48 protein-coding genes and 1 pseudogene (1 of these 49 running past the window's edge) are annotated in these 57671 nt (G+C 39.8%); 46 read left to right on the top strand and 3 right to left on the bottom strand.

Annotation, left to right across the window (positions count from 1 at the left end; all coding sequences use genetic code 11):
- The 22 genes from PTI45_RS06080 to PTI45_RS05975 all read left to right on the top strand — a co-directional run.
- Window positions 1-1279, top strand: the 3' portion of a protein-coding gene (locus PTI45_RS06080) for an RtcB family protein (RefSeq protein ID WP_069326657.1). It extends 155 nt beyond the left edge of the window; 1279 of the gene's 1434 nt are visible here — the last part of the coding sequence; its start codon lies beyond the left edge, outside the window; it ends in the stop codon at window positions 1277-1279.
- A gap of 42 nt (window positions 1280-1321) precedes the next feature.
- Window positions 1322-2608: an AAA family ATPase gene (locus tag PTI45_RS06075; RefSeq protein WP_069326858.1), complete on the top strand. Its 1287-nt coding sequence runs from the start codon at window positions 1322-1324 to the stop codon at window positions 2606-2608.
- A gap of 538 nt (window positions 2609-3146) precedes the next feature.
- Complete coding sequence (locus PTI45_RS06070; protein WP_206665594.1) at window positions 3147-4313, top strand: pectate lyase family protein; 1167 nt, start codon at window positions 3147-3149, stop codon at window positions 4311-4313.
- A 310-nt stretch (window positions 4314-4623) separates the two neighbouring features.
- Window positions 4624-5517 (top strand): ABC transporter permease, encoded by an 894-nt coding sequence (locus tag PTI45_RS06065; RefSeq protein ID WP_069326856.1) that lies wholly within the window; start codon window positions 4624-4626, stop codon window positions 5515-5517.
- A gap of 44 nt (window positions 5518-5561) precedes the next feature.
- On the top strand, window positions 5562-6509 hold the full coding sequence (locus PTI45_RS06060) for a carbohydrate ABC transporter permease (RefSeq protein ID WP_241669256.1): 948 nt from the start codon (window positions 5562-5564) through the stop codon (window positions 6507-6509).
- A gap of 67 nt (window positions 6510-6576) precedes the next feature.
- A complete protein-coding gene (locus PTI45_RS06055) occupies window positions 6577-8166 on the top strand; it encodes an extracellular solute-binding protein (protein WP_083243379.1) in 1590 nt (529 codons plus the stop codon).
- 94 nt (window positions 8167-8260) lie between these two features.
- A complete protein-coding gene (locus PTI45_RS06050) occupies window positions 8261-9232 on the top strand; it encodes a LacI family DNA-binding transcriptional regulator (RefSeq protein WP_069326656.1) in 972 nt (323 codons plus the stop codon).
- 16 nt (window positions 9233-9248) lie between these two features.
- A complete protein-coding gene (locus PTI45_RS06045) occupies window positions 9249-10295 on the top strand; it encodes a pectinesterase family protein (RefSeq protein ID WP_217492690.1) in 1047 nt (348 codons plus the stop codon).
- Between the two features lie 319 nt (window positions 10296-10614).
- Window positions 10615-11661, top strand: a complete 1047-nt coding sequence (locus PTI45_RS06040; RefSeq protein WP_069326655.1) for a BMP family lipoprotein — start codon at window positions 10615-10617, stop codon at window positions 11659-11661.
- Between the two features lie 105 nt (window positions 11662-11766).
- On the top strand, window positions 11767-13275 hold the full coding sequence (locus tag PTI45_RS06035) for an ABC transporter ATP-binding protein (RefSeq protein WP_069326654.1): 1509 nt from the start codon (window positions 11767-11769) through the stop codon (window positions 13273-13275).
- A complete protein-coding gene (locus PTI45_RS06030; RefSeq protein WP_069326653.1) occupies window positions 13272-14321 on the top strand; it encodes an ABC transporter permease in 1050 nt (349 codons plus the stop codon). Before PTI45_RS06035 ends, PTI45_RS06030 begins: the two co-directional genes overlap by 4 nt.
- The gene (locus PTI45_RS06025) at window positions 14321-15244 is read left to right on the top strand and encodes an ABC transporter permease (protein WP_069326652.1); all 924 of its coding nucleotides are present in this window, start codon (window positions 14321-14323) and stop codon (window positions 15242-15244) included. The genes PTI45_RS06030 and PTI45_RS06025 overlap by 1 nt, the downstream gene beginning before the upstream one ends.
- 25 nt (window positions 15245-15269) lie before the next feature.
- Window positions 15270-15944 (top strand): sulfite oxidase-like oxidoreductase, encoded by a 675-nt coding sequence (locus PTI45_RS06020; RefSeq protein WP_069326651.1) that lies wholly within the window; start codon window positions 15270-15272, stop codon window positions 15942-15944.
- Window positions 15945-15948: 4 nt separating this feature from the next.
- A complete protein-coding gene (locus tag PTI45_RS06015; RefSeq protein WP_069326650.1) occupies window positions 15949-16677 on the top strand; it encodes a nucleoside phosphorylase in 729 nt (242 codons plus the stop codon).
- A 263-nt stretch (window positions 16678-16940) separates the two neighbouring features.
- The gene (gene nikA / locus PTI45_RS06010; protein ID WP_069326852.1) at window positions 16941-18530 is read left to right on the top strand and encodes a nickel ABC transporter substrate-binding protein; all 1590 of its coding nucleotides are present in this window, start codon (window positions 16941-16943) and stop codon (window positions 18528-18530) included.
- Window positions 18527-19471, top strand: coding sequence for a nickel ABC transporter permease subunit NikB (gene nikB / locus PTI45_RS06005; RefSeq protein WP_069326649.1), 945 nt, complete (start codon window positions 18527-18529; stop codon window positions 19469-19471). The genes nikA and nikB overlap by 4 nt, the downstream gene beginning before the upstream one ends.
- Window positions 19468-20298: a nickel ABC transporter permease subunit NikC gene (gene nikC, locus PTI45_RS06000; protein ID WP_069326648.1), complete on the top strand. Its 831-nt coding sequence runs from the start codon at window positions 19468-19470 to the stop codon at window positions 20296-20298. The genes nikB and nikC overlap by 4 nt, the downstream gene beginning before the upstream one ends.
- A 32-nt stretch (window positions 20299-20330) precedes the next feature.
- The gene (locus tag PTI45_RS05995) at window positions 20331-21167 is read left to right on the top strand and encodes an ABC transporter ATP-binding protein (protein ID WP_069326647.1); all 837 of its coding nucleotides are present in this window, start codon (window positions 20331-20333) and stop codon (window positions 21165-21167) included.
- A 20-nt stretch (window positions 21168-21187) separates the two neighbouring features.
- A complete protein-coding gene (nikE, locus tag PTI45_RS05990) occupies window positions 21188-21997 on the top strand; it encodes a nickel import ATP-binding protein NikE (protein ID WP_069326646.1) in 810 nt (269 codons plus the stop codon).
- 231 nt (window positions 21998-22228) lie between these two features.
- On the top strand, window positions 22229-23239 hold the full coding sequence (locus PTI45_RS05985; RefSeq protein WP_069326645.1) for a substrate-binding domain-containing protein: 1011 nt from the start codon (window positions 22229-22231) through the stop codon (window positions 23237-23239).
- Window positions 23229-25100, top strand: a complete 1872-nt coding sequence (locus PTI45_RS05980; protein WP_069326644.1) for a cache domain-containing sensor histidine kinase — start codon at window positions 23229-23231, stop codon at window positions 25098-25100. The genes PTI45_RS05985 and PTI45_RS05980 overlap by 11 nt, the downstream gene beginning before the upstream one ends.
- Before the next feature lie 124 nt (window positions 25101-25224).
- A complete protein-coding gene (locus tag PTI45_RS05975) occupies window positions 25225-26538 on the top strand; it encodes a response regulator transcription factor (RefSeq protein WP_069326643.1) in 1314 nt (437 codons plus the stop codon).
- Between the two features lie 93 nt (window positions 26539-26631).
- Here PTI45_RS05975 and PTI45_RS05970 read toward each other — a convergent pair whose 3' ends face one another.
- A complete protein-coding gene (locus PTI45_RS05970; protein ID WP_069326642.1) occupies window positions 26632-27072 on the bottom strand; it encodes a VOC family protein in 441 nt (146 codons plus the stop codon).
- 86 nt (window positions 27073-27158) lie between these two features.
- Between PTI45_RS05970 and PTI45_RS05965 the strand changes: the two genes are divergently transcribed.
- The 8 genes from PTI45_RS05965 (at window position 27159) to mnhG (ending at window position 34582) form a co-directional block, all read left to right on the top strand.
- The gene (locus tag PTI45_RS05965) at window positions 27159-28115 is read left to right on the top strand and encodes a helix-turn-helix transcriptional regulator (RefSeq protein WP_069326641.1); all 957 of its coding nucleotides are present in this window, start codon (window positions 27159-27161) and stop codon (window positions 28113-28115) included.
- 144 nt (window positions 28116-28259) lie between these two features.
- The gene (locus PTI45_RS24075; protein ID WP_175425127.1) at window positions 28260-28427 is read left to right on the top strand and encodes a hypothetical protein; all 168 of its coding nucleotides are present in this window, start codon (window positions 28260-28262) and stop codon (window positions 28425-28427) included.
- A gap of 193 nt (window positions 28428-28620) precedes the next feature.
- Complete coding sequence (locus PTI45_RS05960) at window positions 28621-31551, top strand: Na+/H+ antiporter subunit A (protein ID WP_069326640.1); 2931 nt, start codon at window positions 28621-28623, stop codon at window positions 31549-31551.
- 1 nt (window position 31552) lies between these two features.
- On the top strand, window positions 31553-31891 hold the full coding sequence (locus PTI45_RS05955) for a Na(+)/H(+) antiporter subunit C (RefSeq protein ID WP_069326639.1): 339 nt from the start codon (window positions 31553-31555) through the stop codon (window positions 31889-31891).
- A gap of 10 nt (window positions 31892-31901) precedes the next feature.
- Complete coding sequence (locus tag PTI45_RS05950; RefSeq protein WP_069326851.1) at window positions 31902-33416, top strand: Na+/H+ antiporter subunit D; 1515 nt, start codon at window positions 31902-31904, stop codon at window positions 33414-33416.
- An 8-nt stretch (window positions 33417-33424) separates the two neighbouring features.
- The gene (locus PTI45_RS05945) at window positions 33425-33901 is read left to right on the top strand and encodes a Na+/H+ antiporter subunit E (protein WP_069326638.1); all 477 of its coding nucleotides are present in this window, start codon (window positions 33425-33427) and stop codon (window positions 33899-33901) included.
- A complete protein-coding gene (locus PTI45_RS05940; RefSeq protein WP_069326637.1) occupies window positions 33901-34215 on the top strand; it encodes a Na(+)/H(+) antiporter subunit F1 in 315 nt (104 codons plus the stop codon). Before PTI45_RS05945 ends, PTI45_RS05940 begins: the two co-directional genes overlap by 1 nt.
- The gene (gene mnhG / locus PTI45_RS05935; RefSeq protein WP_371748101.1) at window positions 34169-34582 is read left to right on the top strand and encodes a monovalent cation/H(+) antiporter subunit G; all 414 of its coding nucleotides are present in this window, start codon (window positions 34169-34171) and stop codon (window positions 34580-34582) included. Before PTI45_RS05940 ends, mnhG begins: the two co-directional genes overlap by 47 nt.
- Window positions 34583-34772: 190 nt before the next feature.
- Here the strand turns inward: mnhG and PTI45_RS05930 are convergent, their stop codons facing one another.
- A complete protein-coding gene (locus PTI45_RS05930) occupies window positions 34773-35165 on the bottom strand; it encodes a carboxymuconolactone decarboxylase family protein (protein ID WP_069326635.1) in 393 nt (130 codons plus the stop codon).
- Window positions 35166-35311: 146 nt separating this feature from the next.
- Between PTI45_RS05930 and PTI45_RS05925 the strand changes: the two genes are divergently transcribed.
- The 5 genes from PTI45_RS05925 (at window position 35312) to PTI45_RS05905 (ending at window position 39461) form a co-directional block, all read left to right on the top strand.
- A complete protein-coding gene (locus tag PTI45_RS05925; RefSeq protein ID WP_069326634.1) occupies window positions 35312-35692 on the top strand; it encodes a MerR family transcriptional regulator in 381 nt (126 codons plus the stop codon).
- 35 nt (window positions 35693-35727) lie between these two features.
- On the top strand, window positions 35728-36648 hold the full coding sequence (gene cysK, locus PTI45_RS05920; protein WP_069326633.1) for a cysteine synthase A: 921 nt from the start codon (window positions 35728-35730) through the stop codon (window positions 36646-36648).
- A gap of 160 nt (window positions 36649-36808) precedes the next feature.
- The gene (locus tag PTI45_RS05915) at window positions 36809-37897 is read left to right on the top strand and encodes a helix-turn-helix domain-containing protein (protein ID WP_069326632.1); all 1089 of its coding nucleotides are present in this window, start codon (window positions 36809-36811) and stop codon (window positions 37895-37897) included.
- Between the two features lie 308 nt (window positions 37898-38205).
- On the top strand, window positions 38206-38964 hold the full coding sequence (locus PTI45_RS05910) for a helix-turn-helix domain-containing protein (protein WP_069326631.1): 759 nt from the start codon (window positions 38206-38208) through the stop codon (window positions 38962-38964).
- On the top strand, window positions 38961-39461 hold the full coding sequence (locus PTI45_RS05905) for a toxin-antitoxin system TumE family protein (protein ID WP_245703436.1): 501 nt from the start codon (window positions 38961-38963) through the stop codon (window positions 39459-39461). Before PTI45_RS05910 ends, PTI45_RS05905 begins: the two co-directional genes overlap by 4 nt.
- Before the next feature lie 208 nt (window positions 39462-39669).
- On the opposite strand, the gene PTI45_RS05900 is transcribed toward PTI45_RS05905, so the two are convergent.
- Window positions 39670-39942 carry a hypothetical protein gene (locus PTI45_RS05900; RefSeq protein ID WP_069326629.1) on the bottom strand — a complete coding sequence of 91 codons (273 nt, stop codon included), beginning with the start codon at window positions 39940-39942 and terminating at the stop codon, window positions 39670-39672.
- A 461-nt stretch (window positions 39943-40403) separates the two neighbouring features.
- On the opposite strand from PTI45_RS05900, the gene chvE reads away from it, so the two are divergent.
- The 11 genes and pseudogenes from chvE to PTI45_RS24070 form a co-directional block, all read left to right on the top strand.
- The gene (gene chvE / locus PTI45_RS05895; protein WP_069326628.1) at window positions 40404-41492 is read left to right on the top strand and encodes a multiple monosaccharide ABC transporter substrate-binding protein; all 1089 of its coding nucleotides are present in this window, start codon (window positions 40404-40406) and stop codon (window positions 41490-41492) included.
- Window positions 41493-41794: 302 nt separating this feature from the next.
- Window positions 41795-43327: a multiple monosaccharide ABC transporter ATP-binding protein gene (mmsA, locus tag PTI45_RS05885; RefSeq protein ID WP_069326626.1), complete on the top strand. Its 1533-nt coding sequence runs from the start codon at window positions 41795-41797 to the stop codon at window positions 43325-43327.
- Between the two features lie 67 nt (window positions 43328-43394).
- Window positions 43395-44597 carry a multiple monosaccharide ABC transporter permease gene (gene mmsB / locus PTI45_RS05880; RefSeq protein WP_069326625.1) on the top strand — a complete coding sequence of 401 codons (1203 nt, stop codon included), beginning with the start codon at window positions 43395-43397 and terminating at the stop codon, window positions 44595-44597.
- A gap of 314 nt (window positions 44598-44911) precedes the next feature.
- Entirely contained in the window at window positions 44912-45889 is a 978-nt protein-coding gene (locus tag PTI45_RS05875; RefSeq protein WP_069326624.1) for an ABC transporter permease, read from the top strand.
- Between the two features lie 255 nt (window positions 45890-46144).
- Window positions 46145-47029, top strand: coding sequence for a carbohydrate ABC transporter permease (locus PTI45_RS05870; protein ID WP_425415570.1), 885 nt, complete (start codon window positions 46145-46147; stop codon window positions 47027-47029).
- 108 nt (window positions 47030-47137) lie between these two features.
- Complete coding sequence (locus PTI45_RS05865; protein WP_069326622.1) at window positions 47138-48808, top strand: type 2 periplasmic-binding domain-containing protein; 1671 nt, start codon at window positions 47138-47140, stop codon at window positions 48806-48808.
- Window positions 48809-49012: 204 nt separating this feature from the next.
- Window positions 49013-50938 (top strand): sensor histidine kinase, encoded by a 1926-nt coding sequence (locus tag PTI45_RS05860; protein ID WP_069326621.1) that lies wholly within the window; start codon window positions 49013-49015, stop codon window positions 50936-50938.
- Window position 50939: 1 nt separating this feature from the next.
- Window positions 50940-52514, top strand: a complete 1575-nt coding sequence (locus PTI45_RS05855; protein WP_069326620.1) for a response regulator — start codon at window positions 50940-50942, stop codon at window positions 52512-52514.
- Window positions 52515-52647: 133 nt separating this feature from the next.
- Window positions 52648-55503, top strand: a complete 2856-nt coding sequence (locus PTI45_RS05850) for a CHASE3 domain-containing protein (protein WP_069326619.1) — start codon at window positions 52648-52650, stop codon at window positions 55501-55503.
- A gap of 160 nt (window positions 55504-55663) precedes the next feature.
- Complete coding sequence (locus PTI45_RS05845) at window positions 55664-56569, top strand: hypothetical protein (protein WP_069326618.1); 906 nt, start codon at window positions 55664-55666, stop codon at window positions 56567-56569.
- Between the two features lie 262 nt (window positions 56570-56831).
- Window positions 56832-57671, top strand: a pseudogene (locus PTI45_RS24070) (hypothetical protein); the annotation flags it as partial.

The following is a 57671-nucleotide window of genomic DNA, read 5'->3' as shown; positions in this document are numbered from 1 at the left end:
GGGGTATACACCTGATGTTCATGTAGGCATCGGCACCTGTATTGGCACAACCGCGGTCTGGGATGCAAGTGCTGGTTATGTATCGCCTTCGATTGTAGGAAGCGATATAGGCTGCGGGATGCGTGTGCATTTGACCAACCTGCATCGTGATGATCTACAAGACGTGAAATTGCGTCGTAAATTAGTCAAAACCATCGAAAAGTATCTGCCGATGGAATCACAACAGCGTGGACATTTTGCAGATTTGAGATTGGAACATGTGGTACGTAAAGGGTTACACGGTCTACCTAACAAATATATACCTGACAGTTATACACCGAAGAAATCCACATCACTGACGCATGTAGAAGAAAGTCGTTTTTCTTTTAATGAAGAAGTGTTAAATGGTGTGCGTGATCAGACATGGGGTAGAGCGCATCGTCAACTGGGTACACTTGGTGGTGGCAATCACTTTGCAGAGATTCAAGCGCTTGAGATTGATGAAGAACATCGCCATATTGCTGAAGCATGGGGCATGAGTGATGGACAAATCGTTGTCATGATTCATTCAGGCTCTCGTTCATGGGGAGGAAGTATCAGTCAGGAAAGCAATCAAGTGATGCTGTCGCAGATGCAACGCTTGGGACTAGGGACTGCTGATCCTAGACTGGCTTTTCTACCGTTAGCTCATCCAGAAGGTCAGTATTACGTCAATATGATGTATTCTGCGCTTAATTATGCGACAGTGAATCGTCATCTGATCGCTTACAGTATCCGTGAAGCATTCCGTGATGTATTTGGTAATGGATGTGAGATGCGTACATTGTATGATCTGATGCACAATTACGCTTGGGCAGAAGAACGGGATGAAGGAGCTGTATTTATCCATCGTAAAGGTGCCACTCGTGCACTGCCAGCTGGTCATGCTGGCAATCCGAAGCCATATCTAGCAACAGGGCATCCAGCATTGATTCCCGGCTCGATGGGAACCTCATCGTATATTATGGTGGGTCAACCCGGTGGATATGACAACTATTATTCGATCTGTCATGGAGCAGGACGAGCCCGCTCTCGCTCAGCCACCAAAAAATTAGTAACTGTCGATCAATTTGCCAGTTCACTCAAAGTAGGAACAGCCGATGAGATCGTCGTCAATCAGCGTTCACTGGAATCGATATTAGATGAATCACCACAAGCCTATAAAGATGTCGATCAAATTATTGAAAGTGTCACAGGAGCAGGACTTGCTTCTGTCGTGGCAAAATGTAAGCCGCTTGCGGCAATCAAGGGGGCCAAATGAATGGATTCACTTTTTCAGACAAGTCATACAAATGTAGAACCGATTGAAAGTGAAAACACTCCTGAAGCGATTGTAATTTATACAACCGATGAACAAAAATTACCTACCGAATATGCAGATTATGCACGGGTTATTAAAGGCATCGAAGAATCGTTAACATCGCGTTATGGAGTGACTTATAAATTATATTCAAGCAGTGATCCGAATACCGAATATTGGGAGTTGCTTGATGAAGATTTACGTCATAGCAGTACTGATGTAGAACATGTGATTCGTATTTACGATCGTTTGGAAGAACGTACTTTTGTCTATGATGGAGATCGTACAGAGCCAGATTATTGTGTACATCCATCTGTGATGAATAATGTATTTGCGTATGCGCAAGCAGGCGTAGCATTAGCACGTATGCCTGTATTTCGTCCACATGGCGTGAGTAGTGAAGATCTTGTTTTCGCAACAAGTGATGAATCATTATTGAAATTTCTAGGTGATGTCCGTGTGCGTCAACGTGAACAAAGTTTGCGCCGTGTGACAGTGTTTACAGATACACGTCATGGCATTAATCGCCAAATGGAGCCGGTGAGTCGTGCGGTTTCTCGTGATGATGTGATTATGGCTCCAGAGATCAAACAAGATATTTATCGTTCGCTGGATCGCTTTTTTGCAGAAGATCGTTCTTTTTACAAAACATATGATATTCCGTATAAACGTGGTATTTTACTATACGGGCATCCGGGTAATGGTAAAACAACCCTTGTGAAATCAATCGCTGGTAGCGTACCGGGACCTGTAGCATACTGGCAGATTACCGAGTATACAAGCAGTGAATCGATTGAAGAAGTGTTCGATGCCGCTGTTCGGATGACACCGATGGTACTGGTGATCGAAGATATCGACTCGATGCCCAAAGACGCTCGTTCGTTCTTCTTAAATACACTGGATGGAGCTACTTCCAAAGAAGGTGTATTTCTGATTGGAACAACCAATTATCCTGAAAAAATCGATCCAGGTTTGATGAATCGTGCAGGACGATTTGACCGTGCTTATGAAATTGTACTACCTGATGAGAAATTGCGTTCTGAATTTTTCTATCGCAAACGTCTGCATGAATTTGCAGGAGAAGAGATTGTACAGGAAACAGCCAAATTAACCGAAGGATTTACCTTTGCTCAACTGGGCGAATTGTATATCTCAGCAGCATTACACTGGCATGAAGATGGTCAATTGGATATGAAAGAATTGATTCAAGGGCTACGTGGAGAGCTAGATAAGAGTCGTAAAGGTGTCTGGCTTCAAAACAGTGAAGGTCGGGTCGGCTTTCATTTCTAATAGCGTTGAACAGGTAAATCTAGCATCCGTAAATATAGTGTGATCCAGAGGATTGGAAAAGTATGTAACTATACTTTTCTGATCCTTTTTTTGTGCGTTGGTAACTGTTGACGATCAGACAGATAAAGATATTTAGGATTCGTTTTTCATATCCACAAGCGGGTAAAAGTTTAATTTGAACTCTATAAAACACGTTTTTAAGATTGTGGATAACTCGTTTTCTTTTTGTAATTTCATCGGGTTTATTTGACCGTTTACTAAAAAATAAAGATAGAATATTATTTTCGCTATTCTTATATGTAATTATTGGATTAAATAATCTATTTCTTATTAGATCGAATATGAAAATAGAACCATAAAATACATCGTTAATCGTATATGGAATAAACATACATAGAAATATATAATTGGATACATCGCAAAAGAGTAATATGGGATCAGCGATAGAAAGGAGCCGATAAGTAGCGAAATGGTATAGAACAAATTTCAGCAGACAGGGTATAACTGCAACACTATACATCATTCAGGAGGGTATACAATGACCAAAAGAAGTAAAAAATCTTTCGCAGGTATGACGATGTCCGTACTCAGTGTCATCATGTTATCCACATTGTTATTTCCAGGATTCACAATGAGTTATACACATGCAGCATCGACTGGTGGTTATGCAACAACAACAGGATCGAACGAAGCCGCTGTTACAGTAACTACACTTGCTGAATTGAAAAATGCGTTTAACGCAGGTAAACATCATATTGTGATTAAAGGCAATATTTATGGTGGAGCCAAACCATTAACACTGACGTTTGCTACAACCAATTGGAATAATACCACGATTGAAGGCGCAAGCGGTGGTGGTGCAGTATTGCAAAATATTCAGTTGAAATTTAGTGGGGAAAATCTTCCGGCAGGAACCAATATTGAAAATGTAGTCATCAAAAATATTACGTTTTATGGGAATATCAAAGATTTACAAAATTTGAGCGGAGCAGATACACAGCCTGGCGGGATTGGTACTAACTATTTGGGCGTCTCTTTCCGTCGCACGAGTAATATTTTAGTCGATCATGTCACTATGTATAATATCAGTGATGATCTATTTGTGATCTCACAGGGTTCAGATTACGCTACCTTGTCGAACAGTCACTTTTATTTTACAGACAGCTGGTTGAATATGAATCCGAATCCGATCTGGAACTGGGTAGGAAGCAATCAAGATCTGGCTTCTGAACGTTTAGCACTGATTATCGGTTCGAACAAAAATGATTCCTATACTTACGGTGGTGGCAAATTACATGTGACTATGCATCATAACTGGTTCGGGCCGAATATGAAAGGACGCCCGTTGTTACGTGGATATGTGCATATGTATGATAACTATTTTGATAACAGTACAACACCATCGGGCAACAATGCACAAGGTTATTCACAGCAACAATACAATGCAGCACAGATCGGTAGTGGCGGCAATATTTTTTCGGAAAATAACTATTTCTACAAAACGAATAACAGTAATCAGATCGGTCTAGATAGCAACGGAGATGCTTATAAATTCTATGAACGCAATAATGTGTATAATGCAGTCACAGGCACATCAGCTACTGGAGCAGCCTTCCCGGGTGGCACTTCATTCCCGTATAGTTATTCACTAGATCCAGCAGCTAATGTACCAAATATTGTTCAAGCGAATGCAGGTCCTAAATAATAAATATGTATTTCAAAGAGAATGATTGTCAAAAAACAAAGAGTCTGCTAGAATAAACAAAAACGAATGTAAGCGTATTCATAAAGACTAAAATTACAACGTTGTAATTAAAAGGTGAAAGAGATATACAAGATAAAAGAGAGTCATTATATTTATACACAATAAATTGATAATCCTTTTATATTTTGTTCATAACTCTTATCTTTTATACTAAAATTACAACGTTGTAATTAAGTCGAATATCAGAAAGTATGATGGTTGAAGTAGTGAAAGGGAGTGGTATATAGTGGGTAAAAAATCAATCTCACTGATGAAATTGATCAAGCGTGATAAGTACTTATTGATTATGTTTGCACCTGTTTTTGTGTACTATGTGATCTTTATGTATATTCCTATGCCCGGTGTACTGATTGCTTTCAAAAACTTTACACCAGGACATGGCATTTTCGGTGGAGATTGGGTAGGGCTACAGTGGTTTGCTCAATTTGTACATTCGATCTACTTCTGGCGGTTGTTACGCAATACCTTTTTACTCGCTTTTTTACCTCTACTTTTTGGTTTTGGTATTCCTATTTTGTTCGCTGTATGTATCGTCGAGATCAAAAATCAAGTCTTCAAACGATTCGCACAAACGATTACGTATTTACCTCATTTTATATCCACAGTTGTCGTTGCAGGTATGTTAATTAATTTTTTATCCCCAGCTGATGGAATTGTGAATACATTGTTAGCAAGATTCGGTATGGAAAAAGTTAATTTTATGATGGAAGCGGGTTGGTTTCGAACGATTTTTACCAGTTCTGAAATCTGGCAAAGTTTTGGATTCAGTTCCATTATCTATATCGCTGCGATTATGAGTATTGATCCTGAAATGTATGATTCGGGCAAGATTGATGGTGTTAGTAAATTTCAAGAATTGTGGCATCTGACGTTACCTAGTATTAAGCCTACGATTGTTATTTTGTTGCTGTTATCTCTGGGTGGCATTATGAGTGTAGGTTTTGAAAAAGTATATTTATTGTACAACGGTGCAACGTATGAGACGGCAGATGTATTATCCACCTATGTGTATCGAATGGGAATAGAAGGACAGAATTATGGATTTGCCACAGCGGTAGGTTTGTTTAATTCAATTATTACTTTTGTACTTGTATTCACAGTGAACCGGATCACAAGACGTATGACCAATATGTCTCTCTGGTAGATTTTGATACAGGTTAGCCACCAGATAGACAAAAGGAGACGCCCATGAAAAAGTCTATGCTCGACAGTCCACATCGTCCGTATGTGAATATCAACAGCAACACCTTTACGACTAGAAAATCATTAAGTGATCGCACCTTTTACGGGTTGATTTACTTGATGACGATTGTCGCAATTATTGTGACTTTGTATCCGTTCTTGTATGTGTTGAGTATTTCATTTAGTTCGGTCGAAGCGATAGATCAACAGAAAGTGATTTTGTTTCCAGTAGGGTTCACGTTATCGGGCTACAAAATGGTATTGCAGTACCAAGAGTTATGGGTGTCGTTTTATAATACGCTCTGGTATACGGTTGTAGGTACGGTGCTGAATATTTTGTTTACCTGTTTGGCGGCTTTTCCTTTATCCAGACCTCGATTCTTTTTACGCCGCAAATTGAACTTCTTTATCGCTTTTACAATGTACTTTTCTGGTGGATTGATCCCAGTCTATATGTTGATTACTTCATTAGGGCTCTACAATACGCGCTGGGCAATGGTGCTACCTGTACTGGTGATCACGTTCAATGTCATGATTTGCCGATCTGCTTTTGAAGGCATACCGAATGAAATATTTGAGAGCGCTAACATTGATGGAGCGAACGATATTACGATGTTATTCAAATTAGCGATTCCGATCATTAAGCCTACACTGGCAGTATTGACGCTATATTATGCAGTCTATCACTGGAACAACTTTTTCTCGGCTCTGTTATATCTGGGCAAACAGGACTTACAACCGTTACAGATGTTTTTGCGCAGAGTATTAATTATGGCTTCACCTGAAGTGATGCAGAAAATGGGCGGATCTATGTCTACCAGTGCATTAGCAGTATCGACATTGCAAGTACGTTATGTGTCTATCGTGGTCAGTATTTTGCCTATCGTAACGATCTATCCGTTTATTCAACGTTATTTTGTTAAAGGGATTACATTGGGTGCAGTAAAAGGATAAATAGATAAGCAATGTGTTATGAAGTGGAATGTACTACAGGTGGATGATCATAAAGGGGGCAAGAAGAATGAAGGCTAAAAAAGTAGGCAAATTAGTACTGGTGACTGTATTAGCAGCAGGGATAGCAGGTTGTAATAGCGCAGGGAATGGAGCACAGACCAGTGCCCCAATGGAAGCAGAACCGAATTTTACATATACAGGGAAAGGACCTATTACAGCGATAAAGGATGCAGAGTTATCGATACTTGCCACCAATGCGTGGACAACCAATGTCGATCTAGCACATGCCCAAATCGTACAAAAAATTACTGATAATGCTGGTATCAAAGCCAATTGGGATCTTATTCCGCCTCAAAACTATGCTGATGCAGTAAATCCAAGACTTGCCGCAGGTGTAGACTTGCCTGATATTATTTATATGCCTGATCAAGATCAATTGATGAAATATATCAATAGTGGTATTGTGATTCCGATTGATGAATTGTACGAAAAATATGGTGTGAATTTGAAAAAAATCTATGACCAATCACCAGATGTCAAAGCAAGTCTAACTACACCAAGTGGGAAAATGTATTATGTTCCGCAGCAGACGCTCACTAAAAACTATATGCCTGTGTTTATGGTGAATGAACGATGGCTCCAAACATTAGGGTTACAAGAACCGACTACACTGGATGAATTTACCGAGATGTTGCGCCAATTTAAAGCAAAAGATCCGAATGGAAATGGCAAAGCAGATGAAATTCCAATGTCGATGGAACCTAAGTTTTTAGAAATGGCATTTGGCCCTGTATTTGGATTAGATTTGTCGAACCAATTTTATGCGGATGATCAAGGAAAAGTGCATTTTAGTTATAATGAACCTGCTTACAAGCAATACTTAACCTACCTTAATAGTCTATACAAAGAAGGATTGTTGGGTGTCGATTATGCAAGTACAACCAGCGATCAGGTGACTTCGAGAATTTCGCAGAATGTAACAGGAGCTACGTTTAATTTTAGCTGGTATATGTCGATGGTCTATAGCCCATTATTCAAAGATTACAATCCGAAAGAGCCGATCTTCAAAGGTATTCTTCCGCTTAAAGGACCCAACGGAGATCAATTTTATGTCGGACGCACACCGGTAAGTGGTATTTTCGGTATTTCAAGAGATAGCAAAAATCCTGCGTTAGCATTTAAATTTCTAGATTATGCAGTTAGTGAAGAAGCGCAAACGTATTATACTTGGGGAATCAAAGACGATACGTATACAGAAAAAGATGGCAAAAAACAATTTACAACCAAAGGACAAGACAATGACTATATTCAGAAGCTAGGTATAGGTCCTGTAAATTTGCCTAATATTCAATCGGCTGAATCCGCAGATGCGTTAGTGCCTGCATGGCATTCAGCATTAGATAAAAAGTTAGAATCATATATTCATCCTCCGTTTCCGTTTGTCTATGCTTTACCGGAAGAAGCAAGTACAGATAGCATGTCGATGCCTGATATCACGACTTATGTTGAAGAAATGAATTTCAAATTTGTTAGTGGTAGTCTAGGATTGGATCAATTCGATGATTATATCAATACACTCAAAAGTATGAATATCGATCAAGTGATTGCTAACAAACAAGCTCAATACGATCGTTATCTAGCTGCTCAGAAAAAGTAACCCATGCTTATTGTGCGCTATCGACTTAGAAAATGGTTCCTCAACCCTATATAATAGAATAGTCACCCATCGTTTAAGAAAAAGAAGGTGTTATATGATTACGATCAAAGACATTGCGAAGCTAGCGGGCGTTAGCTATAGCACAGTGTCCAAAGCATTAAATCATGATCCACGAATCAAACCAGCTACACGTGAGAAAGTACTGGCTGTAGCTGAAAAACATCATTATCGTAAAAATATTATGGCACAACAGCTATCTTCAGGCAGAAGTAATATTATCGGATTTGTACTGGATGAACTGAACAATCCACTGTTTGCTAATATATCAGGTAATCTCCATGCCGAATTGAAAAAGTTAGGATATCAGATGATTCTGGTGGTTGCCGATGAAGGCATGGACGTTTTAGATCATTTACGAGTGGATGGATGTATTTTTTGGGATTATGAAATGACTGATCGAGCTGCATTCTGGCAACGATTTGCTAATATTCAGATTCCTTGTTTTGTACTAGGAACAGATGATTCACCCAATTCTCCATATATCAAAATTGATCGTAAAGAAGGCATTTACAAAGCAGTAGAGCATCTCAAAAACAATGGTCATACACAGATTGGATTTATCGGCAATTCTCAACCGATCAAGCTAGAGGGATATCGTGAAGCTCTACAGCGTACAGGATTGGAATGGAATGAAGATTATATTTTACCTGCATATTCTTCATGGGAAGATGGTTATTTTGCTATCCGCAATTATGAATGGACTGCACATGCACCGACTGCTTTTATCGGATTGAATAATATGGTGACACGTGGAGCTTTACGAGCTTTATTGGAAGCAGGGTACAAAGTGCCTTCCGATATTTCGTTAATCGGTTATGATGATCTGCCGGATATGCAATATGCAGAAGTGGCTTTGACTACGATTGGACCGCCATTAGATGAACTCGCTATTCAAGCTGCTGAATTGATTGTTGCTTTAATTCGGGGAGAACAGGTGCAATATCCTGTAGTAATTCAACCGCAATTATATCATCGTCAATCGGTTGCTTTATACCAAGCCACTTAAGTGAGGAGGGTACACTGTGCAGTATATTCCAGCTTCATTATTGGAAATAACAGTATCGTTAGATGGAAGTGGTGATTATACTAGCATCCAGAGTGCTATTGATGCGATACCACCTGATCGAGAATATCCGACGACTATTTATATTCAAGCAGGCATCTATAATGAGAAACTTCATATTGAAAAGCCTTATGTTCGATTAATTGGGAATTCTGATCAACCTACTGTTATTACGTATAATGATTATGCACGCAAAACTTTTCCTGATGGATCGTTGTATCACACCTTTTATTCGTATACCGTATTTGTAGGTAGTGATGATTTTAGTGTAGAACATGTAACTTTTATCAATACTGCTGGTGCAGGGGAGCAAGTAGGGCAAGCATTAGCGGTGTATGTGGATAGTGATCGAGCTGTTTTTCGTCATTGTCGATTTATTGGACAGCAAGATACGTTGTTCACCGGGCCATTACCGCCTCAACCGATAGATCGTGGTACCTTCGGAGGACCTCGTGAAGGAGCGCCTCGCCGTAAGCAACGTCAATATTATAAGCACTGTTATATAGAAGGAAATGTCGATTTTATTTTTGGATCAGCAACAGCTGTGTTTGAGCAGTGTGAGATTTTTGCTAGAAAGCGAGCGCTTCTGTCTCAAGTTTCTGTTAATCCAGAAGCTACAGAGCAGTCATCTATTCATGGATGGTTAACAGCGGCTTCTACGCCGGAAGATGTAAAGTATGGCTATGTATTTATCGATTGTCAGTTAACAAGCGATGCACCAGCACATAGTTTTTATTTGGGAAGACCTTGGCGCAATTATGCCAAAGTAGCATTTGTACGATGTGATATAGGTGAGCATATTCACCCTGAAGGTTGGCATAACTGGAATAAGACTGAGGCCGAATCCTCTGTCATCTATAAAGAATATGGTAATCAAGGTGCAGGAGCTTCTAGAGAGCAAAGAGTATCTTGGAGTTCGCTATTAGATCGAACCGAAGTAGAAGAATATACAGTAGCACGTATTTTAGCAGGAGAAGATAGCTGGCTACCCGAAGCAGGATCATGAGTTTGTGTAAACGGTAATCGTTTAAAAACATACGAAAAATTATTTTATAGATACGTAAAGTCTTGAACATCATTGTTCAGGGCTTTTTTTATATTTGATTTTAAGTCAAAAATCAGTGAAAACCCTTGTGTAACAGTCTTAACCATATTAAAGTAATATAAAAGTTTGAGAACGGATTTGGCGGAATAAGAGATTAGTTTGTTATAAAATGATTGTTTATTCCGCATATTACCTAAAAAAGGTTTGACAAAAGGCGACAAATTTCTTAGGATTAGTGAAAACATACGTTAAATTTGGATGGAATGGGGAATAAAAAAGAATGAAGAAGCGTTTAATGTTCGTAATTACTATGGTTATGGTGTTCGCATTATTAGCAGCATGTAGTTCTGGTGGGTCTAATTCCGAACAATCAGCGTCCAATGGTAGCAGTGCTGAAGGCACAGGTAAAAAGATGAAAATTGCTCTTGTTCTTCCTGAAGAAATAGGGGTTAATCAGTTTTTTGTTCAAATGGATGAAGGTTTCCAAAAAGCAGGAAAAGAATTTGGTGTAGAGACTAAAACCATCCAATCTTCTGACCCTACTGCTTTTGAACAAAATATGCGTGCAACTGTAGCAGAAGATTATGATTTGATTATTACAGCGACTTTCCAAGCAGAAGATGTGTTGAAACAAGTAGCTGAAGAAAATCCTGACAAATCATTTGCTATTATTGATACAAGTGTAGATCTTCCTAACGTACGTAGCGTAGGATTCCGTGAATATGAAGCTTCTTATCTATTAGGAGCAGCAGCAGGACTAGCAACAAAAACAAATGTAGTAGGTATGGTAGCAGCGCAAGATGTTCCATTGCTTAAAAAATATAGTGAAGGTTTCAAAGAAGGATTGGCTTCTGTAAATCCGAAAGCCAAATTCTTAATCGGTTATGTAGGTAGCTTTAACGATCCAGCCAAAGCCAAAGAATTAGCATTAGTACAATACGGTCAAGGTGCTGACTTTGTAGCTGGCGCATCAGCAACAAGCGATCTAGGTGTATTTGAAGCCGCAAAAGAGAAAAACTTATACACATCCGGTCAAGATACTGACCGTACGGTTGAAGATCCAGACCATGTGGTATTGTCTCAATTAAAAGGAACAGATGCAGTCGCTTACGAAACTGTAAAAGACTTTGTCGATGGTAACTTTAAATTTGGTTCTACTGCTTATGGATTGAAAGAAAAAGGTGTAGGTCTTACTTTTGTCACAACAGACAGTACATCGAAGCTGAGTCCTTTTATCGGTGAAGATGTGATCACTAAAGTTAAAAAAATCAGTGATGATATTATCGCAGGTAAGATCGTTGTTAAAGATCCGTTAGCACAAAAATAGTAGATATGATAAGCACGGCAAGTTGATCTAACCGGCTGCTATACCGAGCAGCCGGTTTTGTTGTTATCTGAGGTACTTTGTAATCTGGAATGGAGGTTTACACCGATGACGTTGTTATTAGAAATGAAAAATATAACTAAAAAATACGGCGATTTTACCGCTAATCACAATATCAATTTCGATGTCCGTAAAGGTGAAATTCATGCCCTCGTGGGTGAAAATGGTGCAGGTAAAACCACCTTAATGCGTATGTTATACGGTATGGAAGAACCGACTTCCGGTAGCATTATGATCAATGGTAAAGAAGTTCATTTTCATGATCCATCTGAAGCGATTCGGCAAGGGATTGGCATGGTACATCAGCATTTTATGTTATTTCCAAGTTTTACACTGGCTGAAAATATCGTGATCGGTGGAGAACCGAAGCGTAGTGGATTATTCGACCGCAAAGCGGCGGCAGATAAAGTGAATGAACTCGGACAAATGTATGGTATGCCTGTTGATCCGTGGCGCAAAGCAGGAGATTGTCCTCTTGGCGTGCAACAACGAACTGAAATTTTGAAAGTATTATATCAAGGCGCAGATGTGATTATTCTGGATGAACCTACAGGTGTGCTAACGCCTAGTGAAGTGAAAGAATTATTACAGTCGATTAAACGTCTGGCTGCGCAAGGGAAAAGCTTTATTCTAATTACTCACAAACTACATGAAGTCATGGAAGCAGCAGACCGAATCACAGTGCTACGTGATGGTGTAATCACCGGACATATGGAATCCAATACAACCGATGAAGAGAAGATTTCTCGTCTTATGGTTGGACGTGATCTGATTCCAATGAGCAGAGTAGCGAATGAACCGGGTGCATCGGTGATGCATGTGCAAAATGTAACACTTGCTGGAGCCAAAGGCGCTAAGCCCTTACTAGATAATGTCACGCTAACTGTACGTCAGGGTGAAATTGTAGGGATTGCAGGCATTTCAGGTAACGGACAATCTGAATTGTTGCAGGTTATATCGGGGCTTGTTCAGCCAGATAGCGGAATTGTAGAGCTTAATGGAAAAGATGTCACCGGAGATTCAGTGCGGGCGATCAGAGAGCAAGGCATGGCTCATATTCCAGAAGATCGCTATATGTGGGGAGCTTCGCGTGAAGCAACTGTACTGGATAATGGCTTAATGGGGCATCAACATCAGTACAAAAAAGGCGGTCTTATTCAAAGCCATAAACTTCGTAAAGTAGTTAGTGGATGGGTAGAACGTTTTGCAATCAAAACAGGATCACTGGACACTCAAGCTCAATTTCTATCCGGTGGTAATCTACAGAAGTTAATTGCCGCCCGCGAATTTGCTCAAAATAAGCCGTTTTTGATTGCAGCGGAACCTACTCGTGGGGTTGATGTAGGCGCAATGGAGACGATCCATGGTGAACTGCTTGCCAAGTGCAAAACAGGCGATGGTATTTTGTTAGTCTCTTCCGAGTTAACCGAGATTCTTAAATTATCTGATCGTGTGCTGGTGATGTATGAAGGTGCGATTGCAGGCGAATTATCTGCCGCAGAAGCCACCGAAGAGCAGATCAGTCTATTAATGGCAGGAGGGAAGCGCCAACTATGACCAGACTCAAACGAAATCTATTTGCGCTTCTACAACCGATTATCGCTGTGATTATCGGTTTGCTTGCAGGAGCGATAGCCATAGTCTTACTAGGCGATTCCGTAATTGATACGTATGCTGAAATGTGGAATGGTGCGTTCGGAAGTTTTTACTTTTTAACCAATACATTAACCCGGGCAACACCGATTATTTTAACAGGATTGGGTGTTGCGCTTGCTTTTCGAGCGGGATTTTTCAATATGGGTTCTACCGGACAGATGGTACTGGGTGGACTCGCCGCAGCGATTACCGCTCTATATCTACCCGGACCGGGTTGGATGGTATTGGTGGTATCTCTCGTTGTAGGGATGGCAATCGGTGGATTATGGTCACTATTTGCAGGTTATATGGATGCCAAATTCGGTATTAACTTGTTGATCTCTACCTTGTTATTGAACTATATCGCTTCATTATTTGCTGGCTATATGGTCGCTTTTCCTTTGAAAGATCAAAGTGGTTCAGCAGCAATGGCGCAGACACCTATGATCGACAAAAGTATCTGGTTACCCAAATTATTTTCCGGTATGAGTCTACATGCTGGCTTTATTCTAGCGATAGTAGCAGCAATAGCATTGTACATCTTTATACAAAAAAGTGTATCCGGTTATGAGATTCGGATGCTTGGAAACAATCCTTTTTTTGCGGCTTATGGTGGAGTGAAAAGAGGGCGGATGATGGTCGTAGCGATGTTAACCAGTGGAGCACTGGCTGGACTAGCAGGCGCAGGCGAAGTACTCGGTACCCAGCATCGCTATCTAGATGGTGCACTTGCTTCCGCAGATTATGGATGGAGCGGAATTATGGCGACACTGTTAGCTTCTTCTAATCCGTTAGGAACAGCGGTAGCAGGTATCTTACTGGCGGCATTACAGACAGGTGCGATGGGTGTAGAACGTAATACCAATGTACCTTTAGAAGTAGCTAGCGTTATTCAAGCGGTATTGACGCTATTTGTATCGGCTCGGTTTGGCTATGCGTTCCTCAAACGCAGAAAGGAGAAGAAATAATGGATCAGTTATTCGATGTGTCTCTATTTAATTCCATGTTGCGTATTGTGACGCCAATTCTTCTCGCTGCTCTGGGTGGAGCCATCTGTGCTCGGGTTGGACTGTTTAATGTAGGTTTGGAAGGTCTGGTACTGGTTGGAGCCTTTTCTGCAATACTGGGTAATCATTTGCTTGGCAATGTGTGGTTGGCTATTATTTTTGCGATTCTATGTGTCATGTTATTCTCGCTGATCTTTGCTTATATCAGTATTAATCTGAGGGCAAATGTAATTGTAGTCGGGATCTCAATGAACTTTTTAGCCGCAGGATTAACAACATTCTGTCTACGAGCGATCTTCGATGTGAAAGGCGCTTATTACGATAAAAATATGATGGGCTTGCCGAAATGGGATATTCCGGTGATCAAAGACATTCCGGTATTAGGTGGCATTGTATCCGGTCATTCACCGCTTGTATATTTAGCTTTTTTTGCCGCTATTCTTATGCAAATTTATCTATTCAAAACGGTTAGTGGATTCCGCTTACGTGCCGCAGGTGAAAATCCTGTTGCTGCTCAAAGTCTGGGTATTCCTGTGCGTCGTATTCAATACGGAGCAGTATTAATGTCAGGTGTATTATGCGGTCTAGCTGGAGCGCAATTATCACTTGGACAGGTAACTATGTTTACAGAAGGCATGACTGCAGGACGTGGATTTATCGCGTTGGTGGCGACGATGTTAGGTCAATCCAATCCAATTGGTGTAGTTGCATCAAGTCTACTGTTTGGCTTTATGGATGCATTTAGTATTCGTCTACAAGGTTTTGCTTTACCTGCTCAATTTACACAAATGTTACCGTATATTGTGACACTGGTCGCGATGTTCTTTTTCAAAGATCGTAGTTATCTCAAAGATGCTCAACGAGCCAACGGAAGCTCGCGTTAATTTGAATTGAAAAGGAGAGAATGGTTTGAAAAATAAAGCAGAACGGATCAAAAATGCTAAAGTTCCTTTTTCCAAAAATCTATTAGCAGAACAAGCCGATCGCTTGCCACCCGGACAGTTTTTAACAGAAACGTTTCCGATTCTTCATGAAGGTGACGTACCGAATGTGGATACAGACACATGGCAGTTGAAAATATTTGGCGAAGTGGAGCAAGAACAGATATTGTCTTATGCTGATTTGCAAGCTTTGCCCAAGTCACAGATGACGAGCGATATTCATTGTGTGACCCGTTGGTCGAAATTTGATACGCTGTGGGAAGGGGTACGTTTTCGTGATCTGTTAGACGTATTGCAAGTCAAGCCAGAAGCAAAATATGTCATGGTACATGGTGGTAACGATTACGAGACCAATGTTCCACTGGCTGACCTATTGTCTGAACATGTATTGCTAGCGTATCATTATGATCATAAGCCACTGACACCCAAGCATGGATATCCTGTACGTCTAGTGGTGCCGCATTTGTATTTTTGGAAAAGCGCCAAATGGATAACAGGACTTGAATTTATGAAAGAAGACCGCCCCGGATTCTGGGAGCAAAATGGTTTTCATAATGAAGCTGATCCGTTTGCCGAACAACGTTTCTCTGGTGAAGCTTTGCCGATACCGGAAGATGAATGGACAAAAAAGGAGTTTGATTAATTCAATGTTAATGCCTATTTTGCAAATCAATAGTGAAGATGTACCTGAATACGCCATTGTCTGTGGTGATCCTAAGCGTGCTGCTCATATCGCTTCATTGTTAGACAATACACGGGAATTAGCATTTAGTCGTGAATATCGTAGTTTTGTCGGTACACGTGATGGGATCGAACTTGCTGTTGTAAGTCATGGTGTAGGTTCTCCTGGAGCAGCGGTTTGTTTTGAAGAATTGATTCGTGCGGGTGTCAAAACCATTATTCGTGTAGGGACAGCAGGTTCATATTCTGCGGATCATCCAGCAGGTAGCTTGATTGTCAGTACAGCGGCAGTCCGTACAGACGGCTTAACTCGTCAGCTCGTTCCTGAAGCGTTCCCGGCTGTAGCAGATAGCGAGGTTACCGAAGCGCTATATCAAGCGGCACGTCAAAGTGAGGGCATTGTACAAAAGGGAATTACAGTTACACTGGATGTCTTTTTCAACGGAGTCGAAGAATTTCCACATAAAAAGTATAAACAAGCAGGTGCTTTAGCTGTTGAAATGGAAATTTCAGCACTATACATTATCGCCTCACTACGTGGTATTCGTGCAGGAGCAATTGTAGCTCTAGATGGTTATGCCGATGCCGATCTAGCTGAAGAATATGATCCTAATACAGATACAGTTGCAAATGCTGTTCAACGTGAAATTGAAGCGGCGATTCAAGCAACCGTACAATTAGCAAAACGTGCATAAATAATGAATGATTATTCGTAGAATATGTCAATATAGTATGAAGAAAACCTGTACCTCGTATAACGAGTACAGGTTTTTTTGGTATTATTTAGGGTTAAATTGTCAATCATTGTACATACGCTAACAATTAGATTGACAAAACATTTAACCATCCCTATTCTTATTAAATGAATATGATAATCATTATCATGTTTGATAGATAAGAGAGAAAAGGGGTTTTATTATTGAAGTCATTTTATTCTAAAAAATCAGTTACACCGATCATGATCGTATTGGTTGCTATTCTTCTGGTCGTAGCTGGATGCAGTAGCAATCAGAACAGTACAACTGCAACGGATAATAAAGCGGTTCCCAAATCAATCACCATGTCATGGCCTCGTGATATCGGAACAATGAATCCGCATACATATAATCCTTCTCAATTATTCGCCCAATCCATGATGTATGAGCCGTTGGTCAGCTATCAATCAAACGGGAAGCTAACACCTGCATTAGCGAAGTCGTGGGATATTTCCAAAGACGGTAAAGTCTATACATTTCATTTGCGTCCAAATGTGAAGTTCTCAGACGGGACTCCATTTAATGCTGACATCGTAAAGAAAAACTTTGATGCAGTCTTAAAGCATAAAGATACACATAGCTGGTTAGGAATTGTAGGTGTGATTGACCAGACAGAAGTGGTGGATGACCATACGTTCCGCTTAACGTTAACTGAACCTTATTATCCTGTACTGCAAGATTTATCGGTTGTACGTCCATTCCGTTTCTTAGGCGCAGCTGGATTCCCTGATAACGGTGATACTGCTGAAGGCATCAAAGAACCTGTTGGAACAGGACCTTGGTTACTTTCAGAATATAAACAAGATGAATATGCAGTGTTTAAGCAAAATCCAAATTATTGGGGAACACTTCCTGACGTCCAACAAGTCACGATCAAAATCATTCCTGATGCAGAGACACGGGTCGCTGCTTTTGAAAAAGGTGATCTTGATCTGATCTATGGTGAAGGTGTAATCAGTCTGGATGCATTCAATCAACTTCGTGAAAATCAAGAGTATACCACTCAGTTATCTGAGCCTGTAGGTACACGTAGTCTATTGTTAAATTCATCTAATCCCAAATTAGCAGATATCAGAGTACGTACAGCGCTTAATCAAGGATTTAATAAAAAAGATATGGTCGAAGGCATCACTTCTGGTCTAGAAGAACCTGCGGATTCGATATTGTCCAAAAACTATCCGTATACCAATATTGATCTCAAACCGGTTACGTATAATGTAGCGTCATCTCAAGCTTTACTGGATGAAGCTGGTTGGAAATTGCCAGCAGGTGGAACCGTACGTGAGAAAAATGGGGAACCCCTAGAATTTGAATTGATTTATGACAAAACAGACCCTATTCAAAAAGCGATGGCAGAAACGATTCAAGCGGAATGGGGAGCATTAGGCGCTAAAGTCAATCTTTCCGGTCTAGAACTGACGGTACAGATCAAGCGCTTAAAAGCGAACGATTTTGATTTGTATTTCTGGTATAACTATGGTGCACCTTATGATCCTCATTCATTTATTAATGTAGTAGCAAGTCCCGGGTTTGGTATTTCGGAGACGCTTAGTGCTGTACCGAATAAAAAAGAATTGGATCAGCAGATTCGTGCCACATTATCTTCAACAGATGAGACCAAGCGTCAAGAATTGTATCGTTCGATTTTGACAACATTACAAGAACAATCAGCGATCGTACCTATTTCGTATATTAAGAAAACAGCAGTTTATCATAAAAATATTGCCCAATTCGTATTCCCGGCTAACCGTGATGAGAATCCATTCTCCGGGATTACATTGAATGCCCAATGATTGGTTATATCGGTAGACGAATCGTCGCCATTGTACCGATCGTTTTTATCGCTACACTGATTACATTTGCTTTAATTCATATTTCGCCTATTGATCCAGCCGAAGCTTATTTGACAGCCGCTCATATCTATCCGACAGATGAATTGTTGCAGCAGAAAAGGCATGAATTTGGACTGGATCGTCCGTTACTTGTGCAATATGTCCATACCTTAGGGAATATCGCTACCCTTGATTTTGGCAAATCATATCTAACCAATCAGCCTGTCTGGAATGAAGTGGTCTCCAAGCTTCCTGCTACTACTGAATTAGCCTTTTGGAGTATGTTATTTTCAGCATTAGTCAGTATTCCACTAGGAGTATTAGCCGCTGTCTACAAAAACAGTTGGATCGATATGTTAAGTCGTATTATTGCTTATCTCGGTGCTTCGATTCCGCAATTCTGGCTGGGTTATCTATTGATCTTCTTCTTCGCGGTAAAGTTAGACTGGTTACCTGTAGAGGGACGTGGGGATTGGAGAAATCTAGTATTGCCAACAATGACATTATCTATGGTGCTAATCGCAGTATACACAAGGCTGTTACGTGCGAGTATGCTCGATCAGCTTCAAGAAACATATGTACAATACGCACGGATGAGAGGATTGCGAGAACGAGTCATTATGTTAAAACATGTTCTCAAAATGGCAATCATGCCTCTGATTAGCGGAATGGGCATCAATTTAGGCAAGTTGTTAACTGGAACCATTATTGTAGAGCAGGTATTTTCATGGCCTGGATTCGGTCGTTACTTTGTAGAAGCGATCTTTAATCGGGATATTCCGGTTATTCAATGTTATATCTTTTTTGCCGCTTGTTTGTTTATTCTATGCAATTTGTTGGTTGATCTAGTGCAATTGTATATGGACCCGCGAATTTCATTGAAAGGACGGGCGAAACGTTGATCAAAAGATGGAAAGCTATATTTTTAGGGCAAAAAGCGATTATGATCTGCTCTATACTGATTATTATTTTTTTTGGAGCTGCATTGTTAGCTCCATGGATTGCTCCTCATGATCCGATAAAAGTAAATTTATTGCAAAAGCTCAAAGACCCTTCAGCAGAACATCTGCTAGGTACCGATCATTTAGGACGAGATACCTTATCCAGACTGTTGTACGGTGCACGTATCTCTCTTGGATTTGCAACGGTGATCTTCATATCTTCTTTAGGCATTGGCCTTATTATAGGCGCATTGGCTGGTTATATGGGTGGTTGGATCGACAGTATATTGATGCGTCTGTGTGAAGGAATTATGGCTTTTCCCAATCTGGTACTTGTGCTCGGAGTGGTGGGAATCTTCGGCCCCGGACTGATGCAAGTATTGCTGGCACTGATGTTAGTACAATGGGTATATTATGCGAGAGTTTGCCGAAATATGGTCGTTAGTTTGAAGCAACAAAACTTTATAACCGCGGCACGTATTAGTGGATCTTCTTCATGGAAAATCATTTACAAACACATTATTCCTAATATACAGCGACCTATTATCGTAATCGGTACATTGGAAATGGGCTGGGCGATTATGGATATCTCTGCTCTTTCTTTTCTAGGGCTGGGTATACAACCTCCTCATGCAGAATGGGGCGCTATGATTCATGAAGGAACCAGCTATATTCGTAGTCATCCTGAATTAATGATCTATCCCGGTATGTTTATTCTTGTAGTCGTGGTGACTTTTAATATTCTCGGTGAAGCTTTGTCAGAAAAATACGGGGTCAAAAGACGTTAATCGTGCATAGTGGTATACAGAAGGAGGCACATATGACAGCTGGGACAGATCATGTATTAGAAGTGGAACATTTACAAGTACAACTGAAATCAAATGCAGGTCTTATCCCCTTACTGGAGCCGCTTCGCTTTAAACTTCAAAAAGGACGTATTCTTGGGATTGTTGGTGAAAGTGGTAGTGGTAAATCGTTAACTTGTCATGCTATTTTACGCTTACTTCAACCACGACAGATGGAATGGTCAGGTACGGTTCGGCTCAATGGACGTGATCTGGGAACTTTGTCAGATAAAGAAATGCGAACGATACGTGGCAAAGAAATAGGATCTATTATGCAAAATCCTATGAATGCTTTTACCCCTGTCTATACGATTGGATCGCAATTTGTAGAAACATTACGTACTCACACTCGCATATCCAAGCAACAGGCGATACAGCAAGCTATCGAAGCGTTAGCCAGTATGAATCTTCCTGATCCGCATAAGTTGTTGAAAAAGTATCCATTTCAAATAAGTGGAGGAATGTTGCAACGAGTGATGATCGCTATCTCAATGTGTCTCAAACCGCCATTGCTTATTGCAGATGAACCGACTACAGCGCTTGATGTTGTGAATCAGTTGCAAGTTCTGCGTGAACTGGATCGACTTCGTTATGAATGTGGAACTTCAATAGTACTGGTATCTCATGATCTTGGTGTTATTTCTCAATTGGCTGATGAAGTGGTTGTGATGTACAAAGGACAGATTGTAGAGCAAGGAGAAGTGGCTCAGATCTTTGACCAACCTCAACATGAGTACACACAGATGTTGCTTCGGTCACGTCCAACAGCGATTATAGATCGTTTGTCTTCTTCAACACCTATTGAATTGTAGACGATAAAGGAGAGGATGACTTGTTAGAAGTAGCCAATATCAGCCATCAGTATGCGAATCGTAGTCATTGGTTGCGCCGAATACCACCTACTCCCGTATTAAATAACATCTCTTTTACTTTAGAAAAAGGCTGTTGTCTGGGTCTGCTTGGGATGAGTGGAGCAGGGAAAAGTACACTGGGCAACATTATACTGGGTCTGGAAAAGCCGACACAAGGACAGATTTTATTTGAAGGTCAGGATCTATATCGTGTGAATACACCCACACGTCACCGCATACGACGGGACTTACAGGTTGTTTTTCAAGACTGTTATTCTGCGGTGAACCCATTGATGACAGCGGCACAGATTATCGGTGAACCGCTAGATAATTACGAGAAGCTGACATCTGTGCAACATAAGCAACGAGTGAAGCAACTGTTGGAACAGGTTGGACTTCGCGCTGAAGATGGCAACAAGCGTCCTCATCAGTTTAGTGGAGGGCAGTTGCAAAGAATCAATATTGCTCGAGCCATTGCACTGAATCCCAAGTTAATCGTATTAGACGAGTCGGTTAGCAGTCTAGATATGGTCAATCAGATGCAGATTTTATCTTTATTAGCTGAATTGAAAAAAACACATCAATTATCGTACTTATTTGTGACTCATGATATTCGAGCAGCCATGACAATCTGTGATCGTGTGATGGTAATCGATCAAGGTGAACTGGTCTATCAAGATGATATGCACCAATCCATGATGCAATCGAATCATCCGGCTGTGCAAAAGTTAATCGCTGCGATTTTGCCTGAACATCCGTCAGAGCGTATTGTATTTGACCATCAAGTGTAAGAAAGATCAATCAGCAATAAAGAGTACAGAATGAATATAAATAGAAGAGGTCACTTTTTCGCTATGATTGCGAAAGAGTGGCCTCTTTTGTTAAATAAAGAATGCTAGGGAGAACACAAAGTTAATCGTTGCAAGCACTTCTAATTAAAGCGTTTTCTTAATAATTGATTTGAGTTATATTAGATCATATGAAGATTGTGCAGGGAATGGATCTGGAGGGAATATCGAATTATGCGTAAAATGCTGTTGATCTATATGATTTTGATCGGCGCTCTGATTATTTATATTATGCAATATCGATTAGACGAGAAATCTGCGGCTTGGACAGAGCAGGGATTAAAGGGGAATATTGACGAAAATTATGTCATGGTTACTTTCCAATCAGGCATGGAATACTGGAAAAGTGGACTCAAAGGATTTGAGGATGCCGCTGAAGCCCTAAATGTATCGGTTGAATACCGTGGAGCAACTCAATATGATGCTCGTGAGCAAGCGCTTGTCTTGGATCAGATTATCGCCAAAAAGCCCGCAGGAATCGCTATCTCAGCTATCGATTCACCAGCTCTTGTAAAGTCAGTTAATAAAGCGGTAGATGCAGGTATTCCTGTCGTGATGTTCGATGCAGAAGCTTCGGGCAGTAAAGCGTACTCTTTTCTGGCGACAGACAATACCAATGCAGGCACGACAGCCGCTGATCAAATGGCAAAATTAACGAAGCATCAAGGTAAAATAGCGATTATTACGTTAACCAATCAACAAAATCATAAAGAGCGTACACAAGGATTTGAACAAGAAATTAAAAATCGCTATCCTCAGATGAAGATTATTGCAGTAGAAAATCATGAAGGAGATGCCGTCAAAGCAGAACAGATTACGACCCAATTGCTACGTCAATATCCTGATCTCAAAGGTATATTTATTACCGAAGCGACTGGAAGTTATGGGGTGGGACGAGCGGTAGAACAGTCTGGACGTACAGGTTCAAGTAAGCCTGTCATTATTAGCTTTGATACTAATAAAGAAACGTTAGATATGATCAAGTCAGGTACAATCAATGCCACGATTGCGCAAGGAACATGGAATATGGGGTACTGGTCGCTACAATACTTATTTCATTTGCATCATGGATTAACGGTTCCTGCTCGCTCGCTAAGTGGAATTGTATCCCCTGTACCTGTTCGTGTAGATACCGGAATCTCTGTGGTTACTCAAGAAAATGTGGCTGATTATTATGCGAAATAAATGGATACGTCGGTGGTTACAAAAAGATTGGCGGTACTGGCATCCTGAAAATTTACCTTTGCGTCATCAATTAATCGTTTTGTTTCTGATGGTAGGTATTTTGCCTGCTATTTTACTAGGTATCATGGTGAACTGGACATCCAATCAGATTATTGAGCGTCAGGTAACTGCCAATACGATGCAATTAATTAACAAAGTCAACCAAACGTTAGATACTTATATGGAAAATATGCAAAGTATCACTTATCTGATTAGCTTTGACCGTAATGTCGATCAATTTCTAGCCGGTCAATCGTTAAACAAAAATGATGCTTCCGATACATCAACCTATCAGATTCGGCAGTTTTTGCAAGGATTCACTACCGTCTATTCTGAGATTGCAGGGATCTTAATCGTAAATACCAAAGGCGATTATATCAGTAATGAACTGTACGCTAGATATAATCGAAGTCTGACGCAAGAAGAATGGTATCAACAAGCGATCAAGCAAAAAGGGATTTTCACCATTATCGGACATCCATCCGGTCGTAATATTACCAGTCATGCTAATTATGGTGAGGATGAAGTAGTCACAGTCGTACGTTCAATCAATGACCCCACAACAGGTAAAGTGAAAGGGGTTATTTTGATCGATCTCAAATTAAGAGTCATTGCTCAAGCCGCCAAAGATGTCACTCTTGGCAAAACAGGATATCTGATGGTAACCGATCCGAGTGGACATGTTATCTATGCACCATCAGATACTTTTATGCAGAGTATTCCTGCGAAGTTGGCTGCTTCCTTGCGCCAGTCTGAGAATGTATTTACAGAAGAAATACAAGGACAGCAATTGCAATTTATTTATCGGACATCATCATATACCGGTTGGAAAACAGTAGGTGTCTTTCAATTTAGTGAATCCGTCGCCGAAGCGCGCACGATTCGCTTTTATATCGTTATTTTTCTATTTTGTGTGTGCTTTACAGGGCTTACTGCTTCCTATGGATTAGCGAGCTCAATTTCTAGACCGATCTATCGACTGTCTTCGTTAATGCAAAAAGCGGAATCAGGCGATATGACGTCTCGTTATATCAGTAATCGGCGAGATGAAGTTGGGATGCTGGGTCGTAGCTTCAACCGGATGATGAATGAGATTCGTAATCTTATCTCACTCAATCAGCAAAAAGAGCAACAAAAACGAGAAGCCGAATTACGTAGTCTACAAGCTCATATTCGTCCACATTTTCTATACAATACATTAGACACAATCCATTGGATGGCGCAAAAGAAAGGTGCAGACGATGTATCAAGTATGGTCGATGCACTATCCAAACTTTTCCGTATTGGACTAAGTCGTGGTAGTGATATGATCACCCTTGCAGAAGAAGAACAGCACATCGTCAGCTATCTCCAAATTCAGAAAACTCGTTATCGTGATCGACTGCAATATGATATCGATATACAAGAATCTGTTCATAACGTATATGTGATGAAATTATTGCTACAACCCATTGTAGAAAATGCAATCTACCACGGCATCAAAGCCAGACGTGGCCCTGGAAAAATTCATATTTCTGCTGAACAACAAGAAGATAAATTAGTCTATACAATCAGCGATGATGGTGCAGGCTTCAGTGAAGAACGATTGATTCAAATACAACACCAACTGGCTGAACCGCTCGCATGGATCGGACAACAAGGCCCAGAACCAACAGGTAGCTACGGACTATTAAATATTCAAGCCCGTATCCACCTCGCCTATGGAACAAGCTACGGTGTCCAAATCTGCCCACGCCCAGAAGGCGGCACAACCATCCAAGTCACCCAACCACTGTTATGGAATATGCCCAGCGCTTGGCATCATAAGCGCGACCAAGTCTAATGAAAAAATGATTTTTGCAAAGCAAAATATCTTACAGTCAGCGCTTGGCATCATAAGCGCGACCAAGTCCAATAAAAAAATGATTTTTGCAAAGCAAAATAGAAAGTAAAGGAGACGAGCATAAATGAGTGCGGTATATAACGTATTGATCGCTGATGATGAGCCGATTATTCGTGAAGGGATTCGAGATTGCGTCGATTGGAACAGTCTGGGGATGATCGTTACCGCAGAAGCAGAAGATGGAGAAGAAGCATTAGAAATGGCGATGGAACAGCATATTGATATTTTGCTTGTGGATATGAATATGCCTTTTTTAGATGGGATTTCGCTGATGAAGCGATTACGTACTGAACGACCACATTGCCGATTTGTGATTATTACCGGACATGATGAATTCAAGTATGCGCAAGAAGCGATTCGGTTAGGGGTCAAAGATTATATTCTCAAGCCTGTGGATCCTCTTCATCTGTATGATGTGCTTCACCATATACGCACAGAAATGAACGGCTCTTTACATCAAGAACAATATTTGAAATTAGCGACCGATCAAATACAGAAAAATACGTCATTGTTGCAAGAACAGTTTTGTCTGGATTGGTTAAGTGGCAGACTTCATCATGATGAGATCAAGCAACAGTTATCCTTTTTGCATTTACCCGTAAGATTACCAGACACATTGACATTAATTCGCTGGTCTGGTCATGCCGAAGGAAGACCGATGCTCAAAGAACAAGATAAACAATTAATGCTGTTTGCGATTGGTAATATTGCTGCTGAACTGTTACAGCCTGCTCCGCTTGTCATTTGTAGAGAATCCTCAGGATTACTGGTGATCTGTACATGGAATGTGGAGCAAGAACATGATGATTCTCCATCGATTCATCAGTATGAGCAACAAGCCGATGAGATGATGACTGCGGTGAAAGATTATATCGGTCTACATGTTCAGGTACATCTACAACCTGTAGCTAAAATAGAGCAAGAGATTCATGTCGAAGATAGGCTAACCGATCTTTCTGTCTATTCAGAACCATCTGTAGATTACAGTCAAGTGATGACACATGCTTATCGACATGCCAAATTACAACTGGATGGTCAATCTCGTTTATCTCCATTGGTGAGACGCGCAAGAGACTATATTCAATCTCATTATCATAATCCCGAGTTAACCTTGGAAAAGTTAGCAGAAGTATTGCAAGTATCTCCCACATATCTAAGCCGTCTGATGAAGCGTGAACTAGGTCATTCTTTTATCCATGTCCTGGTACAAGTTCGCATACAAAAAGCAGTCCATTTACTCAAAGAAACCGATCACTCTATTTTAGATATTGCGCTCCAAGTAGGTTATGATTCACAACATTATTTCAGTACCGCTTTTAAAAAAATGATCGGCGTATCGCCTAATCAGTATCGACGTGAAAAAGTAGAAAATCAATGAAAGAGCTACTCAATCATAGTAAGCCAAAAGACCTTCTGTATATGCGTTGAAGGTCTTTTGGCTTTTTCTAGTTTTCGGATAATGGTAAAGTTTTTATTTTTCTTTCACCAGTTGAATAATCACTCCATACGGATCTTCGACAATAGCATACGCTGTGGAAAATAAGTTCGGCGCAAGTGGAACAATAATACGGGTCTGTGGATGATCAATAAGTCGATTGTACAATGTACTGATCTCTTCTTGGGAAGCAGAAGTAATACATAATGAAAAGTTGGTACCTACGACTAATTGCTTGGCATCACTCATTAATTCATCTGCGATCATTAACTGACTGCTGCCAATATTTAATACAGAATGAGCGATCCAATCGTTCTCGCTTGCTGGATACGTATACGTAGGGTCTAGCCTTTCTGTAATTTCTTGATTGGTAATGCAGAATACAACTTGTGCTTGAAGATGATTTTGGTAAAAAGAGATAGCTTCTTTGGCTTTGCCATGTAGAGATAAAAACGTACTTACTTTTAATTGAGACATAGGTTTCACTCCTTTATTTGAATATCTTTAGTGTATGGTAGAATAGTGTCAAAACATGAAACCATTAAAAATGAAAGGAGTCATTTATGAATAAAAATGAACGTTTGATTCAGCAGATGATCTATATTAATGCTAAAAAGCAATTTAATCTTAGCGATCTTATCGAAACATTTGAGATATCAAGAAGTACAGCGTTACGGGATATTGCTTCTTTAGAAGAGCTAGGGGTGCCATTGTATTCGGAGAAAGGAAGTCATGGCGGTTACCGCGTATTATCCAATTCCCTATTACCACCGATTTATTTTAATACTAACGAATTACATTCGATTTTCTTTTCGCTACAACTATTGAAAGGATTAGTCAAAACGCCTTTTCAATATGATTACCAAGAAATCAAAAGCAAATTATTAGCGACTTTACCTGACAAGCAAAAAGAGCAGATGACCGAAGCCGAACAATGGATTCAGTGGGTAGGTGTAGATCAGCAACAAGAAGTACCGTTGATTGTAGAACTATTTGCTTCGATTATTGCCAGACAGGTGATTGAAGTGGATTATCATCGGTATCAGCAAGATATTCGTGTTATTCAACCCCTACGGTTATCCATATGGGATGGGCACTGGTATTGTTTGAGCTGGGATCTGAATAAACAAGCTTTTCGAAATTTTAGATGTGATTATATTCAAAAGCTACATATCACCGAGAAGCAAGCTATCGATTGGACAGCAGAACAGATTCACACCCTAGCGACAGAGCAGTTTAACGTCCAACGTCCGCTCACCTTTAAAGTCAAAGTGAATGCAATCGGTATCGAACACTTCCACAAAAAAAGCTATTCTAATATGTCTTTGCAACAGGTTCATCCTGAAAATGATTTAGAATCAATAGAGCATTATATCGTTGGAACGTTTGGCGAAAGTGAGATTTCTTTTTTGGTCGAGTACTTTTTAGGGTTTGGTCAACATATTGAAATTCTTTCTCCACCTCTATTACGAACTTCGTATCAGCAATATGTTCAAAACATATTAGCTCAGTATGAGTAGTCCTTTATTAGAGGTCGTCTATTCGGTTGCCTAAAATTTTAAAGAGTGCAAGTAAATAGCGATTCACCGATCACATATCCGTGTAATAATGCTCACAAGATGATAATGCGTACCGTAGAGGGCGCTCAAAGGAGATCACGGACAATGGACGAAAATCGTAATGTAGATGTGGATAAAAAAGAGGTACGTGTAGAACGTAAATCGGATTCAAGTATGGTCGCGTCGACATTTATTAAATATGCTGCATATATTATTATTTTGGCAATTGTGTTATGGTTCTTAGTGAAGTATATTTTCCCTATGTTCTCATAAACATATCTTATCGGATTAGCAATCCATACTATAGCGCAACAAAAACGGAGGAGCCTGTCACCAAGGCTCCTTTTTGCTGTTTTTTGGGTTATTTTGAGCTAATTTAGCCTAAAATGATGAATTTAAGGGCAGAAGGTATTGTTTTTGGGTAATATAAAAGAAATAGATAAAGAAATTGGGGGTGTCAACAAGAGTGTATGTATTGCATGCTGCTATTATCATTCCGTTTTTATTTGCAATCTTCGTGCCTCTGATCCGTAAAGGATTGCCACGTGTACATACAGGTTGGATCGTTTTAGCCATCCCAACCTTACTCTTTGCAAATTTTTTGCGTTATTTACCAGTGATTCAGTCAGATACCAGTCAATCAGTCAGCCTACCCTGGGTTCCTTCATTAGGAATTAATTTTACGGTGTATTTGGATGGATTAAGTCTATTATTTGCACTGTTGATTACAGGGATTGGAGCTTTAGTTGTTCTGTATTCTATCTTCTATCTCGATCCTGCCAAAGAAGCGATTCATCGATTTTATTTATATCTGATGATCTTTATGGGCGCAATGCTCGGGATCGTTCTTTCAGACAATATGATCGTATTGTATACCTTCTGGGAATTGACCAGTATCTCTTCATTCTTACTGATTGCTTTCTGGTATGAACGAGATCGTTCGCGTTATGGAGCACTCAAGTCGATGCTGATCACGGTACTTGGTGGATTTGCGATGTTAGCTGGTTTCATTTTGCTACATTCTATGACAGGTACATTTAGTATTCGTGAGACGATTGCTGTATTAAGCGATATTCAAGGGCAATCTTTATTTTTGCCAGCGATGTTGTTGATTCTGCTTGGTGCATTTACCAAATCTGCACAATTTCCTTTCCATATCTGGTTACCGGATGCGATGGAAGCACCAACTCCAGTAAGTGCTTATCTACATTCCGCTACGATGGTAAAAGCAGGAATTTATCTAGTGGCACGCTTTAGTCCTATTTTTGCAGGACAAGCCGAATGGTTCTGGATTGTATCGACGGTAGGTATAGTCACGATGTGTTACGGATCGATACTGGCTGTCAAGCAGACTGATCTCAAAGCATTGCTTGCGTATTCTACAATTTCGCAATTGGGACTTATTATGTCCCTTTTCGGAGCAGGTTCAGCGGCTGTTTATTATGGATACGGCAATGAGTCTTTGTTATATACGACTGCCACAATGGCGGCTATTTTCCATCTGATTAATCATGCCACCTTCAAAGGTGCTCTATTTATGGTAGCTGGTATTGTCGATCATGAAACAGGTACACGTGATCTGCGTCGTTTGGGTGGATTGATGAATGTGATGCCGATTACCTTTACTGTAGCAGGAGTGAGTGCTTTTGCTATGGCTGGTATACCACCGTTCAATGGATTTCTGAGTAAAGAATTATTTCTAGAAGCGATGGTAGAACTAAGCCATATGGAAATGTTCCGCTTAGAAACATGGGGCATTTTGTTCCCTATTATGGCTTTTGTCGGTAGTGTATTTACATTTGTATACAGTATGATTCTGGTGTTCAAGACATTTAGAGGACCGCTTCAACCGGATAAATTAGGCGGTACACCTCATGAAGCACCGATCGGTATGTTGATTTCACCGATTGTCTTGGGATTATGTGTTGTAGGGTTAGGACTGTTTCCGAATGTGTTGTCGTATAGCATTATCGAACCAACAATGCGTGCAGTATTACCAAGTCTGGTCGCATCAGGAGAACATTTTGAAGTACATATCTCCTTCTGGCATGGCATTACACCTGCCTTTTTAATGACGATTGGTATTATTGCACTGGGAACGATTATGTATCTGTTGTTAAAACGCTGGAAAGGGATATATAGCAAATATCCGCAAGCTTTAACATGGAACAATCTGTATGACGGTATTTTAAAATGGGGCGAAAAGGCTTCCAATGCACTCACTGAAAAATATATGAACGGTTCCGTTCATAGTTATCTCATTTATATTTTTGTCTTTATGATTGTATTGATAGGAACTGTATTTATTCGAGCAGATGGATTGTCTCTACTGACGCAAGGAGCTGCGCCGATCAGTATTTACGAAATTATACTGTTGATCGGCTTAGTGGCAACGGCTGTAGCTGTTCCATTTGCAGGTAAACGACTGACCGCTATTATTATGACAGGTGCTGTTGGTTATCTGGTGACCTTGTTTTTTGTACTTTTCCGTGCACCGGATCTAGCGTTGACTCAAATGATTGTCGAAACGGTCTCCGTCTCTTTATTTTTACTGTGCTTTTATCATATGCCTGAATTACGGCGTGAAATTGTATCGAATCGTTATCGGATTGTAAATATTATTGTAGCTGTAGGCGTAGGAGTTGTGATGACCTTTGTTGCTTTAGCGGCAAGTGGTAGTAGTACCTTTGATTCGATTGCTACATTCTTTGTGGAAGGTAGTCATGATCTAGGCGGTGGCGATAATATCGTTAACGTTATTCTGGTCGACTTCCGTGGATTCGATACGATGTTAGAAATTACCGTATTGGCGATTGCTTCACTCGGAATTTACTCTTTGATTCAACTGCAAGTCAAAGGAAATGATGCAGGCGCACGTATTCATTATCTACGTAATAAAGATGTACAGACGCATCGTGTCGATGTAGGTCGTACTCGCCGTGAGACATCAACCGTTCAACGAAATATGACGCAATTCAAAAGTAACGATGTCATTTTGGAAACAAGCACTAAAGTAATCGTGTTTATTATTTTGACGTTTGCACTGTATCTATTCTTTGCAGGTCATAACAATCCAGGTGGCGGATTTGTCGGTGGATTGATGACTGCTTCAGCATTAATTTTACTTGCTTTGGCTTTTAATGCAGAGACGGTTAGACGGATATTACCTGTCGATTATCGGACAGTGACAGCTGTAGGCTTAAGTATTGCGTATGCCACTGGAATAGGCTCATTTTTCTTTGATGCTCCTTTTCTCAGTCAGACGTTTGGTTATTTCGAATTACCTTTCTTGGGAAAAACCGAATTAGCGACAGCAACACTATTTGATCTAGGTGTGTTCTTAACGGTGCTTGGTGTGACAATGACAATTATTTTACAGATTGGGGAGGATCGCTGATATGGAAGTATGGATGTCCATTGCTGTTGGGATATTATTCGCAGTTGCGGTATACCTGATCTTGTCGAGAAGTCTACTACGCATTATTTTGGGAACTTCCATTTTGACACATGGTGTGCATTTATTGTTGCTAACGATGTCAAGACTCAAGTCAGGTGCGCCACCGTTATTAGGCGAAGAATCAGGTTCTTATGTTGATCCACTGCCACAAGCTTTGATTTTGACATCAATCGTGATTAATTTTGGTGTCACAGCGTTTTTCTTTGTCCTCGCTTATCGTTCGTATCTTAAGCTGAAGACCGATGATATGGAGGAGGTGAAGATGGAAAGTGACGAATAATTTATTAATTATGCCACTACTGATTCCTTTGATTGCTGCTGTACTTCAGATATTCGGGATGCGTCATGTACCGATCCAACGCTGGCTAGGTGGAATTGCTGTAATTGTCAATGTAGGTGTAGCAGTATGGATTGTGATTACTGTACGGGTGGAAGGGATTCAGACTCTAGCCATGGGTGGTTGGGCAGCACCTTATGGCATTGTATTTGTAGCTGATATGTTCGCTGCTTTGCTGGTGCTAACCACTTCGATATTAGGAGCAGTATGTTTATTTTACGCCTTTGCCAGTATCGGAGAAGAACGTGAAAAGCATCACTTTTATCCGTTTTTCCAATTTTTATTAGTAGGCGTCTACGGTTCATTTTTGACAGGCGATTTGTTTAACTTATTTGTTTGTTTTGAAGTGATGTTGGTATCTTCTTATGCTCTGATTGTATTGGGTGGAACAAAGCGTCAACTACAAGTAACGTTAAAATATATTCTAATCAATATTGTATCTTCTTCCTTATTTGTCGCTTCGATGGCTTATCTGTATGCCGCTGTCGGTACACTGAATATGGCTCATTTATCCCAGCGTGTAGCTGAAGCAGGGCAAGATGGGATTATCGGCGTGATTGCGTTTCTATTTCTAATTGTGTTCGGGCTCAAAGCAGGATTATTCTTATTCTTCTGGTTACCCGGTTCGTATGCCGCTCCACCTTCAGTCATTACAGCGATTTTTGCAGGCTTATTAACTAAGGTCGGATTATATGCGATTATTCGTACATTTACATTGATCTTTTACCATGATACCGGGTTTTTATATACATTGATTGGTTGGATGGGAATCGCCTCGATGGTACTGGGTGTGATTGGTGCGGTCGCTTATCGAGATGTGAATAAGATTCTTGTCTATAATGTTGTCGCAGGTGTAGGCTTGATCGCTTTTGGATTAGCGACTGCGAATGTAGCTGGGATCGAAGGCGCTGTCTTTTATATGCTACATGATATGATCGTCAAAGCTTTATTGTTCTTATTAGCAGGGATTATGATTGGAGCATTAGGGACAACGAATTTGAAAGACATGAGCGGCTTAATTAAGCGATATCCATTTACAGGTTGGATGTTCTTTATCACCGGTCTAGCGTTAGCAGGTGTACCTCCACTGAGCGGATTTATCGGAAAATTATTGATCGTGCAAGGCGGTATGGAGCGCGGTTGGTATACGATGACGATTATCAGTCTTATCGCAAGTTTGTTAATGCTTTATTCAGTGATGCGAATCTTTATGCTAGCCTTTTGGGGCAAAGATCGTCCATTAATTGATGATCGTGCTGTATTTCAAGATAGCCCTGAAGTGAAGCGAGAAGTGTACCATGAATGGTCGCCTTTCCGTCCTCGTCGCTTGATGGCTGCATCTTCTGTATTGTTTGCGTTTGTTATTCTGATAGGACTTGGAGCAGGGTGGATTCAGACGTTTGTTGCACAAGCAGCCGATGTATTGGTTCATCCAACACTGTATATCCAAGCCGTATTGAAGGAGTAGGTGAAGCTATGGCTTTTCAAATTATACTTAATCTGTTGATAGCTTTGATCTGGATGTCCTTGCATACGACTTGGGATACTTTAAACTTCGTGATTGGCTATCTGATCGGGTTATTGTTAATCTACGTGATGCGCCGCTTTTTTCCCAGAGAATTTTATGGGCAGAAAATATGGGCGGTTATCAAATTGCTAGTCCTTTTTATCAAAGAATTGATCGTATCAAGTGTAGTCGTACTCAAGCATATTATCAGTCCACGTCTCAAATTCAAACCAGGTATTCTGACATATCAGACTGAACTGACTTCGGATTGGGAACTGACTTTATTGTCGACACTGGTGACGTTAACGCCGGGAACGATTTTGATTGAAATTTCACGTGATCAGCATCTGGTCTATATTCATGCGATGGATATTCAAGATGCCGATGAGTTATCTGCTCATATTCGTGGAACATTTGAAAAAGCGATCAAGGAGGTGACTCGGTAATGTTACAAGTCTCATTATTGATCGCACTGATTCTGTTATCTATTGCTATTGCGGGTTGTATGTATCGAGTCCTCAAAGGGCCTTCGATGGCTGACCGAATTACAGCACTGGATACCATCGGAGTGAACTTGATCGCCATTATTGCAGTATTGTCGATGATGATGGATACACAAGCCTATCTTGAAGTGATGCTGTTAGTCGGAATTTTAGCGTTTTTGGGAACTGTTGCATTTGCCAAGTATATTGAAAGGGGAGTGGTTATCGAACATGAAGACGAAGACAGAGATGATCGAGATGATTCAGTGGATCGGTGAGCCTGTAGTATCGGTTCTTGTTCTGATCGGTGCTATATTAAGTGTACTGAGTGCATTTGGTATTATTCGCTTCCCTGATGTGTACTTGCGCTCTCATGCGGCTACCAAAAGTGCAACGTTAGGCGTACTATGTGTACTTTCGAGTGCGTTTCTATTTTTCTGGATATACGATCATTATATAAGTGCTCGTGTGTTGTTAGGGATTGTGTTCGTATTTATCACTGCTCCTGTGGCAGGTCATTTGAATGCTAGAGCGGCTTATCGGACCGGTGTCCCTTTATGGAAGCTAGAAAAAGATGAATTAAAACCAGCCTTGAAAGAAAAAGGAATTGATCGCGAGAAAGCGAAAAAAGAACCTTTGAATTAAGTATTCAACATAGCTTCGTATGAATACGATATGAAATACAGTTATAAAATATATTTCTAAAACCTAAAATCCCCACCTGATCAATGATCTCAAGGTGAGGGGTTTTTAGTTTATTCTAAAGCGGTTATACGAAAAGATCATCTAAGTATAGTGAAGAGACAACGGAAGATAGACCGAATATCGTAGCTACTTAAGCTTGAGTTATCTCTATTCCTCGTTGTGCGAATACATCTTTAGCTACAGCAATCGCATTTAATACTCGGGGAAAACCGATATAAGGTGAGCAATGAATCATCGTTTCTATAATTTCAATAGGTGTAATCCCTACATTAAGACTGCCATGCAGGTGAACATTTAATTGGGATTCACAATTTCCTTGAGTGATCAGTGAAGAGATTGTAATCAGTTCGCGTTGTTGCAATGTAAGGGTAGGACGGGAATAAATATCACCAAAAGCAAACTCTATAATATAGTTGCCAAGATCAGGTGCAATAGAAGCCAAAGAATCGATCACTCGTTGCCCTGCTTCACCATCCACTTCCAACAATTTGTTCCACCCTTGAGTATAGCGTTCATTAGACATATAGATTGCTCCTTTATGATTCGATATGAAGTACAAGTGCAACATTACACGTTAGAGCGCGCTCGAAGGCAAATCTTTTTTTATTCGGTGTATCAATTAGCTATAAAAGTACAAGAAAAGGTTCCAATCATAGTATAATTAGAGGTATGGACACCTTATATTCGATTCAGCAGATCACTGAGATTACAGGATTATCTGCACATACGCTACGTTATTATGAAAAAATCGGCTTAGTACAAGATATTTATAGAGATGCTAAAGGGTATCGTCAATATACAGAAACAGATATATTATGGTTGGATTTCTTGATAAGACTTAAGGAAACGGGTATGCCTATACGAGAAATGAAAAAATTTGCAGATTTACGCAGTGAAGGAGAGACTACGGTATCCTTAAGAAAGGAACTGTTAGAACATCATTATCAATATGTACAATCTCAGATTAGACAACAGCAACACCATCTAGCTAAGATTGTTGACAAAGTACAGTATTATGCAACATTAGAAGAGCAAGCGAAACAAAATTAGCTTTTTCAATAGATTGCTAAAGGAGATTATTCCTCATGAGTATAAAAGTCGTTCAAAATATATCTGAATTAGTCGGCGATACGCCAGTGGTACGTTTGCATCAGCTGACAGATGATGATCATGCGGCAGTGTATGTAAAGTTAGAATATTTTAATCCGAGTGGCAGTGTAAAAGATCGTGCAGCACTTAATCTGATTGTACGTGCTGAACAAGATGGGCTTCTTCATCCGGGTAGTACGATTATTGAACCGACCAGCGGGAATACAGGGATTGGACTAGCGATGAATGCGGCGGCAAAAGGGTATAAAGCGATAATGATTATGCCTGATAATATGTCACGTGAGCGCATTCAGATTTTGCAAGCTTATGGAGCAGAAGTGATTCTGACACCGGCTGTTGAAAAAATGCCGGGTGCGATTCGTAAAGCTGAACAATTGCTGACTGAAATTCCAAACAGTTATATGCCCAGACAATTCGATAATCCAGCCAATGCAGATGCCCATCGGCAGACAACCGCTATCGAAATCTTAGAGCAAATGGAATATACACTGGATACCTTTGTTGCTTCCGCAGGTACAGGTGGAACAATTACAGGTACAGGAGAGACCTTAAGAGAGCATTTACCAGAGGTGCGTATTCTGGTCGTAGAACCTCAAGGATCGCCTGTATTGTCTGGTGGACAGCCAGGACCGCATAAGCTAGTCGGTACCAGCCCGGGATTTGTGCCAGCGATTTTGAATACCTCTATTTACGATGAGATTGTACAGGTATCTGATGAGAATGCGATTCAGACGATGCGTGATCTTGCGAGATATGAAGGGATTCTCGTGGGGCCTTCATCTGCGGCAACCGTATGGACTGCATTGCAAGAAGCTAAGCGTCTCGGTGCAGGCAAAAAAGTATTATGTATCGCACCGGATAATGGAGAGCGGTATTTGAGTATGGATTTGTTTTAGCGTTATATAGTTCACTTCGATATAGCCTACAGTATCATCATGCTGTAGGCTTTTTTATTTGTATAACGAAGGATCATTAGCTAGTAGATTGAAAACACAACCAGCATCAAAAAGCGATGCAAGTTTTCTTACATAATAAGATCAGAAAGGAGAAGTGATCATGACCGATTGGATTCAAGAGATGATCGATTGGATTGAAGTCCATCTTTTTGAAGATTTTTCATTGCTTCGATTAAGCGAAAAGATGGGCTATTCTCCATACTATTGTTCGTTTAAATTTCGGCATCATACCGGAGTAAGTATCAAAAGCTATCGTACCCTTCGCCGATTATTTTTGGCATCCATCTCGCTTGCTGAGACGCGTGAACGAATACTCGATATTGCAATCGAGCATGGTTATTCTTCTCAAGAAGCATTTGCTAGAGCATTCAAAGAGGTATTTGGTGTAACACCTATGGTTTTTCGCAAGCACCCGAAGCCGTGGCAATCGTATTTCAAACTCAATATTGAACAAGGAGAGGATATTAAGATGTTAGACATTTCCCAAAAATTAGTCATTACCGAATTACAAAATCAATTAACTGCTTTTGCCGATCAAGACATTCTAAATGTATTAAATGGACAGGTAATGTATGAGCAATTCCGTACACAGGAATTAATGGGGCAAAGCGATTATGTTCCTTTTAATGAAGCGATGTGTGTACACGCGGCAACAGGAGATATTTTCAGCCCATCGTTCAATCAAGTACGTGCCGAGGGACATCATAGTTCAGTAACAGGTTATGAGAAAGTCGTTATTGAACCTTTGGAGCCTCTATTTACTCATTCATATCGTTGTATCGTCCTCTGGTTTGGTGAAGACATGTTCTGCCAGATCAACCTACTCACCATACTGTCTTATCTGGAGCAATCCGGGTACGATGGCATCGTCTATTTCAATGCTGTACAAGAGCAGACTTATGATGTACAACAAACTGAAATTACATTAGGCGGATATACGTCATTGTATCGTGAAGTCGTATTAGAGAAAAAGATGCCAGACAGTCCATTAATGCCTGTGATGTACCAAGGAGTTTCTTTGTATCTGGACTTGCACCAAGCTGATAATGAGCTCACCCGCTACATTGCAAGCCATCCCAAAGAAAGCAAAGAAGAAGTAATGCAGAGTATGCTGAAGTTATTCCAACGCTACGGACTTGGTGATCGCCAGTATTTGGAGTTGATCGAGAAGGTAAGAGGAGAGGTGTAAATAAAGAAGTAAGGTAGGCTGACGCTGATATTATCAGGTCAGTCTTTTTTTGCTTTTAAATAGTGGCATTTTAACGTGTATATTTTATACTTATTTACGATACTATTTATTTAAAAATGATAAAGGGAATGATTATTGAATGGAATGAAAATACTCATTTAAAGAGTGTTGAATCAAATAAATCTACGTAAACTATAAATTTATTAAAAATTTTCATTACAATAATTAAATATAGAATGTTTTCGATATATAATTTTCGTTAACTATAGAATATAATAAAGATAAGTAAGGAAAGGAGACAAACGATTATGCAAAAAAATGTGTTAGATCAATTTTCTTCTAGTATTCAATCAGGTTATGATCAAAAAAGTGAGGTTATATTAGAAAAAGAGACGGATACAATTTTTAAAAATTTGTTTTTTTGTATTCTAACTTTGTTTTCAGATAAAGTTTCTAGTATCAAGGTTGACCCTAAGCCATTTAATTTACCCAAAGAATATTTATTTTCAGATAAACACAAGAAGAATTTAAATAAATGGCTTCAACGTTTAGAAGATATAGATGATCTTCATTCAGAACTAGAATTTGGCAAACTGAAAATAGATTTTGAATACTGGTATTATGAATTGGGTGGAGAAAGTATGCAATTTGTCTATCAAGAAGATTATTTGTTAACACCACAAGCTGCGGCTGATGCACTGGGTATATCCAAAGTCACATTGAATAAGTATGTGAAACAGGGCTTGGAATATATAGATAATCAGACTCATAAACGCATTCCAAAATACGTCATTGAAATTATGAAAGATCCTATTTATAGTATTCGAATGCAACAGATTGCTCAATCCAAAAAGCTTCTTCAACAAACACCTGAAGATCGTTACCATGAAGTAATTCAAGAATTGGCTGATCTTCAATTAAAATATGGAACTCAAACAGTACAAGAAACGTTTGGTGAATACAACGGAGATAGTATGGATGATCCTACTGATTACTATCGTTGGAAAGACTTACAAGAAGAAATGACAGAAATTCTAGGTTGGCGTGGAGGGAAAAAGGATCAGTGACTCTATTGCTACCAACAGATATTGATCAAATTTTAGAAGATTATGGTCATTTGCTAAAAGTGTATCCTGCTTTGCGCGAGCGTCATTCTATTTTTACTGATTATAAAAGAACTCATAAACGTCTTGAAGTATTATTCCCTCTTAAAGAACATCCTGTGCACGGGATTACAGGTCTACATGTGTATGAGAAATATAACGATGCAGGAACTGTAGAATTATATTCGTACTCTTGGAAACGAATTATTCCTACTCAAGGTATTCAATTTAGTCATATTTCTTCTTGGGGAAATGATCCTCACCCTCCAGAAACGACACCTCAACATTTACAGGTGACTACAGAACCGCATCATCATCATTACGATCCTGATCAACGAAGTAAGCGAAAGAGCAGTTATATTCGCTCATTGGATCAGGTTTTCATGTATGTTGCTTATTATATTGAAACAGGTGAAGTGTACTACAAAGATGTATCTAGCGCAGTTGATCTTAAAAGATAAATACTAAAGAGCCTTGTATTGAGACTACAAGGTTTTTTAGTATTTTAAATCAATTATTAATAGTCCAAATAATTAGCAAAAGTCTTTATGGTTTAATAAAAAGTAAAAATGAATTTGTTATCGCAATAGAGGTAACAAATAACATTAAAAATTTTTATAAGAAGAGAAGTTACATAAAGTGTTAAGAACTATAATATACATCTTGAAATCACTTGCTTAAAATCCTCGATAACTCTACACCATCTCTAAGCCCTTTCTCATACATCATGGATTCAGCTAAACCTTGAATCAACATCATCTTATCTTCATACTGCAACCATAACCGTTTCATTTCTTCCGACATCGCAGCATTCAGCATAGCGAACAAACCACTGCATTCATCATTCAATCTCTGAAAATCCTCCATTTCAGATAAAATATGTTCTCCTATGTAATCCATACGATTTGCTAATAATTGATTAAAAGCTTCTTGTATATTCATCAAAATACATCCTTTCTAAGATCCTCCTTTCATTAATACTATTTGAAATAAAAACTGCTGAATACAACGTAAACTTTTGATACGCTTTTGAATATAAAATGTCCATTAAGATGAACTATAAGTACTATGTTATAAATTTCTAAAATTAATTAGGATTTCAATTCCATAAATCTTTTCCCTGCTCACTCCACCCAATGAAATGCAGGTGCATCAAGCGGAGGGAAGAGAATCATTCTGAAAGTCGCCTTGTAAGGATTTATCCTTACCGCGACTGCAAGAAGATTCTCTTCCCGTAGCGAATGCCCTCATTTCACCCCAATCTATAATTATGTCCGATTTTTATAAAAAAGGTCGGTTTATCAAAAAGACTCCCAATCTTTACCATGCTATTATACATAAAAGAAAGCGTTACCAAAAATAAAAGACGTTCATTGAACACCTACTCGAAAGGAGAATAACTGATGAAAAGAGGATCGTTATTAACCTTGATCATCCTCATGATGTTTACCTTATCTGCCTGTAATCTTGCAGAGAGCAGTGCAGGAAGTAAAGAAAAAGGATATATCGGCATTTCTATGCCTACCAAATCGTCTGCACGTTGGGTAGCAGATGGTAGCAATATGGTGAAGCTGTTCCAATCCAAAGGATACAAAACCGATCTGCAATATGCAGAAGACGTGGTCGAAAACCAAATTTCCCAGATTGAAAATATGATCACCAAACAAGTCGATGTCATTGTTATCGCTTCGGTAGATGGCAATACACTGACCGATGTGATCAGCAAAGCGCATGCACAAGGCATTCAAGTCATCGCTTATGATCGACTGATTATGAACACAGGATACTTAAGTTACTACGCGACTTTCGATAATTTCAAAGTCGGGGTGCTACAAGCATCGTACATTGAAGACAAATTGGGACTGAAAAAAGGCAAAGGTCCTTTCAATATCGAGCTATTCGGTGGTTCACCGGATGATAACAATGCCTACTTCTTCTTTAACGGAGCGATGTCTGTTTTGCAACCGTATATCGATTCAGGCAAATTAGTTGTTCGAAGCAATCAGAAAACGATGGCACAGATTTCCACACTACGCTGGGATGGCGCTTTAGCCCAATCTCGTATGGATAACTTGGTCAGTGCTTATTACGCTGATGCCAATCTAGATGCTGTTCTTTCTCCGTACGATGGTATCAGTATCGGAATCATTTCATCATTAAAGGGTGTAGGTTACGGATCAGCAGAGAAACCGTTACCTGTTATCACCGGACAAGATGGCGAATTAGCATCGATCAAATCAATCGTAGCTGGTGAACAAACACAAACCATTTTCAAAGACACACGCCAACTTGCTGAAAAAACAGCCGACATGGTAGACAGTATCTTGCAAGGTAAAAAAGCCGAAGTCAACGACACCAAATCATATAACAATAACATCATGGTCGTTCCAGCCTACCTGCTAGATCCAGTCTCCGTCGACAAATCTAACGTCCAAAAAATCATCATCGACAGTGGATACTATACAGAAGCAGAAGTGAAAGGCAATTCATAACAATCTCTAAAACAAACCAATGGTTGTCCTTAAAAAAACTGCCACCACTCACCTCAAAAGTGGACAAAACATGCCCTTAATCACTAATTCTTAATCTCTAAATCTCTAAATCTTTAAAAGGAAAGCGTACGTGCCAACGGAGCGAAGGGAGAGGAATCATTCTGAAAGTCGCCTTGTAAGGATTTATCCTTACCGCGACTGCAAGAAGATTCCCCTCCCGTAGCGTCTCCCAGCACACGCAAACCATCGCCAACTCAAGAGTGTATTTTCCACTCCCACCATCTAATGAAAGGAGCACCATCATGTCCAACAACATCATTTTAGAAATGAAAAATATCACCAAAACATTCCCCGGTGTAAAAGCATTGGAAAATGTAAATCTACAAGTCAAACAAGGTGAAATCCATGCCCTGTGCGGTGAAAATGGCGCTGGTAAATCAACGCTAATGAAAGTACTCAGTGGCGTGTACGGATATGGAACCTACGAAGGCGATATTATTTTCCAAGGCAAAACCTGTGAATTTCGCGATATCAAGCAAAGTGAAGAACTAGGGATCGTTATTATTCATCAAGAACTCGCCTTAATTCCTTATCTGTCGATTGCTGAAAATATCTTTCTCGGTAATGAACGTAAAAAAGGCGGCATTATCGACTGGAATGAGACACTTCAACGCACCCAAGAATTGCTGACCAAAGTCGGCTTAAACGAATCACCGAATACATTAATCACTAATATTGGAGTCGGTAAACAGCAATTGGTTGAGATCGCCAAAGCCTTATCCAAAGAAGTGAAATTGCTAATTTTGGACGAACCGACAGCAGCTCTTAACGAGAACGATAGTGAAAATTTGCTGCAATTAATGCTTGAATTTAAACGTCAAGGCATCTCCTGTATTCTGATCTCTCATAAGCTCAACGAAATCTCTAAAGTGGCTGACTCCGTAACTATTTTGCGAGATGGACAGACGATTGAGACACTCGATATGCACAAAGACGAGATTACCGAAGATCGGATCATTAGCGGAATGGTAGGACGTGATCTAACCAATCGTTATCCACACCATGAATCGAAGATCGGTGAAGTCGTGCTTGAAGTGAAAGATTGGAACGTATTCCATGAGCAACATGCCGACCGTCAGATGATTCATAACGCTAACTTTAATCTACGCCGTGGTGAGATAGTAGGGATTGCTGGATTGATGGGTTCAGGTCGTACAGAGCTTGTGATGAGTATTTTCGGCAAATCGTATGGCAAAAAAATCACCGGTACATTGATTAAAAATGGTAAACCTATTACCAACAATACCGTCACACAAGCAATCGATAATGGATTTGCTTATGTAACCGAAGATCGCAAAAACTACGGTCTAATCCTAATGGACGATATCAAGCGCAATATTTCATTAACAGGGCTTGGTAAAATCACCAAAAATACAGTGGTCAATGAGCAAGAAGAAGTCATGGTTGCTGAAGATATGCGTGGACAAATGAAAATTAAAACACCAAATATTTTGCAGAAAACAGGCAATCTTAGCGGTGGGAATCAGCAGAAAGTGGTACTGGGGAAATGGATTTTTTCTGGTCCAGATATCTTGATCCTAGATGAACCGACACGTGGTATTGATGTAGGTGCCAAATACGAAATCTATACGATCATTAATCGCCTTGCAGATGAAGGCAAAACAGTATTGGTGATTTCATCCGAATTGCCAGAGATTTTAGGCATCTGTGATCGCATTTATGTGATGAATGCAGGACGGATTACTGGTGAAGTGAGCCGTGAAGAAGCCACTCAGGAAAAACTAATGACGTATATGACACGCAGTTCTTCTTAGTCGTATGGCTCTGCACTAAAACGTTACATTCAATCTATTTAACAAACGAAAGGGGTTAGCATAACGTATGTCTACATTAACCAAGCCAGAGGGAAAAAAAGAATCGACACTTGGCAAAATGTTTAAAGGAAATATTCGTCAGTACGGCATGATTATCGCATTACTATTTATCATGCTGTTGTTTGAAGTTTTAACAGGAGGTTTGCTACTTAAACCAATTAATATTACTAACCTGATTTTGCAAAATAGTTACATACTGGTACTCGCGATCGGGATGGTACTTGTTATTATTACAGGTCATATTGACTTGTCTGTTGGATCGATCGCAGCATTTGTGGGTGCTGTATCTGCAATCTTTATGGTGCAATGGCAGATGAATCCAATCGTAGCTGTTATTCTATCTATCGTAATCGGTGGATTGATTGGAGCATGGCAAGGATTCTGGGTGGCTTATGTCCGAATACCCGCCTTTATTGTGACCCTCGCAGGGATGTTATTATTCCGTGGATTAACGATGATCGTATTGGAAGGTCAATCGATCTCGCCATTCCCGAATGGTTTCCAGAAGATCAGTTCAGGCTTTATCCCTGACTTTTCTAATATGGCAACTAATATTGTAGCTGTTCTTGCCGGGATTGCATTATCTATTCTGTATATTATTACAGAACTACGTAACCGTGCAGCACAGCGTCGATATAACTTTGATACAGGATCACAAGCCCTCTTTTTCACCAAAATGGTTCTAGTGGTCGCTGTAATTAACGCATTTACGATTGTACTTGCAAGCTATGCAGGGATTCCAACGATTCTTGTATTGTTATTCTTGCTTATTATTATCTACTCCTTCGTGATGAACAAAACGGTTATGGGTCGTCATGTATATGCAATCGGTGGTAATGAAAAAGCAGCTGGATTATCCGGTGTCAAAACGAAAAAAGTAACATTCTGGGTATTTGTGAATATGGGCGTATTGGCTGCTGTATCTGGCTTGATCTTCGCAGCTCGTCTCAATGCAGCAACACCAAGAGCAGGAACAAACTTTGAGCTAGATGCCATTGCAGCTTGTTTTATCGGTGGTGCTTCCGCTTCAGGTGGTATCGGAACGGTATTCGGAGCAATTATCGGTGGTCTAGTTATGGGAGTACTGAATAACGGTATGTCTCTTGTAGGACTGGGTATCGACTGGCAACAAGGCATCAAAGGTCTAGTATTACTACTTGCAGTTGCTTTCGATATTTATAACAAAAACAAAGGAACATCTTCAGTATAAGAAAATGTTTTCGATAAAATAAGATCTGAATACGATGATTACCTTAGAAAAAATAAATTTTTCATACTATAATAATGCTAAAAACCGTCAGGACAATACGTTCTGGCGGTTTTTATTGGTGTTCACCCGAAAAATGAGACACCTAATACGAAATATGAAGCATTACCGATCTGACATCAGCAGGATATAATTAATTTAATAAATGTAATCGCTTACATAAAAGCAAAAAGAATGATACAGGCTGTTCACCAAATGGAGGATAAGACACAACAGCGATACAGACATCGACAGAGAACGCAAAGGAGGATTTATGTATGGACACAGATCTCAAAAGAGAATCCAAAGCCACTCGAAAAACTAAAGATAAAATTACCACTTCACCGACCAAACGCTGGTTTCGCCGATTGTATACACAGCGACACTTGCAGGTGATGGCATTACTTGGTGTGGTATGGATGTTGATTTTTAACTATATCCCTATGTACGGTATTATTATCGCGTTCAAAGAATTTAATATTGTTGAAAGTATTGCTGATGCACCGTGGGTCGGATGGGAACATTTCAAAGCATTTATGGATGATGAAAATCTACCCGATGTAATTCGAAATACACTCGGAATCAGCTTAATCAAGCTATTTATCGGTTTCCCACTGCCTATTATTTTTGCTCTGTTTCTCAATGAATTACGTTCAGTACGTTTCAAAAAAGCAGTTCAAACTATTTCGTATCTACCGCATTTTCTATCATGGGTTATTCTTGGCGGTATTTTGACTACATGGTTAGCTGATGTCGGTATTATCAATAATGTCCTAATGGCACTTCATCTAATCAAAGAACCGATCTCTTACTTAGCCGAACCGCAATACTTCTGGACAATCGTGATCACTTCAGATATTTGGAAAGAACTGGGCTGGTCAGCAATTATCTACCTAGCAGCCATGGCAGGTGTATCTCCAGAAATGTATGAAGCCGCTACAATTGATGGCGCAGGACGCTTCCAGAAAATGTGGTACATCACTTTGCCAGGTATCCAAGCGACGATTGCTATTCTATTCATACTAGCTGTCAGTGGCGTACTGAATTCTAACTTTGACCAAATTCTCGTCTTACGTAACTCGCTCAACGAAAGCGCTAGTAACGTTATCGATATCTATGTCTATCAAACTGGTCTACTATCTGGACGCTTCTCCTACTCAACAGCGATCGGTCTTATCAAATCGATTATCGCCTTGATTCTACTTGTAATTGCCAATCAGGTGACGAAGAAACTAAACAACACTTCACTCTTTTAAAAGGGTGAGAGGCAGGAAAGATTAGTTAGTTTAACTGCCTTCACTGCTGCAATGATTTAGCTATGAGTTTTTAAGTTGCTAATCCCCTAACCTAAGCTTTTGCAAGAAGCATAATTTTTTGATCTAACGAATTTGATCTATTGCCTTTAAATTCTTGTATTTAATCTCTAATCACTAATCCCTAAAATTCTTTAAAAGAAAGTGCGCCTGAAAGACCCCTCACTCTAATGATGAAGGAGAATGATGATGATTAGTATGAAAGCAGATCGTAAAACGCGTGGTGAAGCGGTTTTTGATACATTGAATACAGTGTTGATGGTGTTGATTTGTTTTGTCACGCTGTATCCGATCTGGTATGTGTTAGTGAATGCATTGAATGAAGGAACCGATGCCATGCGTGGTGGCATTTACTGGTGGCCACGGATCTTTAGTCTTGAAAGTTTCAAAGCTGTATTCCAAAGTCCCGGTATTATGCAAGCGATGTGGATTACTGTCGCCAAAACATTGATTGGTACAGCAATTCATGTGTTTTTCACAGCAATGGTGGCATACGCTTTGTCTCGAAAAGGATTGATTGGAGGCAAAATTTATATCTGGATCGGAACCATTACTTTATTTTTTAGCGGTGGATTGATTCCTACGTTTTTGTTAATGAAAGATCTACAGTTGTTAGATAATTTTCTGGTCTATATTATTCCAGCGATGTTTAGCTTTTTCGATCTTATTATCTTTATGACCTTTTTCCGTGAAATTCCAGAAGGATTGGAAGAAGCTGCACGGATCGATGGTGCGAACGATTGGTCGATCTTTTTACGGGTCGTGTTACCTGTATCCATGCCTGTTATTGCAACGATCGCTTTGTTTCATGGAGTATTCCAATGGAATGACTATTTCACAGGGATGATCTATATGAATGATACTAATCTGCAACCCATTCAGACGTATCTGTACCGTGTGGTAGCCGAATCCAGTTCGAACCAGATGCTAGCGGCTGTACCGGGAGGGATTACGCGTTCAGTCACTTCACAGTCGATTAAGCTGGCGACCATGGTAGTAACAACGATGCCAATCGTATTCGTTTATCCATTTTTACAAAAATATTTTGTTAAAGGGATGATGATTGGCTCGATCAAAGGTTGAGTTCACTTGTATACCAAGTAAACAACTCCATCTGCAATCCCATATTTTGTATTCACTGTATGAAGCATAAATAGTACATTCTAAAAAAAGAAAAGGGGTATATCTCGGATGAAAGAAAATACAAATCATCGCAAATGGTACAAACCGGCACTGATGTTAACCCTAGCGAGCATGATGATGTTCACTACAGCTTGTTCCTACTTTGGTGGCGGAAGTAAAAGTGCATCGGAACAAAGCAATACACCGGTCAAAGCCGCTTCAGCCAACGAACCGGGCTGGAAAGTAGATACATCACCAATAACATTTGATTGGTATATGAACTTCTCCTGGTACACAGGAAGTGACTGGGGAACCGATCCTACCAGCCAATATGTAACCAAGAAAACAGGAGTAAGCTTGAAATTTATCGTGCCTGCGGGTAATGAAAATGAAAAGCTGAATACAATGATTGCTTCTGGTAAATTGCCTGACTTTATTACATTGGGTTGGGGTGAAGATGCTGTTAAAAAAATGATCGAAGGTAAATTGGTATTGCCACTCAATGAGTTAGCAGACCAGTATGATCCATACTTCTACAAAGTAACCGATCCAGCCAAATTAGCATGGTATACACAGCCAGATGGTAATGTGTATGGTTATCCGAATGCGTCTTCTTCTCCGGCGGATTTTGCGAAATACGGCAAAAACTATCTATCAAATCAAGTGTTTGTCGTACGTAAAGATATGTATGAAGCACTTGGTAAGCCAGATATGCGTACACCAGAAGGCTTTTTGAAAGCGCTCAATATGGCAAAAGAAAAGTTCCCAGAAGTGAATGGACAGCCACTGATTCCACTAGGCTTACATGAGTTTACCGAAAATGGTAATTACTCATTAGAAGGATATTTGCAGAATTTCTTAGCGATCCCTATGGAAAAAGACGGCAAGTTGTATGATCGTACCACCGATCCTGAATATTTACGCTGGCTCAAAACATTCCGTCAAGCGAATCAAGATGGATTACTATCCAAAGATATCTTTATCGACAAACGTTCTCAAATGGAAGAAAAAATTGCGCAAGGGCGTTACTTTGCAATGTTGTATCAACGTAGTGATTTCAATACACAACAAAATGCATTATATGCCAAAGATCCAAATTCAGTCTATATTGCAGTCGATGGACCTTCTGATTCCAAATTAGATCAACCAATTTTATCAGGGCCTGTTATCTCAGGATGGACAGTAACCCTAATCTCCAAAAATGTAAAAGATAAAGCCCGTGCTATCCGTTTCCTTGAATACATGATCAGTGAAGAAGGACAGAAAGATTTGTATTTAGGTGAAAAAGGAGTCACATACGATACAGTCGATGGCAAAGATCAATTTAAGCCTGAAGTGCTGAAATCACTAAATACCGATCGTTCGGAATTTGATACCAAATATGGTGCTTCTCATAAATACTGGATGCAAATGAATACGAATATTACAGATCAATGGAAACCGGAAAGTGTAGCTCCATTCAAACAAATGGAAGACTGGACAAAAGGCAAAACGGTCAGTTCCTCTGAATTCGATCAATTGAATCCAACCGGTAATTCACCTGAAGGAATTATCAATACCAAAATCTCGCAACTGTGGGGTAAAACATTACCTAAATTACTATTGGCTTCTTCAGACAGTGAATTTGACCAGTTGTTTAATGAGTATCTAAGCAAACGTGAAGCAGATGGATTAGCGAAAGTTCAAGCGTATCAACAAACCGAATATGAGAAAAATAAAGCTAAACTAGAAGCGCAGTAACTTATATTTCCAACATGAACAGCGAATAGAATTATAAACCAAGGGACTTGAGCAGAGCATCTTCTGTGAAAGTCCCTTTTTCTACACAATTTTCCAGTCAATTCGGGTACAATAGAATACATAGTTTAACCGCTTACATTTTTTGATAAAGAGACATATTTTTGGAGCTCAATGGATAGGGAGGAATAGCTTACGTTTCGTCAGATGCTACAGCCTTTTTTGCGCTGGATCAATAATCTTTCTTTGCAGAGTCGATTAATCGGCACATATATTATTGTCATTTTATTACCGACTACAGCGGTATCCCTTTATTTCTATAATCAAGTGAATGAGACCTATATTCAAGATACACGGCTCAAAAGTATAGATGCATTGCAAAATGAAAAGCAAGTATTGCTTACACAGATTGAGACGATGGAACGGGCAGCACAATTAGCGTTATCCGATCAGGAAGTGATTCAATATCTGGCAAGTAATCATGATACACCTACCGCTGAATTGATCGAATTTAATAACAGTTCGTATGCTAATCTAGCACAGATTGGGATCAATAATCCGTCTATTTTGCATCTGCGATTGTATAGCGATAATGATCATACGTATGAAATGTGGCCGATTTTTTTTAAAGAGAAAAGGATCTGGGATGAGCCGTGGTATAAGCTGGCTCGAACACTCGGAGATCGAGAAGGTTGGTATGTACAACGCCAGAATTTGTTACCCCGTTCGACTCGCTTTATGGTGCCTGAACTGGACCCACCTAAAGTCTCTCTTTTACGAGAAATTCAAGTCCCAAAAGGGCATCATGCCGGTATTGTACAGATTGATATGTTGTTAGCTAATTTTGCTCCACGTACATTTGGTGCATTACAAGAAGATGAATCGCAAATGTTATTACTGGATGCAGGTGGCGGGTATATTCCTCCTTCGAGTAAAGATCAGCAATATACCTTTCCTTTACAACAATGGTTAACAGCTAATCATACAGAGCAGAATGAGACTCGTTCTTATCAAGCCGATGCGGCAGCTATAGAAGATCAGGAATTATCTTCGATACGGTATACGTACCAAGGAACCGCTTATTTAGCCACATCAACTAGCATTGATCGGTTGGGGGCTCAGTTGGTGCATATTGTATCGTTAGAAAAAGTATTGCAAGACACAAGACGTGCACGTAACGGAATTGTCCTCCTTAATATCGGATTTATTTTGCTGGTATCTCTGATTACGTATCTAGCTAATACCTTTATTCTCAAAAATCTGCGTTTATTAACAGCAGCGATGAAAAAGGTACGTCGTGGCGAATTGCATCATGGAGTGGAAGTAGATGGCGGCGGAGAGATTGGCGAATTAGCCTACCATTTCAATCGAATGACTCTCACAATCAATGAATTAATCGCGCAAGCTGTCAGTAAGCAAGCCTTAATGAAAGAAGCAGAGTTACGCACATTGTACAGTCAGATTGATGCTCATTTTTTGTACAATACGCTTGAAAATATCAAAATGTTAGCTGAAATTGAAGATCAACGCCAAATCTCAGATGCGTTAACCTCTCTTGGTGGTATGATGCGCTATAACTTCAAATGGTCAGGTGAATACGTGAAATTGAGTGAAGAAGTACGGCATATTCGCAATTATATCGAAGTGATGAATATACGATTTGAAGAACCGGTACGATTGGAATTAAATATTCCAGAACCCTTATTAGAACTGGAAATCTTAAAGATGTCGTTACAACCATTAGTCGAAAATGCATTCAAACATGCATGGAATGAAGAAGAGGATATGGAACGTTGCTTATTGATCGAAGTCGCTGCCACACCTGATCGAGTCATTACAGTGATTGTTCAAGATAATGGTAGTGGCATGGATGCTCCACAATTAGAAGCGTTGCAACAATGGATCTATGTTCCAGATGAACCGGACCATCATCATATTAGCAACAGTTATCCAACCAATGCGCCCAAAGAACAGCAATCACGCAAAGGCGGAATTGGTCTTCGCAATGTTCAGAGACGACTGGCTTTATTTTATGGAGAAGATTATGGATTACAGATTACAAGTACGATAGGGGAAGGGACAAGAGTCACTTTACGATTTCCCAAAGTACTGCTGACAGGAGGAGAATCATAATATGATACAGCTATTAATCGTAGATGACGAACGGAATATTAGACAAGGACTACAAGTGATGATTGAACGGGAGTTCCCTAACCACTATGAGTGTATTCATGCCCGTCAGGGTCAAGAAGCATTGGATAAAGTGATGCAGATGTCTATTGATATTGTGATTACTGATATTCGGATGCCTGTTATGGATGGTGTGCAATTTTTGGAACAAATGCGTGGTCTGGATAGATCGATTGTAGCGACTCAACCGTATGTTATTGTACTGAGTGGATATGATGATTTTGAGTATGCCAAAGCCGCTATTCGGTATCAGGTTAGCGAATATTTACTGAAGCCGATTCGGCGTGAAGACTTATTTGATGCGTTGCACCGACTGGAAGAAGAGTTAGAGAAGCGTGATCTAGTGTCTCTTCGTCTGGCTGAAGTGGAACAGTATCATTTGCAAAAAGATCAAGAACGATTACAACGTCTGTTGTACACCTCTGAAAATGATCTAACTCTTCTTTCTGAAGTAGCAGAGGGGCTTGTATTACCAGAGCATTATCTTGTATGTGTATTTCAGTATAAAAATAAAGAAGGTACCTCTATTTCTCGAGAGGAGCTAGGTGTACTGGTCAGTCGATTGTGCTCCAGTTCATCCATTCAGTATGTTGCCCAGTTATATGATCGTGAAGATCGCTTAGTCTGGATGATTCCAACCACTGAAGTACATGCGTTAGAACAATTGGCTGAACTTGCCGCGCAACGGGAAGTGGAAGGATTATTGATCGGTGTAAGTAAACAAGGCAGTCTATTGCAACATATTCCTCATTATTATGATCAAGCCTGTCAGGCACTTAATTATGGATTTCTTCATCCCGGTGTTTATTTGATCCGTTATTCATTGATTCAGCAGACTTTTTCGACATGGAGTGTTCCTGAAGAAGAGATCCGTTTGTTAGGTAATACGCTGGGGAGTGATCGTGATCCAGAGATTGAGCAACGACTGTACCAGATTTTTCGGATTCATGAACTTATCTATCTTCCTTTAGCTTATATTGAACAAGTAGCTCAGCAGATCAATGAGCAAGTCTTAGATGAGATTTTCCGACATTATGGAGAAGCTTCAGTTGAAGTATTGCGTCTTTATCGGCGTGTAGGCAACCTGAATCATTATCGTTACTTTCAGGATTATTTTCACGATTTGGAAAATGTATTGATCTGTCTGGATGATTATATCCGGCAATTACGTTTAATCCATACTCAACCTCAACATCTCAAAGAAGCCGTCCAATTTATTCATGCGCATTATGATCGTCCACTAAATATGGCGATTGTAAGCAATCATGTGTCGCTGAATTATTCTTATTTTAGTGAAGCATTCAAAGCTTATACCGGAGAAAGCTTTGTCGTTTATCTGAAAAAAGTACGTATTGCCAAAGCAAAATTGTTGCTGATCGAGAGCTCTTGTCGATTAAACGAAATCAGTCAACAGGTCGGATTCGAGAGCAGTCGACACTTCTCCAAAGTATTCCGTGAGCTCGAAGGAATCACGCCTCAAGAATATCGATCAAAGATGAATTTGCGTTCATTGATCTAATTTAGAAAGCCGATAATAAAAAATAATTGCATATGCAAGAAATAGATTCCTTTTCATTAAAGTTTGCAGTAAAATAATGAAGCGAGAACCGATTAGATTGCGGAATATGAAGTAGGTATTGGAGGTTTTACGGTTGCCCAAGCGTGCAAATTGGAGTATTCGCACCAAAATTATTTCTGGGTATGTTGTGATTATTTTATGCGTAGGCGTTGTGTTATTGATGATGTCTGGACGTGTGAATCAATTAGAACAGGAAAATAGATATATAAATGATCATGATCTGGAAGTTCATAACTTAACCAATCTGATCGAAAAGCATGTGCTTGATATGGAGACAGGACAGCGCGGCTTTGCTTTGACTGGTGATGATAGTTATCTTGATCCCTACAATAATGGGGTTCTGCAATGGGAATCTGATTATAACAAGTTAGTCACTCTAGTGGAAGATAACGAATTGCAACGTAGCAATTTGACAACGATCAAGTCAGGTATAGAGAAATGGATTGAAGATGCTGGCGATCCTGTTCTACAGATGAGACGTAATAACGATGAAGCTGGAATTACGCAATTTTTCAAAGTCGATCCGGGTAAGCAACAGATTGATCGATTACGTAGTGAGTTAGAAGCTTTTCGAGTCACTGAAAAAGCACTCACAGATGCACGTATTGAAAGTATTGCTGCTAGCAATCAACGTTTATTTGTAGCGATGGTGACCTTGTGGATTGTAGTTGCGATTGTATCGTTGATAACAGCATGGGTGATTGCTCGCCAGATTGTACGAACATTACGCGATGTCACCGATACGATTCATGATATTGGTGAAGGTGGCGATCTGAACAAACGGATCACTATTCGTACCCGTGATGAGATTGCAGAACTGGGTACAGCGACCAATCAATTATTGGATCATGTCCAGCATGAGAATTGGATCAAAGACCAGATTGCGATTGCATCAACTCGTTTTCAAGAATCTGATCGTATAGAATCGCTATCTTCTGCATTACTAACCAAAATGAATAAATGGTTTGATGCTTCATATGGAGTGGTCTATTATGATAGCGAAAATGAAGAAGAAGGCTGGGTCAAAACAGCTTCATTTGCCGCACATCATACAGATATTGAATTAGGTGCAGCTTATATTACAGAAGGCGAAGGATTAGCAGGGCAATGTATTGTTGAGAAAAGAATGTTAACGTACAGTCCGCTTCCTAAAGGTTATGTTCAGATTAATTCAGGTCTGGGTAGTACCGAAGCCAAAGCTTTAGTAGCGGCTCCGATTATGTTTGAAGGTAAAGTACTAGCAGTTGTTGAAATTGCTTTTATCGAGCCAATGACGATCGAACAATCCGATTTATTTGAACATTTACTCAATATTTTTGCAGTAACGATGAATTCATTATTGATTCGTAAAAAGATTGAGCAGATGTATCATGATTCTCAGAATATGAACTATGAACTACAAGTTCAATCAGAAGAATTACAAGTCCAATCCGAAGAACTTCAGACCCAAGCAGATGAACTGCATATGCAGACTGAAGAATTACAGATGCTGAATGAACGTTTGGAACAAGGTAAGATGGCTGCGGAAAGCACAGCGATTGAACTGGATAAATATGCACAACAGCTACAAGTGAGCTCACGGTACAAATCAGAATTCCTGGCAAATATGTCTCATGAATTACGTACACCGCTTAATAGTATGCTAATTCTTTCACAAATTCTGTCTGAAAATAGCGCGAATACGTTAACAGAGAAAGAGCAAGAATATGCTTCGATTATTCATCATTCAGGTAAAGACTTGCTTAATCTGATCAACGATATTCTTGATCTATCCAAAGTGGAAGCCGGTAAAATGCATATTGAGATCGATCCAGTCAGCACCCAAGCGATTCCTGAACAAATGGAGCGTTATTTCAAAGAAGGTGCGGCATTACGTGATCTTTACTTCGATATTGATGTGAAAGATAATGTGCCTGATCTGATCTACTCCGATGATATGCGTCTACAGCAAGTGCTTCGTAACTTATTATCCAATGCTTTCAAATTTACTGAAGTGGGCGGTGTCACGTTAACGATTGAGAAGTTAGATCGTGTACAGACGCAGGAATATCAATCCGATCAACCAATGATTGCTTTTGTTGTTCGTGATACAGGTATAGGCATTTCACCTGAAAATAGTCGCTTAATCTTTGAAGCCTTTAGACAAGCTGATGGAGCTACCGCTCGCAAATATGGTGGTACAGGATTAGGATTGTCGATTTCCTCACAATTGGCTCATTTGTTAGGCGGAGAGATTACATTGGAAAGTCAGGTGGGTGAAGGTAGTACCTTTACGTTCTATATTCCTTGTTTGGAGTCGGATCCTAATGATGAGAGTGAATTGTTTACAGTAGCAGAGCCGATCAGTCACACCGTCTTTTTTGAAAAAGAGTCGCTGAATGTTATGGATACTGATTCGGATCTCAATCTACCGATTCAGTCAGCACGTCTAGCTGCATCGTATGCTGAAACAGACCGCTTAGCTTTGCACGATAATGAAAATACGATTAACCTGATTCCAAATGATCTCAATACAGAACAATATGAAGGTCTAGATGGTAAGAAAATTCTAATCGTTGATGATGATATTCGGAATGTGTATGCTTTAACAAGTCTGTTAGAGCGTCATAGTGTTAATATCCTGATTTCCCAAAATGGTCGAGATGCTCTGGAAATTTTGCATATGACACAGGATATAGATCTCATTCTGATGGATATTATGATGCCACAATTAGATGGGTATGAGACGATGCGTACGATTCGTAATCTGTATGGATATGCGCAGGTGCCGATTATTGTACTCACTGCCAAAGCAATGAAAGAAGATCGTGAAAAAGCAATTCAAGCCGGAGCTTCAGATTACATGAGTAAGCCACTGGAAATGCAACAAGTATTGCTTCGTATCGAGCATTGGCTAGGCAAAACGCAGAATGATTATTTTACAACATAAATAGAATCCAAAAAGATACTTTCCAAAAGGAAGGTATCTTTTTTGTGTTTGGGTCTTAATACCCTTGTCGAAAAGTGTAATCAATAGTAAATTTGAACTATTAATAATGCTAACTAACTTGATAAAAAAGGGAATTATTTCAAAAAAAGGAGTACGAATTATGAACATTTCTTCATCTACAGGCTATGCGGGAGCTAGTAATCCCGGATACAACGCATCAGCTAGCCAAGACTCGGTTAACAAACCCTCTGGATCGTTATCCAAAACAGATCATGATGTCAAAACCACAGCCTTACCAACCAGTGAAAAAAGTCTCCAAGAACAGCAATTAGAAGAAACCAAGCAATACAAAAAAGAAGATCAGCAAAAAGAATTAAAAAAACAGGAAGCTGATCAATTTTTTGAAAAGCAACAAAAGAAACAAGAAGAAATCAACAAAATGGCTTATGAGATGTTAGCCAATCAGGGGATTGCACAGATCGGCATTGATAATCAGCTAGCATTGAATAAAGACAATTATGAAGATACGGTCAAACATCTTGTTGCCAAAGGTTTTCAAATAGAAACCGATGAGCAAAAATTAACGATTAGCTCTCAACTCCATCAACTCAAGCTCGAGATTAGCAAAGAATCGTATAATCAATATGTCAAAACAGTATACGGCAAAGAAATAGCAGAAGCGTATACCGATATCGAAGATTCGCCTGCTCCTGTCTATCCAGAGAACTCGGTAGCCGAAACTAAAGCTACATCAACACCATCCGAACCAAGTCATTCATCTCCTTCACCGACAACACAGACCGAACACTCAACTTCTCAATCCACTTCATCAACTACTACCAACAGCACAGTTACACCAGATCCTGCTTCTTCCTCAGATCCAACACCTGTAACCAATAACAACAATAGTTCTACAACGGGAACCACCAACAGTTCTAATAACAGTCATTCTAGTACTTCCGCAAACGGATCGTCTGGAAGTCATACAACATCATCAGGTCCTTCATCGTCCACTAACAATGGAAATACCATTGGAGCTATTTTGCCTGGTGGATTAGTGAAATAAAATAATGTAAAAGATCTTATTCGAATAGTCATGTCGAATAAGATCTTTTTTTGTAGAACGGTTAATATTCGACAAAATTCGATTACAAATTATGGAATTTTTTAAAAATTATAGTTCAAATTACCCTTGCTAACTAAGTCGTTAAACAGTAAATTATTACTATACTAATTTGGATAAATATTACTATTATGTTTTTGGAATGGAAAGAAGATACTCGCCGCTCGCTGGTTAATAAATATCAATATGTGAAGGAGACTGCCTTATGAATATTACATCTAATGCGAGTTACTCTTCGACGGCTAGCCAGAATTCATACTACTCCTCGTCCTCTAATGATTCTACAACTAGAGCTACAGCTAGCACTGTGAAAAGCCCTGTTACTACTAATTCTGCTACAACAACAGATAACAATCGCCCGGATAAAACGCCAGCAGAGCAAAAGATAGAAAGTAACAAAGAATACAAAAAAGAATTACACCAAAAAGAAACAAAAGATAAAGAATTGGATGAACTTTTTGATAACCAACAAGAGCGTAAACAAGAAATACACAAACAAGTTCATGAAGCTTTATCCAATAATAGCTTTTACCAATTAGGTGCTCAAAACGGAATGGCACTGACTAAAGAAAATATGGACGAAACGATGAAGAATTTGTTTAACAAAGGATTCAAAGTGGATTCCACTGAAGATAAAATGACGCTGACTTCTAAAGTGCATCAGATGAAAATGGAAATTAGCAAAAATGCATATGATAAATATGTAGAAGCGGTCTACGGACAATTGAATCCTGTAGCAGACCAAGGTGCCAAACCTAAAGCAGATCCTTCTATCATTAAAACAGGTATATATGCGCCGCCTGCAACGATGGTTAAGCCCGTATTAACCACAGTAGGTAATGTTACAGGACAGACGCCAACACCAGTGCCAGCGCAGACTACACCAACACCAACGCCGGTAGTAACAACACCAACACCAGAGCCAGTAGCAACAACGCCGACACCAGCACCAGTGCAGACGACAACACCGACGCCAGAGCCGGTAGCAACAACGCCGACACCAGCACAGACGACAACACCGACGCCAGAGCCAGTAGCAACAACG

It is taken from the genome of Paenibacillus nuruki, assembly GCF_001721045.1.
GTDB classification, from domain to species: domain Bacteria; phylum Bacillota; class Bacilli; order Paenibacillales; family Paenibacillaceae; genus Saccharibacillus; species Saccharibacillus nuruki.
This window is presented reverse-complemented; position numbering and strand designations above follow the sequence as displayed.

Excerpts from the sequence above, each read along its gene's own strand:
- PTI45_RS06070 (WP_206665594.1), top strand. The coding sequence starts at position 3,147 with ATGACCAAAAGAAGTAAAAAATCTTTCGCAGGTATGACGATGTCCGTA.
- PTI45_RS06065 (WP_069326856.1), top strand. The coding sequence starts at position 4,624 with ATGAAATTGATCAAGCGTGATAAGTACTTATTGATTATGTTTGCACCT.
- PTI45_RS06060 (WP_241669256.1), top strand. The coding sequence starts at position 5,562 with ATGAAAAAGTCTATGCTCGACAGTCCACATCGTCCGTATGTGAATATC.
- PTI45_RS06055 (WP_083243379.1), top strand. The coding sequence starts at position 6,577 with ATGAAGGCTAAAAAAGTAGGCAAATTAGTACTGGTGACTGTATTAGCA.
- PTI45_RS06050 (WP_069326656.1), top strand. The coding sequence starts at position 8,261 with ATGATTACGATCAAAGACATTGCGAAGCTAGCGGGCGTTAGCTATAGC.
- PTI45_RS06040 (WP_069326655.1), top strand. The coding sequence starts at position 10,615 with ATGAAGAAGCGTTTAATGTTCGTAATTACTATGGTTATGGTGTTCGCA.
- PTI45_RS06035 (WP_069326654.1), top strand. The coding sequence starts at position 11,767 with ATGACGTTGTTATTAGAAATGAAAAATATAACTAAAAAATACGGCGAT.
- PTI45_RS06030 (WP_069326653.1), top strand. The coding sequence starts at position 13,272 with ATGACCAGACTCAAACGAAATCTATTTGCGCTTCTACAACCGATTATC.
- PTI45_RS06025 (WP_069326652.1), top strand. The coding sequence starts at position 14,321 with ATGGATCAGTTATTCGATGTGTCTCTATTTAATTCCATGTTGCGTATT.
- PTI45_RS06015 (WP_069326650.1), top strand. The coding sequence starts at position 15,949 with ATGTTAATGCCTATTTTGCAAATCAATAGTGAAGATGTACCTGAATAC.
- nikA (WP_069326852.1), top strand. The coding sequence starts at position 16,941 with ATGATCGTATTGGTTGCTATTCTTCTGGTCGTAGCTGGATGCAGTAGC.
- nikB (WP_069326649.1), top strand. The coding sequence starts at position 18,527 with ATGATTGGTTATATCGGTAGACGAATCGTCGCCATTGTACCGATCGTT.
- PTI45_RS05995 (WP_069326647.1), top strand. The coding sequence starts at position 20,331 with ATGACAGCTGGGACAGATCATGTATTAGAAGTGGAACATTTACAAGTA.
- PTI45_RS05985 (WP_069326645.1), top strand. The coding sequence starts at position 22,229 with ATGCGTAAAATGCTGTTGATCTATATGATTTTGATCGGCGCTCTGATT.
- PTI45_RS05980 (WP_069326644.1), top strand. The coding sequence starts at position 23,229 with ATGCGAAATAAATGGATACGTCGGTGGTTACAAAAAGATTGGCGGTAC.
- PTI45_RS05975 (WP_069326643.1), top strand. The coding sequence starts at position 25,225 with ATGAGTGCGGTATATAACGTATTGATCGCTGATGATGAGCCGATTATT.
- PTI45_RS05970 (WP_069326642.1), bottom strand. The coding sequence starts at position 27,072 with ATGTCTCAATTAAAAGTAAGTACGTTTTTATCTCTACATGGCAAAGCC.
- PTI45_RS05965 (WP_069326641.1), top strand. The coding sequence starts at position 27,159 with ATGAATAAAAATGAACGTTTGATTCAGCAGATGATCTATATTAATGCT.
- PTI45_RS24075 (WP_175425127.1), top strand. The coding sequence starts at position 28,260 with ATGGACGAAAATCGTAATGTAGATGTGGATAAAAAAGAGGTACGTGTA.
- PTI45_RS05955 (WP_069326639.1), top strand. The coding sequence starts at position 31,553 with ATGGAAGTATGGATGTCCATTGCTGTTGGGATATTATTCGCAGTTGCG.
- PTI45_RS05950 (WP_069326851.1), top strand. The coding sequence starts at position 31,902 with ATGCCACTACTGATTCCTTTGATTGCTGCTGTACTTCAGATATTCGGG.
- PTI45_RS05945 (WP_069326638.1), top strand. The coding sequence starts at position 33,425 with ATGGCTTTTCAAATTATACTTAATCTGTTGATAGCTTTGATCTGGATG.
- PTI45_RS05940 (WP_069326637.1), top strand. The coding sequence starts at position 33,901 with ATGTTACAAGTCTCATTATTGATCGCACTGATTCTGTTATCTATTGCT.
- mnhG (WP_371748101.1), top strand. The coding sequence starts at position 34,169 with ATGAAGACGAAGACAGAGATGATCGAGATGATTCAGTGGATCGGTGAG.
- PTI45_RS05930 (WP_069326635.1), bottom strand. The coding sequence starts at position 35,165 with ATGTCTAATGAACGCTATACTCAAGGGTGGAACAAATTGTTGGAAGTG.
- PTI45_RS05925 (WP_069326634.1), top strand. The coding sequence starts at position 35,312 with ATGGACACCTTATATTCGATTCAGCAGATCACTGAGATTACAGGATTA.
- cysK (WP_069326633.1), top strand. The coding sequence starts at position 35,728 with ATGAGTATAAAAGTCGTTCAAAATATATCTGAATTAGTCGGCGATACG.
- PTI45_RS05915 (WP_069326632.1), top strand. The coding sequence starts at position 36,809 with ATGACCGATTGGATTCAAGAGATGATCGATTGGATTGAAGTCCATCTT.
- PTI45_RS05910 (WP_069326631.1), top strand. The coding sequence starts at position 38,206 with ATGCAAAAAAATGTGTTAGATCAATTTTCTTCTAGTATTCAATCAGGT.
- PTI45_RS05900 (WP_069326629.1), bottom strand. The coding sequence starts at position 39,942 with ATGAATATACAAGAAGCTTTTAATCAATTATTAGCAAATCGTATGGAT.
- chvE (WP_069326628.1), top strand. The coding sequence starts at position 40,404 with ATGAAAAGAGGATCGTTATTAACCTTGATCATCCTCATGATGTTTACC.
- mmsA (WP_069326626.1), top strand. The coding sequence starts at position 41,795 with ATGTCCAACAACATCATTTTAGAAATGAAAAATATCACCAAAACATTC.
- mmsB (WP_069326625.1), top strand. The coding sequence starts at position 43,395 with ATGTCTACATTAACCAAGCCAGAGGGAAAAAAAGAATCGACACTTGGC.
- PTI45_RS05875 (WP_069326624.1), top strand. The coding sequence starts at position 44,912 with ATGGACACAGATCTCAAAAGAGAATCCAAAGCCACTCGAAAAACTAAA.
- PTI45_RS05870 (WP_425415570.1), top strand. The coding sequence starts at position 46,145 with ATGAAAGCAGATCGTAAAACGCGTGGTGAAGCGGTTTTTGATACATTG.
- PTI45_RS05865 (WP_069326622.1), top strand. The coding sequence starts at position 47,138 with ATGAAAGAAAATACAAATCATCGCAAATGGTACAAACCGGCACTGATG.
- PTI45_RS05860 (WP_069326621.1), top strand. The coding sequence starts at position 49,013 with ATGCTACAGCCTTTTTTGCGCTGGATCAATAATCTTTCTTTGCAGAGT.
- PTI45_RS05855 (WP_069326620.1), top strand. The coding sequence starts at position 50,940 with ATGATACAGCTATTAATCGTAGATGACGAACGGAATATTAGACAAGGA.
- PTI45_RS05845 (WP_069326618.1), top strand. The coding sequence starts at position 55,664 with ATGAACATTTCTTCATCTACAGGCTATGCGGGAGCTAGTAATCCCGGA.